The organism is Chryseobacterium sp. 22532 (genome assembly GCF_052044665.1).
Taxonomy (GTDB): domain Bacteria; phylum Bacteroidota; class Bacteroidia; order Flavobacteriales; family Weeksellaceae; genus Chryseobacterium; species Chryseobacterium lathyri.
The window spans coordinates 612742-670412 of record NZ_JBQENJ010000002.1 but is presented as its reverse complement, the minus strand read 5'-3'; the positions used below and the strand labels follow the sequence as shown (position 1 = coordinate 670412).

Below are 57671 nucleotides of genomic sequence, written 5' to 3'. Positions count from 1 at the left end.
CCTGCAGTTTTTTCCCGGACCCGGATTTGAGCATGAACTCAGCCTGCTGATTAAATTAGGACTGGATTATCTGACTCTGGGGCAGCGGCTGGACAGCTTCTCCGGAGGTGAAAGACAGCGTTTAAAACTGACCAAAGAGCTGAACCGTACAGATAAGATTATTGTTTTGGATGAGCCCAGCACAGGCCTTCATCCTATTGATAATGAAAAGCTGCTTTCTTTCTTTGATGAACTGATACATAATGGGAATACCTTAATCGTTATTGAACATAACCTGGACATCATCGCTAAGGCAGACTGGATTATTGATATCGGTCCTGGAGCCGGAAAACTGGGCGGCAGTATTGTATTTGAAGGAACCGTGAAAGACCTCTTATCAGCACAGCATTCTGCAACTTCCGTATATTTAAAGAAGCACCTTCGAGGTCAATAGAAGCTGAAATGACTGCTTACTGTTTATTTTGTGATAAAGATTCTATGATTTTAAGGGAAATTTAAGGGCTTGTTGAAAAAGAAATATTAATTTAGCATTTATATATAAGGCCTATCAGACCCACATCATTAAATATAATAGAGAAGATATTCCCATGCAGAATCCTAACATTACTATTCTTAAAACAGAAATTTTATCAGACAACTGGTATACACTTAATAAAGTCACTTACAACATTACAAAAAAGGACGGAACCACAGAAACCCATAGCAGAGAAGCTTATGACAGAGGAAACGGAGCGGTTATCCTGCTTTATAATAAGATTTCAGGTACTGTGATCTTAACCAGACAGTTCAGGCTTCCTACTTTCATCAATGGGAATGCCACAGGAATGCTTATTGAAGCCTGCGCCGGCCTTTTGGACAATGATAACCCCGAAGACTGTATAAAAAGAGAAACGGAAGAGGAAACCGGTTATAAAATTTCTAAGGTGGAAAAAGTGTTCGAAGCCTATATGTCTCCTGGCTCCGTAACGGAAATCCTGTATTTCTTTATCGCTGAATATTCTTCTGAAATGAAGATCGCAAACGGTGGAGGACTCGAAGAAGAGGGAGAGCATATTGAAGTTTTAGAACTTCCTTTTAATGATGCCCTTACCATGATAGACAGCGGAGAAATCATGGATGCAAAAACCATCATGCTTCTGCAGCATTTACGCATCAAAAGTATTGTATAGAAATAACAAACGGTGTGAAACATGCTTCTAGCCGCCTATTGCTAAAACTATTTTAAAAGGATGACAATTAGGATCATCAGGATATTTGCTGCCGTAGCCATCTTTATTTTCAGTATTCTGATGCTGAAAACGATCTCCCAATATACAGGTTTTGATAAAAATGTGGGTTTTCTCATGTTTAAACAGAAAGTGGTCAGTAATCCCTATTGGATAACATTTTTTTACATTCACATTTTTTCAGTCACGCTTTGTTTATTGGCTGGACTCACTCAGTTTTCAAACCGGTTTTTAAGTGAAAACACAGCACTTCACAGATGGATAGGAAAGATTTATGTTTACAATATTCTGATCATCAATGTTCCGGCATGTTTTGTATTGGGATTATTTTCAAATGGTGGAATCATCGGGATTACAGGGTTTATGCTTCAGGATATTCTCTGGGCTTATTTTACGATTGCTGCCGTTCTCTTCATTAAAAAAGGGAATATTGCAGGGCACAAAAAATATATGATCCTAAGCTATGCAGTTACCACCACAGCTATCACTTTCAGGATTATAAAGAATCTGTTCTATCAGGAAAATCTGCATGATTATGAGCTGTTTTATGGACTGAATGTCTGGGTTTCCCTGATTCTCAATCTTGCAGCAGCTTATTTTATTATCAGAAGCCAAGCATTATCTCTCAAAACTTACGTTCATCGTCAAAATAATAAATGAGATAAACAGCAACAATGCATAGGACACAATGAAGATCAAACCATTCAAGACTATTCTGTGCTGAGATTTTGATGTCCAACGGTTAAAAAACCGCATCACCAGATAAGATAATCCAGCCAGGATCAGTAAAGTAAAAATAAAAAAAACAAAGCCCGAGTCCATAGATATTAATTTATGTCAAAACTATTATTTTAAAATTAAAAAACATAATAAAATCTCTAGATTAAACTCAGGTTCAGAATATTTCCGAATAAAGCTTATAACAAAATATATGAAAAAATTACTTTTTACACTTTCATTGGCTCTTTCTGCAGCAGTCTTCGGACAGAAAACAAGCAGTAAGAACAACAATCTGGTACTCTACCCTTACCAGACTTTCAACTGCGATAATAAAGGATATTTTGATCCTGGAAAATATAAAAAAGAGGAAATAGACGGGATTTATAAGCTCCTATATCAGTTCAACAGTGGTTTGTTCGACACTCATGCGGTCTTTAAACTTTCGGATCTTGAAGATGTCCGAAAAAATAAAAACATTTATCTGCAACAATTGGAAAAACAGTATCAGGAAAAGAAAAACCAGCTGTATAACCTTAAAGTTATTAATCTTCCCGAGTGGAAAAAGCTTCACCAGGAAACCATTCAGACTTTTGAAAATGAATATCAACTGAAAAAAGAAGAGCTTATCGCCTACTCTGATCCTGCATCACTTAAAAATAGCAAATATTACGATACCTGCAAACAATATATTGATGCTGTTTCTTCTCCGGACAAACAGAAAATGTACACCGTTTGGAAAAACTTTGTTGAAGCCAAAAGCAAGGATAATGCTGATCCACAATCTGTAATAGATAGGTTCAAGGCTCAATTCAACGATCCGAAGAAAGATGATTATGCACTGATTCAATTAATTGGTTTCGGTTTCTACAATTGTGCCAACGGCAGTTTCAGACCAGATCCTAATGATGAGGGAGCGCTTTATGAAAAGTTTGATAAGATCTTTACGAAGCTGAAACAGGACTGTGATGAGCCATAATTTTATTTAAAGATTGAAAAATTTAATGATTTAAAAATCAGTCAGCATTCGTTTTCGGGTGCTGTTTTTTGTTTCCGTAAGAAATTTCTCTTATTGAGCCTGAAAAAAATGATTCGCTTTTATTTCAGACAGCTGTACTGATGTGGAAGGAATTCCAAATTTTAACAGCCTGTCAATAATATGTTCAAGGTGGGCACTGTCTTTTAACACACATTCAGCAATGAGGCAGTATTCTCCTGTGATTCTTTTACAGCTGATGATCTCGGGGAAGTGTTTCAGGTGGTCAATAAATATTCTAAACTCATCATTTTTAAACTTCAGATGAATAATGACTCTCAGGCTATATCCGAGAAGGCCATAATCAATATCTGCTGTAAAACTTTTGATAACACCGGTATCGGTAAGGTTCTGTACTCTCTCTTTTGTAGCAGACTGAGAAAGGGAGATGTTACGCCCTATTTCAGCATAACTTAACCTGGAATTTTCAGACAGTAACCGTAAGATTTTATAATCAAAATCGTCTAAAACTATTTTCATTGTATTTTTAGATTAAATCAGTAGAAATAATCAAAATTATAAAATCTAATCATTAAATCCATTTTAAAACTACATGAATTAGACAGAAATTTGACATAAAAAAATATGACAACAATTGAATTTTCAGACAATGGAAATACACCATTTGAAAAACTTATTGGCCATAACCCTGAAATACTATACCACTGGAACAGACTTGAAGAGACTTTCTTTAAAAATATAAGTTTAGACTCTGATTTACTGGAACAGATCCGAAGAACACTTGCATTTGGCAATGGCTGTGAATACTGCATGGTAAAAGGCGGAAGACCCGATTTCAGCAAGTCAGATCTTAAAATTTCCGTAGCTGTAAGCTTCGCAGAGCTATTCTCTAAAAATCACCGTTCCATACTCAAGAGCCATTTCAGCATGTTGAGAGAATTCTTTTCCGAAAAAGAAATTTCGGAGCTCTGCACCTTTATCAGTTTCATCAGTGCTTCCCAAAAACTGGGGAAAATATTTAATCTGACTGAAGAATATCAACAAAATGCAGTAGTGAGAATGGAGCAGTTAATTTTATTTAAAGATTGAAAAAATTAATGATTTAAAAAATTATAATGGCAGTATCCTATGGGTGCTGCTTTTATTTTTAAATACTTACTCCGTGAATATTTTTAACCTCGGCCATCACAAAAGTGCTGTGTGCACTTCCTATAGAATCTAATGAACCCAGCGTATTGAACACAAAGTCCTGGTAATGTTTCATATCTCTTACCTGAACTTTCAGGAGAAAATCGAAATCTCCTGAAATATTATAGCATTCAGCAATTTCATCAATCTGTAAGATATCTTCAACAAACTGATTTCCTACAGAACGGTCATGGATTTTAAGTTTAATCTGGCAAAAAACAGTAAACCCACGGTTCAGCTTCTCTGCTTCCAGTACAGCTGCATAATGCTTGATATATCCTTCCTGCTCAAGTCTTTTCATCCGTTCGAAAACAGGTGAAGGTGAAAGATTGACTTCTTTTGCAATCTCTTTTACAGTCAATTTAGCATTCTTTTGCAGGATTCTGAGCAATTGAAGATCCCTTTCGTCAAGTCTTTCCACAGAATAATATTCTTTTTGAGGTTATGTTTTTCAAATTTACAGAATTTTTAACTTTAAAATAAGACCAAAACAAAATAATATTCCTAATTTTTACAAATTAACCAATCAATTCACTTTAATCAATACCTTTGACATAGATTTTGTTCTTTAACATACTTCATCAAACAGAAGAGGTTTTACATAACGTAGATTAATAGGGAATCGTGTGAGAATCATGAGCTGTCGCGCAACTGTAAGTAACACAACAATGGTTTTTATCCAAGTATATCCACTGCCAGAAGCGGGAAGGATGATAAAAACTGTTACAAGTCAGGAGACCTGCCTATTCTGAATTGACAATGCTTTCGCGGTCTGAAGCTTCAGCTCATATAGATGATACTTTGAACGTCCCTGCATTACCGGGAAATTACGTCCTCACTGTATCCATTTATATCCTAAAATTCTTTCCAAACAGCATTGCGGAGCATCTAAAAGAGCCTTTAAAATCCTAATTGTCTAATTTAAAGTTTAAAAACATGCAAACGCACATTCTTGGCAGCCCGCGTATTGGCCGCCACAGAGAACTCAAAAAAGCCTGCGAACAGTATTGGTCAGGCAAAACATCATTAAACGAATTACTGGAAACCGGGAAAACCATTAGCCGGCAGAACTGGAAAATGCAGCAGGAAGCAGGAATTGACCTTATTCCCTGCAATGACTTTTCTTATTATGATCAGGTTTTGGACATGACTCTAGTTGTGGGAGCAATTCCCGAACGCTATAAAGAAATTGCCTCAAGAGCATCCAATTCTGAGCTTGATCTATATTTTGGCATGGCAAGAGGCTACCAGAAAGACGGCCTTGACATTACCGCCATGGAAATGACAAAATGGTTTGATACCAATTACCATTACATCGTTCCTGAATTTCAGAAGAACCAGCAGTTCGGATTATTTTCCAAAAAGATCATCAGTGAATTCATCAGCGCAAAAGAAGCCGGAATAAATGCCAAGCCCGTGATATTAGGTCCTCTTACCTATCTTCTTCTGGGAAAAGAGAAAGAAGACGGGTTTGATAAACTGGACCTCATAGAAAATCTGCTTCCGGTATATATCGAAATTTTAAAAGAACTGGAAAACCATGGTGCCACATGGATTCAGCTTGATGAACCTTTTTTAGGTCTGGATCTTACTGAAAAAGCAAGAGAAATCTACCCATCTGTTTATGCTGAAATCAGAAAACAGTTCCCGAATCTTACATTTATTCTTGCTACTTATTTTGAAGGTTTAAAAGACAACCTTTCATTAGCAGCTTCACTTCCTGTAGATGTCCTGCATATCGATCTGGTACGATGTCCTGAACAGCTGGATGAAGTTTTACGTACCATTCCTCAAACATTGAGTCTATCCTTAGGTATTGTAGATGGGCGGAACATCTGGAAAAATAATTTTGAAAGATCTTTAGGCTTTATAGAAAAAGCGGTCAGCACCATTGGTTCAGACAGGGTTTTCATTGCCCCTTCATGTTCTCTGCTTCACTCTCCTTTTGATCTTGAACTGGAGACGAATGAAGAAACATTATCTCCTGAAATTAAGCAATGGATGGCTTTTGCCAAACAAAAAGTTGATGAAATTGTTACCTTGAAAAAGCTTGCTTCCGGAAATGCAGATTACCTGGCTCTGCAACAGTATGCCGAAAATAAAAAAGCAATTGACACCCGTAAAATCTCAGCTTTGATCCACAATCAGGAAGTAAAAGACCGTACGGATGTAACAACTGAAGATGATGCAAAGAGAAACAGTCCGTTCAGCATAAGGAAAGAAGAGCAGCAAAAAGTTTTACAGCTTCCCTTATTTCCTACGACAACGATTGGCTCTTTTCCTCAAACTAAGGAAGTAAGGACATGGAGATCAAAATTTAAAAAAGGGGAACTGACCGCTGAACAATATGATGATCTTCTTAAAAAAGAGACAGAAAGAACCATCCGCTGGCAGGAAGAGATAGGTATTGATGTGCTGGTTCACGGGGAATTTGAACGTAATGATATGGTAGAATATTTCGGGGAACAGCTTTCCGGATTTGCTTTTACTCAAAACGGATGGGTTCAGAGCTACGGCAGCCGATGCGTAAAACCTCCGGTGATTTATGGTGACGTTCACCGTCCGCATCCAATGACGGTTTACTGGTCCCAATATGCCCAATCTTTAACTCAAAAATGGGTAAAAGGAATGTTGACCGGCCCCGTAACGATTCTTCAATGGTCTTTTGTACGTGATGACCAGCCTCGTTCTCTTACCTGTAAACAGATTGCACTGGCAATCCGTGATGAGGTGAATGATCTGGAAAAAGCAGGGATCAGAATCATACAGATTGATGAACCGGCTATCAGAGAAGGGCTTCCGCTCAGGAGATCCGATTGGCAGCAATATCTTGAATGGGCTGTAGAAGCTTTCAGGATTTCATCTTCCGGTGTGGAGAATGCAACACAGATTCATACGCATATGTGCTATTCTGAATTTAATGATATCATCGAGAATATTGCCGATATGGATGCCGATGTGATTACGATAGAATGCTCCAGAAGCCAGATGGAACTGTTGAATGCTTTCGCAGATTTCAAATATCCGAATGAGATTGGTCCGGGGGTTTACGATATTCATTCACCCAGAGTTCCGTCAAAAGAAGAAATGGTTGAATTGCTGAAAAAAGCGCAAGCTGTTATTCCAGCTCAACAGCTTTGGGTAAACCCTGACTGTGGTTTGAAAACCCGCCATTGGGATGAAACAGAAAAGGCTTTGGTTGCCATGGTGGAAGCTGCAAAAGAAGCAGCAGAAACTTTTGATAAAGAAGGAAATTTAGTTAAATAATAGGATTTGTGCAGGAGTTTTTAAGCTCCTGCTTTTTTTGTTTTGGTCAAAAAAATTATAGCATCTTTATGACTACTTTTCCTTTTGCACGGCCACTTTCTACATATTTCACTGCTTCATTCGTATTTTCGAACGAAAAAACTTTGTCGATGACAGGTTTTATTTCTCCTGCTTCTATCAATTTTGTAATTTCTGCTAATTGCTTTCCATCAGCTTTCATGAAAAGAAAAGAATAATTAATATTTTGCTTATCCGCCTTTTTTCTGATTTTACGGCTCAACAATTTTGTCACCAATTTTACATACCAGGGCAGATTAAATTCATCTGCAAATGCAGGTGTTGGCGGACCGGAAATTGAAATAATTTTTCCTTTTGATTTCAGGATATTGAATGATTTTTCCAGGGTTTTGTCGTCCTGGCTGTTCAGCACTGCATCATAATCCATCAGAATATCTTCAAAATTTTGTGTTTTATAATCGATCAGTACATCTGCACCAAGGCTCTTCAAAAGTTCGAAGCTTTTTTCACTGGCAGTAGTAGCAACCGTTGCCCCTAGATATTTTGCCAGCTGTATAGCAAAAGTCCCTACACCACCGGATCCGGCCTGAATAAAAACTTTCTGACCGGCCTGAACATTAGATTTCGTAATCAAAGCCTGCCAAGCCGTTAAACCCACCAAAGGAATTGAGGCCGCCTCTTCCATTGTCAGGTTTTTAGGTTTTAAAGCCACATCCTTTTCATTAATAGAAATAAATTCTGCAAAAGTCCCTATATGAAAATCTGCTACCCTTGCATAAATCTCATCCCCTACTTTAAAGCTTTTTACTTTTGAACCTACTTTTGTGATGACTCCTGCCACATCATGACCTAAAATCAACGGCATTTTATAAGGTAAAATGAGTTTAAATTCACCGCTTTTTATTTTAGAATCCAGGAGATTGACACTTGCTGCATAGATCTGAACTAAAACCTCATTTTCTTTGACAACGGGTTCAGGCAGATCTATAAGTTGAAGTGCACTGTCTTTTTTATAACGATTGATACCGTATGATTTCATAATTTGAGCTTATTTATGGTTTAAGGTATTGTTCTGATCTCTTAGGGTTTACTAAACCAAATGTGAATTTAGGAAAAAATCTGTGCAGAAAATAAACCAGTTTTGTGTCACCTATCCGAATTGTATATTGATCTTTCTGTAATCCTAAAATCAAACCTTTTACGAGTTCTTCCGGTGTCATTTTCTTATCTTTCCTTGCGGCAGTCATTTCCGTATCCACAACCGGAGGAAGTAATTCAAATATCCTGATTTTGCTATCGATAATCCGTAAATGTTCTCTGAGTGATTGGGTGTAAAATGCCAGCGCCGTTTTAGAAGCCGAATAGGTAGCTTCAAGAAGTGACGGTACATAGCTCAGGATGGAAGTGGTATTGATAATAGCACTTTCTTTTCTTGATTTCAGCATCTCCAGAAAAAGATTATTTAAACGTATTACCCCTAAATAATTAACTTCCATTTCGTATACAGCATTTTCGATATGTTTTTCGGTGGGAATTCCCAAATTGATGGGCGCCGCACCAACGCCGGCATTGTTGTACAAAATATCAATCCCACCCATTTCTGAAACTTTATCAAAAAGTAGTTTAGCATCTTCAGCAACAGATACATCACTTTGGATGGCAGTGAGATTTGGAAACTGTTTTTTTGCAGCATCAAGTTTATCCTTACTTCTGCCTGTAATAATAACCTTCGCACCTATTTTTAAAAACTGCTTCGCTGCTTCCAGCCCTATTCCTGAAGCTCCTCCTGTTATCAGAATTGTTTTTCCTTTTAATTCCATGATACTCTATTTAAAATGAAACCCCTCTTTTTGTCAGACGATCTGCTCTTCTTATTATCAGAACCCTCAAAGTCCGATTGTTTCGATCTAAATGGATATTTCTATAAGAGTTAAAAAGAGTATTTTTCATTGTATTGTAAAATTAATTTGTTAAATTCGCTTGCATTTTACAAGTACAAATCTATACAATAACTTTTAAAATGCAAGTTATTTTTTTAATTATTAAATTTATTTTATGTCAACTTCAAAAAAGAGATCAGATTGTCCTATCAGCTGCTCACTGGATATCTGGGGAGATAAATGGTCACTGCTTATTATAAGAGACTTGATGTATGCCAAACAGTGCACTTATGGAGATTTCTTAAAATCCGAAGAAAAAATAGCAACCAATATTCTGGCTTCCCGCCTTCTCATGCTGGAAGAAAACAAGCTCATCATCAAACTGGACCATCCGGAAAGTAAGGCTAAAGTGTTATACAAACTCACCCAAAAAGGTATTGATCTACTCCCTGTCCTGATTGAAGTTAATCTATGGGCCGAAAAATATTCTGACATTCCGGAAGACCAGAAAATGATGTTAAAAGAAGTAAAAAAGGATAAAGAAGCTTTTATAAATAAACATATTAAGGAGCTGAGTAAGGGAATACATTAGAGTATAACCGTGAGGCGAAGATTTCAGGAAGGAGCCTTGTCAAGGTCTTAAACCTTGACAAGGCTTTCTTTTCTTATAAGTGAAAACTGTAAATAAACTTGCTTAAAATTCAATTTATTCCATATTTTCCGATGCTCAATATCTTTATGGTCAGCCCTCTCCTAAGAAAAAAACAAAAATGATAAATTTTCCTGATTTCTCAAGCATCAAATAAATTAATACTGAATAACTTACATTTTTCTCAATTAAAAACCTTAATTTTGCACCCCGAAATAAGGATTCTACAGTTATGAAAAAATTAGGCGAATACAGAAAGCTTCTTGAAGTTGATAAAACCGTTACTTTAAAGGAATTAAAGACCATTTACAGGAATACAATGAAAGATACGCATCCTGATAAATTTGCCAATGACGAAGCCGGAAAGCTGGAAGCAGAGGAAAAAAGCAAGTCTATCATTGAAGCCTATCACTTTCTGGTGAGCATCAACCCGGAAACACAGGAAAAATATAAGGAAGAATATACTGAAACGATTACAAAATCCAATATTCAGGATTTTTACCTTGAAAAAGCAGTTTTGAAAGTTCAACACCTGAATGGAAACATGTATGAATACCTTGGAGTTCCGAAAAATACATATATTAAAATGGTGAATTCCGATTCTCCAAGCCGTTTTGCAAGAAGACATATCTACGGTAGTTTTATCTACAGAAAGGCTGGCGAAGCTATGGCAGATTAATTTTCTGTATAACAATAAATAAGCGAAGGCTTTCAGTTCATTCTGGAAGCCTTTTTTTATGATTAAAGAAATTAAACAATCATCTTTTTGAAATGTATACTTTCAGGATTTTTTTGACGCAAAGGATTAATTATTATACTTCATAAGAAGGATGCAAAGAAGGAATCAATCAAAGATTGATTTGATTAAGGAAACGTAAAGCGCATCAGAAATCTAATGCGCTTTAATTAATTGAGATCCGGACTCCCGAAAAGATACTTTCAGTTTTATAGTGTGACCACTATTTTACCTACTACCCTTTTTGTTTCCATTTCCAGATGGGCTTTAGCCATTTCCTCAAAAGAAAAAGTTCGATGGATATGAGGAATCAGGGATTTATTCTCAAGTAAGCCAGCAATGGCCTGAATCGTTTCTTTTTTGGAGGCCACCATCATGAATTCAAGATTAATATCCTGTTTTTCCGCTTTATCCTGAGTGTTTTGAGGAATTTCAGGCGAAGGTAAGGTTACAATAATTCCTCCGGTACGCACCACATCAATTGATTTCAACAGGGTTTCTCCCTGGATGGTATCTATAGCAATATCGATGTCTCTAACCATATCGAGGCTGTCTTTTTGGGTATAATCAATATGCTCATCCGCTCCGATCGACAGAACAAATTCCTTATTATTTGCGGAGGAAGTTCCTATCACATAAGCTCCAAAATATTTAGCGATCTGTACTGCAAAATGGCCAACTCCTCCTGACGCAGCATGGATCAGAACCCTGTCGTTTTTCTTAATTTTAGCAACATCCACCAAGGCCTGATAAGCTGTTACCGCTGCTAAAGTAGCTGCTGCAGCCTCTTCAAATGTATGATTGTCAGGAATTAGGGCCAAATGACTTTCAGGAGCAGCCACATACTCTGCATAGGCTTTTCCGTTCCCGAAAAAGTTTACCATTCCGAAAACTCTGTCCCCGATTTTAAAATCACTTACTTCCTCTCCGGTTTCACTTACCTCTCCTGCAATATCCCAGCCTAAGACCACCGATCTTATATCACCATATATCCAACTGAGAACACCATCATATGCTCTGGCATTTACATCAACCGGGTTGATTCCTATTGCTTTTACTTTTATTAATATTTCGTTACTTTTTATTTGTGGTTTTTCAGTATCAGCCAGCTGAAGCTTATCAACACCTCCTGCTTCATTTAAAATAATTGTTTTCATTATATTTTTACTTTAAGGTCAAAACAAAAGTAAATTAATGCTATATTACAGGCAAGTATGCACTTTTTTGTACTCTACAAACCAAAAGTATACTATTGCTGATTATCAATATATTAATTTTAATAAAAATCATGAAAAAATATTTAATCGACGAGCCTTCCTGTCCTGTAGACTATGCATTTAGAAGAATTGGCGGAAAATATAAAGGAAGAATCTTATGGTATCTGCACGTAAAAGCTATTATGCGTTACGGCGAATTGCGGAAAACGCTCTCAGATATTACCCCGAAAATGCTTACCCAGACTTTACGTGAACTGGAAGATGACAGCCTTATCAACAGGAAAGTATATCACGAAGTTCCGCCAAAAGTAGAATATTCTTTAACAGAAGTTGGCCAGCAGCTCATCCCTTTCATTGACTATTTAAGAATCTGGGGAAATGAGCAAATAGAAAAACACAAAGCTAAACAGATAATTTAATATAAGGTAATTGTCCTAAAATTAAAAAGCGCCTCAGAAATCTGAGGCGCTTTTCGGTTAATTAAGGCTAATATCTTAGTCTATGTGTTTAGGAGTATATCCGTCTTCACTTAGTTCTTTGTGTACATAGTCAGCTTTCATTTCAGCTTCGTAGTCTACTTTTTCATGTTTACCCATTCTTCTGAGAATTGAATCAAATAATGAATATACTACCGGTACAATGATCAGCGTCAGGAATAATGATGATGTCAAACCACCGATAATAACCCAGGCTAATCCGTTGTTCATCTCTGCTCCTGCTCCTTTTGCAATTGCAATCGGGATCATCCCGAAGATCATCGCAATCGTTGTCATCAGGATCGGACGAAGACGTGCGTGGTTCGCCTGAATCAGTGCATCATGCGTATTCGCACCTGCTGCTTTTCTCATATTCGCAAAGTCGACAATCATAATCGCGTTCTTCGCTACCAAACCAATCAACATGATCATCCCCAGCATCGTAAAGATGTTTAATGAATTTCCGGTGATGGCAAGAATAACCATTACCCCGATCAATGCCAGCGGAATGGAGAATAATACCACGAACGGATATACAAATGAATCATACAATGAAACCATTACCAGGTATACCAATACGATAGCCGCCATCAATGCAATTCCTAGGGTACCGAAACCTTCGGTCTGGTTTTCCATATCACCACTCCAGATATAGCTTACGCCTGCCGGTTTGGTTTTTTCGTTATCCATAAACTGAGCGGCCCATTCGTTGGCAACATCTCCTACAGGACGACCTACTACTTTAGATTTTACCTTTACAGAAGGCGATTTATCCCTACGTTCCAATAAACTCGGTCCTGAACCCATTTTTACGTCAGCAAACTGACTCAGTCTGATCTGCTCTCCCTGAGGGTTTGTAAACATCAGGTTTCTTACATCATCAATGGATTGTCTGTTGGCATCACCAAAACGGATGTTGATGTCATATTCATATTCTCCGGCTCTGAATTTTCCGTCTGTATTTCCACTGAATGCAGTCTGCATCGTTTGTCCTACGCTGGAAAGATTTAAGCCTAAAGATGACATTTTATCTCTGTCGATATTCACCTGGACTTCCGGATTTCCAGAGTCAGTTGATAATTCTGCATCTACAGAACCAGGAACTTTTTTAAGCAATTCCAGAATTCTGTTCGCTTCCTTATTGGCTGTTTCGTTATCCTGAGCCGTTACCACCATTTCAATAGGTGCATTATCTGCTCCCATTAATCCGATCGGTGCCGTTTTAAATTCAACTCCTGTGAATTTTTCTTCCAGCGCTCTCTTGATTTTTGCAGACTTGATATCTGTGCTTTCATTACGCTCAGATTTATCTACCAGAATCACCTGAATTTCTGACTGATACAAGGTAGCCTGCGCTCCACCAAATCCTGATGACTGCTGACCAACTGTGGTGATCATATCTACAACATCTTTATCATTTCTAAGGTACCTTTCAACCGCTAACGTAATCTGATTGGTTTTTTCTACGGAAGCATCTTTTGGTAATTCCATCTGAACAAGGAACTGTCCTCTGTCCATTTTAGGGAAAAATTCACCCCCGATAAATCCGAATGCTACCAACATGAATGAAGAAATCAAGATAATGAACGTTACGATCACGGTCATGATTCTTCTTAATGAAGATTTCAGCACCCACTCCAAAATTCCTGTGATCCAGTGCGTGAATTTTTCCAATTGCTTTTCAAACCAAAGGATAAATTTCTCAAAAGGATTTTTACCCGTTAAATGTACCAACTTACCATATCTTGAAGATAACCAAGGAATGATAGTGAATGAAGCTAATAATGAGAATAATGTTGCAATAACCACGGTGACACAGAACTGCGCCAGGATATCAGATACCAGCCCCGAACTCATCGCGATTGGCAAGAATACCACTACAATTACCAGGGTAATAGCCGTTACGGTAAATCCAATTTCTGAAGCACCATCATACGCTGCACGGATTCTGCTTTTACCCATCTCCATGTGACGGTAAACGTTCTCCAAAACTACAATCGCATCATCCACAAGAATACCAACCACCAATGAAAGTCCTAGTAAACTCATCAGGTTTAAGGTATATCCCATCAGATACATCCCGATTACCGTTGCAATCAATGACATCGGGATAGAAACCATTACAATGAATGCATTTCTGATGTTATGAAGGAACAATAACATTACTACTGCTACCAGGATAATTGCTAGGAATAAATCGAAAATTACGTGGTCTGCAGCTTCAAGTGTAAAGTCTGTGGTATCATCTACAATATTGATTTTAATTGCCTGGGTTTTATAGTTGTTCTGAACATCAGCAATTGTTTTCTGAATAGCTTCTGAAACGGAGACCGCATTGGCATCAGACTGTTTTTTAACCTGAAGTAAAATCGTTGAATTCTGATTGTATCTTGCCACTTTCTCCACATCTTTTTGGGTATCGAAAACGGTTGCAATATCAGACAAACGAACCTGAGCTCCATCTTTATTGGAAACCACAAGGTTATTCATCTCATCTACACTTTTATACTTCCCGGAAAGTCTGATCGTAGATCTTGACGTTCTGGTCTTCAAAGCTCCCGTCGGGAAATCCAGGTTGGATGAAAGAATGGCCTGCTGGACATCTGCAATGGCAATACCATAACCCTGCATTTTCTTTTCATCTAAATTGACCTGAATCTCTCTTTCCTGGCCTCCTACAAGATCAACCTGAGCCACACCATTTACACGGGAAAAAATAGGCTCTATTTTTTTATCTAAAAGGTCATAAAGATCTTTATTATTAAGCTTGTCACTGGAAATACTCAAAGTCATGATCGGAAGATCATCCAGTGAGAATTTTTGCAAAGAAGGTGGATCTGCATCGTCCGGAAGGTCTGCCAGAATAGCATTTACCTTTCTCTGTGCATCATTCAAAGCATAGTTTACATCGGCACCGGTATTCAGCTGAACCATAATAACCGATAAACTTTCGTAAGATGAAGATTCAACTTTTTTTACGTTTTCCAGGGAACCCACAGCATCTTCAATTTTTCGGGTTACCGAAGTTTCCACCTCAGCAGGCGAAGCTCCCGGATATACCGTAGAAATGGTTACCATATTGGTTTCAAACTTTGGAATCAACTCGTACCCCATCATGGAGTAACTTAATAAACCACCCAGTGTAAGTATCGTAAACAATACGATAACAAGGGACGGCCTTTTAATGGATATTTCTGCTAACTTCATCTTCTGTTACTTTACGATATTGATTTTTGAACCGTTATCAAGGTTGATTTGTCCGCTGGTAACTACCTGTTCACCACCATTCAGTCCGCTTAAGATCTGAACTTTGTCACCGTATACTTTTCCGGTTTGTACTTTGATCAGTTTAGCCGTTCCATTGCTTACGATAAATAATTGTCCTGAACTTACTCCGTTCACAAAAGCTTCTGCAGGAACGGTCAGCATATTCTGGGTTTCAGCACCATGATTGGTTTTGAATAAAGCTGTTGCATACATACCCGCTTTCAGGTTTCCTCTGTTCTGAACTTCAATTTCAACAGGGAAATTTAAAGAAGCATCACTTTTAGGAGCAATGAAGGTAATTCTTCCGCTGAAAGATTCTCCAGGTAAAACATTTACATTAATTGGAACTTCCTGGCCCAACTGAATTCTTCCAACCTGGCTTTCATCCACCAATACAGAAAGTTTCAAGCTGTTGATATTAACGATTTCAAACATGGAAGTTCCCACGGAAACCACTGTTCCCGGCTCTACCATCTTTTTATTGATTGTTCCGCTGATCCCTGCACGGATGCTGGTATCATTTACTCTTACTCCCTGAGCTCTTACGGCTGCCTGTGCATTTTTCAGCTGCAGTCTTGAGTTATCAACCTGCTGTTTGGTAACACCTCCGGTTTTGAAAGCATTTTCGTAACGTTGGTTATCAATAATCGCATTTTGCAAATTATTTTGAGCCTGAGAAACATCCACTTCGATTGCGTCTTTTTTGATCACAGCCAAAGTCTGTCCTGCAGAAACTCTTGATCCTTCTTTTACCAGAACGCTTACAATACGTCCGGCGATTTCGGAAGACTGATTCATTTCCTGCTTTGGAATGAAAGTTCCGTTGGCAGTATAGTCTGTGTCAATATTTTCTCTTGCAACAGTGACAACATTTACGTTGATTTTATCCACCTGTTTAGCAACTTCTTTTACTTCTGTTTCCTGTTTCTTCTTATTATCAGCGATTTTATATGCGGCTAAACCAATAAGTACTGCTGCGACGATGATATATATTAAGGTTTTTTTCATAGTTTATTACGGGTTTTGTAGTGTGTTTAATTCTCCTTTAGCCTTGATTAATTTTATTTCCGCCTGTTTGTAATCTAATAAAGCATTTGCATAGTTCTGTTTCGCCTGGGTAAGAGCATTTTCAGCATCTAAAACCTCTGTAAGCGTTGCCAGACCATACTGATAGTTGGCCTGAGTATTTTTCTGAACTCTTTCTGCCAATCCTACATTATCTTTCATACTCTCGATATTGATTAATGCATTTTCCATATTGGTAATTGCATTTTTATAATCTAAACTTAAGCTCAGCTGAGTATTTTGGATATCTAAATCTAAATCCTGGATATCAATTTCTGCCTGATTGATTTTAGCTTTGGTAGCTCCCCCGGTGAAAATTGGAATGTTCACATTCAAACCTATTGCTGAATAATCGCTCCAAAGAACTCCATTGTTAATCCCATTGGTAAGAGGAAATTTTCTACCTTGTCCTCCCCAGCCGTAATTGGCAACCAGATTCACTGTCGGGTATAAATAAGCTTCCGTAGCTTTTTTGTTAAACTGCAGAAGTTCTCTGTTTTTGTTTAAGACTTTGATTTCTGTACGGTCGTCCAGGTTTACATTGCTTGCTATCAATTCAGGTCTTGGCTCGATTGTTTTCTCTTCAAGCTCGATATCCGTAGAAATCGGAATTCCCATATAAAACTTCAAAGCATTTTTTGAAAGTTCAACGGAATTGATTAGCTGCTGCTTATTTGAACCGATATTTGTCAACTGAACATTGGTACGATCTAAATCGATGGCTTTTGCCAAACCATTATCAACCAGGCTCTTGATTACATTTCTCGTTTTTTCCGTATTGGCGTAGCTGGCTTCAACCGTTTTAAGATTCTCTTCCTGAACAAAAACCTGATAATAAGCTGTTGCTACATTTTCAATAATTTGTTCGTTCGTTAACTGAGCATTTAAAACATAGAATTCTCTGGTAGATTTTGCCGCTTTAAGACCGGTAAAAACTCTTTGATCAAATACTGCCTGCTGAAGCTGTACAGAAGCCGTTGAGCTCCATGGCTGTCCCAGCTGTGCTCTGATTCTCTCCCCGCCAAATTCAAGCAAAGATTCCTGAATAACCGGATTGTAAGTTAGCCCTGCAGTAGCACTTATCTGCGGTAAAGCTCCAGCTCTGGCCTCATCAATTTTATATTCAGCTTTTTTGATCTGTAATGCCGCTTTTTTGGCTTCTGCCTTATTTTGCAGTGCCTGCTTGATGGCTTCCTGTAAAGAAACCTGCTGCTGGGCAGATACGGATGAAAAGCCGAAAATCATAAATGCTGCAGCTATCCCAATTTTTAGCTTTTTAGCAGTTATACGTTTTCTTTTCATAATTTTATACTTCGTTTATTTTTTTAATATAATTTTTCTCGTCAATGTTTTTATTTCTAAAGGACGAATCATTTCTTAAAATACTTTAACATTTTTTTAATTTTTGAAAAGCATGTTGATAATGATCTCTTTTCTTTCGGAAATGATTTTATCATATTCTTCATCACTAATCATCAGATTCTCCATAAATAAAGGTCTTATAGCACTTGGAAATACAAGTAATGAAACCATATTCAGAATAAACTGAACGGGAGCCATTTTTTCAATATTTCCCAGTTCCATCTCTTTTTCGATGTCTTTATAAAGAGTTTCCAGTACATCTTCTTCTATCTCTCTCTGATGGCAGTTCCCTTTATTAATCTGTGAAACAATATAAGTTTCCAGATATGGATATTGAAGACTGGTGGCAAGGCTTCCTTCTATAAACTTGCTGATCTTCACTTTAAAAGGAAGATCTGCATTTTGAATAATCTTTGATTTTTCCTGTTCCACCCGTTGGGCTTCATCAAAAATGATCTGAATCAGATTATCCCTTGATCGGAAATAATAATTAATCAGTGTTCTGTTCACTCCGGCTGCATCTGCAATCTCCTGGGTAGTAGCATCAAACTTCCCTTTCACAAAGAATAAATTCTTCGCTGTCTCTTTTATTAATTCCTGTGTTTGGTCTTTTTTTGCTTGATTTGACATTATTGTTAAACAATTTTGTGCAAATGTAAATCAAATTTTATTTTTGACAAAATTGTTAAACAAAATAATTAAACAAATTTGTCATGATTTACATCATGTTTTGAGAATAAGCATAAATCAATTAAGATCATGATTCGGAAAAAAAAGCCTAACAATTTTGTTTATGGCAAAGGCAAAACAAATAGGTTTTGGAGAAGTATAATAAGGAAAAAGGGCATTCATTGAGCAAAGGAATACACTAACTTGTCTGTGGGAAACAACTAAAATCAGGGTGGAAGAACTTATAGTTGTAGCTTCTGGCAAAGAACAAGATACCAAAACAAAACGGGCAGAAAATTCTGCCCGTTTTTTATTTTACAATAATTTTATTTTATCTTCTGAAATATCGACGATCTTATCTTTATACAGTCCGCCGAGTGCTTTTTTAAAGTTCTTTTTACTCATCTGAAGCTCATCTTTGATCTCTTCAGGAGAAGACTTGTCTGACAGATAGAGAAGTCCGTAGTTTTCTTCCAGTTTGTCAAGAATCTTTTGCTTGAATTCATCTATATTTTCGAAACCTTCCGGCTGTAGGGAAACATCAATTTTACCGTCTTCACGGATAGCTTTGATATAACCGCTTTCTTCCGATAAAGGATACAGCTTTTTGAATACATCTGATGCATAAACAAGTCCAATATATTTTTTATTGATCACCACATTCCAGCCCAGCTCACTTTCATTCATCATCAACAGGTCTACCTTATCTCCTTTTTGGAAAGGAAGGTCCTGGTACTGTGGATTTCTTTTGAATTTTGTAGTTCCGGTAATCAGATCAAGGTCTTCATCCACATATAAATAAACCAAGTATCTTTTTCCTTCAATAATTTTGGATTTCTGCTGTTTGTAAGGAATAAAAAGGTCTTTTATAATCCCCCAATCCATAAAGGCTCCACTCGGAAGGCTCTGTACACAGCTCATTACCGCATACTCTCCTACTTCAGCCAATGGAATTTCAGTGGTTGCCTTTAATTTTCCGTCGTCCTGATAGACAAAAACTTCAACCTCATCATCAATTTCCTTATCATCGCTGGTGAAAACTTTGGGCAAAAAAGCTTTTTCGCCTGATTCATCCGTTAAGATCCATCCTGAGTAGTTTTTATCTGAAATTTTTAAAGTCTGGGTTTTTCCGAGTTGCATTGAATAATAGAATTAGCCACAAAGGTACGGAAAATTGAAGATTTCAAACTATGTATCCTGTTTTATCCTGCTATCGAAATACAATTTTCAGTCCACAAAAAAAGAGAAGCAAATGCTTCTCTTTAATTTTAAATCTTTGAATTTTAAATCTTTCAATCAAAAATTACATATGAATTGGTCTCTTCCCTGTTGCATCCAATGCCGCTTCTTTAATAGCTTCTGCATAGGTTGGGTGGGCGTGAGAGCTTCTTGCAATATCTTCAGCACTTGCACGGAATTCCATAGCAATTACTCCTTCTGCGATAAGGTCGGCAGCTCTGGCTCCGATGATATGCATTCCTAAAACTTCGTCCGTTTTTTCGTCTGCAATAATCTTTACAAGACCGTCGATGTCGCCACTTGCACGGCTTCTACCTAACGCTCTCATTGGGAAAGAACCTACTTTGTAAGCTACTCCTTCTTCTTTCAGCTGCTCTTCAGTTTTACCAACTCCGGCAACTTCAGGCCATGTGTATACAACACCAGGAATAAGGTTATAGTTGATGTGAGGTTTCTGACCTGCAAGGATTTCAGCTACCAAAACTCCTTCTTCTTCCGCTTTGTGAGCAAGCATTGCTCCTTTGATCACGTCACCGATCGCATAGATGTTGGCAACGTTAGTCTGTAAGTGGTCGTTTGTTTTTACTCTTCCTCTTTCATCAAGTTCCACACCTGCTTTTTCAAGAGCAAGACCGTCTGTATAAGGTCTTCTACCCACAGATACCAAACAGTAATCTCCTTCTACGGTTACTTCTTCTCCTTTTTTATCTTTAGCTGTGATCTTTACAGTATCTCCGTTTCTTTCAACAGCAGAAACAGCCGTAGAAAGCATAAACTTCATTCCCTGTTTCTTAAGAACTTTAGTCAGTTCCTTGCTTAGAGCTCCATCCATTCCCGGAATGATCTTATCCATGAATTCAACAACAGTTACCTGAGCGCCTAATCTTAAGTATACAGAACCTAATTCAAGACCGATAACTCCTCCACCGATTACTACCAGGTGCTTAGGAATTTCTTTAAGGTTTAATGCTTCTGTAGAGGTAATCACTCTTTCTTTATCCAGAGTAATGAAAGGTAAAGAAGACGGCTTGGAACCGGTTGCAATGATGGTATATTTGGATTCGATGGTTTCAGAAGAACCGTCGTTTTTCGTTACTTTGATCTGAGTAGCAGATTCGAAACTTCCCAATCCTTCAAAAACGGTGATTTTGTTTTTGCTCATCAGGTAGTTGATTCCATCTGTATTCTGTTTCACCACTTCGTTCTTACGCTCGATCATTCTTGCGATATCAGCCTGCGGCTCATTGATAATGATTCCGTGGCCTGCGAAGTTGTGCTTCGCGTTCTCGAAATGTTCAGAGCTGTCTAAAAGCGCTTTTGAAGGAATACATCCAACGTTAAGACAAGTTCCGCCTAAAGTTGAATATTTTTCAATAATTGCTGTTTTGAAACCTAACTGTGCCGCACGGATAGCAGCTACATAACCTCCAGGACCGGAACCTATTACGGTAACATCGAATTGACTCATGTTATTGTATGAATTTGTTTATTATTATCTTTCTTAATTCTCACAAATTTACATATAAATTACCAAGCACCAAAGTGAGTTTTATCAATTTTAAGATTGACAATTCAGATGGTTGATTTGCGGAACTTCTATTTCAATAATTTTATATTTTCTTCATTTCCTTCTTTCAGATAGATTGCTGTAAAAACAAGAGGTTTTTCTGCTGATGCATTATCAAAGTGAAGGATCTTTACATTTTTAGGTTCATAGAAAGCATCTCCTTCATGAAGAATTATTTTTGGCTGACCTTCTATCTGAAAAACCGCTTCTCCGGATTTTATTATGCCCACTACGGGACAGGGATGCAGGTGCTTTGGAACTTCCAATCCCGGCACTAGCGTTATTTCCTGAATTTCCGTAGTCTTAACTTTCTGGTTAATGGCAGTTTTCAATAATTCTTTTCTGGAGATGGTCTTCTGCTGAGCCAGCATTACAACAGAATTCAGTATCAAAATAACAATTATAAATGGCTTTATGAAATTTCCCATTTTATTTATTCTTAAATTATATGCTAATTCTTTCAAGACTTATGAATCAATCCACATTCAGCTTTCCTTGGCCAAAAGTTCCGGCACTTTCAAAAAACGAACCTCCATACACGTACCATTCAAGATTTTCCAAATAGTCAACTGCATTTTCAGGGGTTATTTGTGTGCGGTCTTTTTTCGAAACAATTCCTTTGTACCATCTTCCTGATTTAGAATAATGTTCAAATTCAACAAAATAATGAATCCATATTCTTTGACAAAGTTTGCACTGCTGAATTGTTACTTCTGCATATCTTCCGTTGGTATGGTCTATGCCTAATTCAGAACTTCTGTATTCAGTATAGTCCGAAGTCGGTTTTTCACAAGCACATCCAATTTTGGGAATTTTAATCATTGATGAATATTGATTTTAAATAAAATTAATGAAGGTCAAATGTAAAAAAATATGGATCTATAACGCAAATTCAGCAATTATTTTTTCATCAGATCCAACAACACCTTCTCATATTTATCCAGAATAATATCCTTCGAAAATCTTGACCTTATCGAGTTTTTTATTCCATCACGATTATAATTTCCCTGCAGAACTTTCATTATTTTTTGGGAGAAATCTTCGTAATTTTCAATATTTGAAACTTCTCCGTTCACCTGGTGCTGGATGATCTCATTAATGCCTCCCGGACAGTTATTGGCCAAAGAATAAGTTCCGCAGGCACCTGCCTCCAAAAGAACATTCGGGAAACCTTCGTACCTAGAAGAGAGAATGAAGAGATCTGCATATTTTAGATACTGGTAAGGATTATCCTGTCTGCCATGGAAAATAACATTTTTCAGTCCCAGAAAATCTTTCATCTGAAGCAGTACATCCTTATCCTTGCCGTCACCCAGAATATGAAGCATAATATTTTCGTTTTTAAGTCTTGAAAATACTTTTAGCAAATTGTCAAAACCTTTCCTCGCCGATAGATTTCCTATGGCCACTACGTTTTTATAATTGTATTTAAAGCTATCCGGCTTGACAGAAACGCCCAGTTTTTCATTGATAAAGTCAAAATCAACTGGGTTGTTTATTTTTACAATTTTCTTTTTCTTAATATTAAAGTTATCTACAAGGTCATGCATCATGTCATCACTTTGGGCAATGATCCTCTGATAATTATTGTAAAAGTTGTAGAAGAATTTGATTTCTTTCCGCGTTACATGCTGTGTTACCACATTCGTTTCCCTGGCAATAAATTTCGTCCTTGGGAAGAGTTTAATGAATAAGGCCAGATAAGCATTTACTTCGCCAAAACCTGAAAACACAATATCCGGTTTTCTGCGGTAAATTTCGCCTAAAATAGGCTTTAGGGAATGCCTGATCCTTTCGGTGTTGATGTCAATGATTTCAACATCTTTTTTCAGAAAATTAAGATATCCGCCCTGTTTGCGAAACAAAAGGATTTTGGGTTCAAACCGGTCTCTGGAAAGATGATTGGCGATAGTGGTAACAATTCTTTCTGCACCACCAGTTTCCAGATCCGGCAGAATAAATATGACAGATATTTTTTTCATCAGTTAAAGTTAGTAAAAAGTTTTATTAACCTTTAATTTTAAATTTTCAAAAACAGGAATAATTTCGTTAAGATTTTCAACACTTAGAAAGGCATATTTATCTTCATCAAAATTCATCCTTCTTCTTTTGAAAAGAGAAAAAGGCTCGTCTTTCTTTCCAAAGATAGTTTCAGGCTCACCAAAAATAATATTCCCAAAAAACTTATTATTCATTTCAATATTGATCTGATCTATTTCTGATAGTTTTTTTTCCTTGACAATTTTCCCAGTCGATCTTTTAGCAATAATAATCCTCTCATTAGTAATGAGGTAATACTTATTTTTCAAATTAAAATACTTTAAAAGCCATCTAAAAACGGCAATATATAATCCTATCCCTACAAAGATTATGACAAGTAAGAAAAAGAAAGAAGTCAAATTTATTAACAATATTATTAATACTCCTAAATAGAAAAGAGCGAAAATAATTCTAATTCTTTCAGTCATATTAAAAAAGAAACTCTTCTTGGGAAGAATTTCTTTTAAAATTATTTCGTTATTGTGTAAATTCATTCTTAATTCGCTACATCGCTGATGAATTTTATCCTCAGCATTCTCACTTCTTCATCAGACAGTTCATCCCCGAATTCATCGAGAAGCACTTTCATGCTGTCGCTTTCAGATTCAGTCATGAATTCCATGAAGCCATCTACGATATCTTCATCGAAATTATCTTCAATATAATAGTCAATATTCAGTTTTGTCCCCTGATAAACAATACTTTCCATTTCTTTTAAAAGTTCATTCATGGAAAGGTTCTTCGCTCTTGCAATATCTTCAAGGTCAATTTTTTTATCGGTACTCTGGATAATAAACACTTTATGGCTGGATTTATTAGCCACCTGCTTCAGTACCATATCCTGGGTACGTTCGATATTATTTTCTTCTACGTAGGCTTTAATAAAGTCTGCGAATTCTTTACCATATTTTTTGGCCTTTCCTTCTCCTACCCCGTAAATCTTGGCAATTTCTTCCAATGAAATAGGATACTGAACGGTCATATCCTCCAGACTTGGATCCATGAAAACCGTGTAAGGTGGAATTCCATGTTTTTTGGCTACTTTTTTTCTAAGATCTTTTAATTGGCTGAAGAGATTCTGATCCAGACCTGTACTGGCCTGCATTTGTACCTGTTCATTCTCTGCCTTGGTTTGGGAAAGATCAAACTCTCTGTCTTCCGCAATTAAGAATGGTTCTTTAGATTGTTTTTCTAAGAAGTTTCTTGCCTTATCAGACATTTTCAAAACACCGTAGGTTTCAATATCTTTCTGCAGAAATCCCTGAACCGTTGCCTGTCTCAAAATAGTTTTCCAGTAGTTATCTTTTTCATCTTTTCCGAAACCGAAATGAGAAGTCTGTTCTAATTTATATGATTTTGTAACTGCATTTTCTTTTCCAACAATTACTGAGATCAGATCCTTAGACTTGAACTTTTCACCGGTATCTTTAATAAGTGTCAGAACTTTTTTAAGGTCCGATGTTGCTTCTTTTAATTTTGGAGGGTTAGAGGAATTGTCACACATATTGGCTCCATCCCCTTTCACCGGATCAAAATTTTCTCCGAAATAATAGAGAATATACTGCCTTCTGCTCATTGAAGTTTCAGCGTAGCCCACCACTTCATTTAAAAGCTGTAACCCGATTTCTCTTTCGGAAACTGGTTTTTGTGCAAGGAATTTTTCCAGTTTCTCAATATCCTTAGGATCATAAAATGCAAGGCAATGACCTTCGCCACCGTCTCTTCCTGCTCTTCCTGTTTCCTGATAATAGCTTTCCAAAGATTTAGGAAAATCATAATGGATTACAAAACGTACATCCGGCTTGTCGATTCCCATTCCGAAGGCTATTGTAGCGACAATAACATCTACTTCCTCCATCAGAAATTTATCCTGATTAGCCACTCTCACTTTCTGGTCAAGACCGGCGTGGTACGGAAGCGCATTGATCCCGTTTACCTGCAGCAGCTGGGCAAACTCTTCCACTTTCCTTCTGCTTAAACAGTAAACAATCCCCGACTTTCCTTTATGCTGATTGATAAATCGTACGATTTCTTTGTCTACATTGACTTTCGGCCGCACTTCGTAATAAAGGTTCGGACGGTTGAAACTTTCTTTAAAAACTAACGCATCGCTCATTCCTAAAGTTTTCTGGATGTCATCCTGAACTTTTGGTGTTGCAGTAGCTGTCAAAGCGATCACCGGAACCTCAGCAATCCTGTCAATAATCGATTTCAGGTTCCTGTATTCCGGCCGGAAATCATGGCCCCATTCTGAAATACAGTGTGCTTCATCAATAGCTACAAAAGAAATCTTAACTTCTTTAAGGAAATCCAGATAATCATCTTTGATTAACGATTCCGGAGCTACATACAAAAGCTTGGTTTTGCCACTCCTGATGTCATCAAAAACCTGTTTTGTCTGTGTCTTATTTAATGATGAATTTAAAACGTGCGCTACCCCGTCATCAGATGAAAGGCCGTTTACCGCATCTACCTGATTCTTCATTAACGCTATTAAGGGCGAAACTACTATTGCCGTACCTTCTGAAATAAGTGCCGGAAGCTGGTAACATAATGATTTACCTCCTCCTGTCGGCATTAAGACAAATATATCCTTCCCACTAAGTAGGTTTTCTATAATTTGTTCCTGCTGGCCTTTAAATGTAGAAAACCCGAAATACTTTTTCAATTCGCCTGATAAATTGGCTTTTTTTGCGTTCATCTAATTTTCTATTGCTAAATTTGCATCCAACCCAAAGTTATAAAAATTCTGCTTAAAATAAAAGCGAACGAATTTATAAAAAATAAAACTTATATTAAATATTCTTTTTTAAATATAACGTTTTTTAATGGATTTTTTGTATACCTTAAAATTATAAAATGGAAAGAGCCGACCTTATTTCAATTGCAAAGAGCACTTTAGAGATAGAAATTTCAGAACTTGAAAAATTAAAGAACAGGATAGGTGAAGATTTTGCCAGAGCAGTGGAAATTATTCATTCGGCAAAAGGAAAATTAATTGTTGTGGGAATCGGGAAATCTGCCCATGTAGGTAATAAAATTGTTGCTACTTTAAATTCTACGGGTACACCGTCGCAATTTCTTCATGCTTCTGAAGCGATCCATGGAGATCTCGGTGTAATCCAGAAGCAGGATGTGGTTTTATGCATCTCAAATTCCGGAAATTCACCTGAAATAGCTAATCTTGTTCCTTATTTAAGAGATTATTCTTCTGCCCTGATCGGGATGACAGGAAATAAAAACAGTAAACTCGCCGAATTCTCCGAAATTGTTCTGGATACTCACGTAGATGTGGAAGCCTGTCCTAATAAACTGGCCCCGACCAGCTCTACCACCATCCAGATGGCACTTGGAGATGCTATGGCTGTTGCTTTAATGGAGCTGAATGATTTCAGAGAGAACGATTTTGCTAAATTTCATCCGGGAGGAAGCTTAGGAAAGAATCTGGTTTCAAAAGTAGATCAGTTCTTATCCCCTCAGAAGCCGCAGGTTGAGGAAAATGCACCGGTAAGGGACGTCATTATTTCAATCAGTGCATCAAGCCACGGGATTACAGTAGTGACACAGGACGAAAAAATAATTGGCGTGATCACCGACGGGGACTTGAGAAGAATGCTGATGAAAGGTGATGATATCACTAAAATTCAGGCAAAAAACATCATGTCTGCAAATCCCAAAACCATTGAAAGAGATACTCTGGCCAAGGAAGCTATGAAAATCCTGAAAGAAAATAATATCGGCCAGCTTATCGTTACAGAAAATGGAAAATATTTCGGGATCATTGATCTTCATACATTGCTTGATGAAGGAATTAATTGATTCTATTTAAAATCATTTTATTAATCACAATAAATCAGCAGACGGTATCTACAAAATACTGTCTGCTTTTTTCTGAAAACCAAACATACAAGTATTTCCCTATAAACTTAGACAAAATCACATTCAATAATTCTAAATACTGATTATTATTTCATAATTTCGCAGACTTAAACGGCTTACCTTTTACGGGTTGGCTATTTTAGAGAGACTTAGTATATGGACGAAAAAAAAGAAATGTCCTTTTTGGGACATATTGGAGAATTAAGAGGTCACCTTGTCCGCTCAATTATTGCTATTATAATTGTTGCTGTGGCTGTAGGATTCAATATCAACTGGATCATGGACCATATCTTTTTTGGTCCGACCAGAAATGATTTTCCAACTTTCAGGGTAGTCAATCATTTTTCAAGAATGCTTTTAGGTGAAGACAGTATTCATCTTCCGAAAGATTTTCCGGTTCGTGTACAGCGGCTTTATCAGCAGTTCAATGTGATGATGGCTGTTTCTGTTTTCGGAGGTCTGGTAGGAGCTTTTCCTTATATCGTATGGGAGTTATGGAGATTTATAGGCCCTGCCCTTCATCCTAAGGAAAGAAAGAACTCTATTTTTATTATCAATGCGGTATGGATCCTGTTTATGACAGGAGTTTTATGCGGTTATTTTTTAATCCTTCCTTTCGCTGTAAATTTCGGGGTTATCTTTAAGATTTCCGATATTATCATTCCATTGTATGACTTAAGTGATTATACCACATTATTTTTACAGGTAATTTTAGGTATGGGAGTTATTTTCCTGTTCCCTATTCTTATCTATTTCCTGACAAGTATAGGAATTCTGACCCCAATGTTTATGAAAACTTATCGCCGTCATGCTATTGTTCTGATCATGGTCGTTGCTGCGATTATTACGCCGGCAGATGTTTTAAGTATGCTGATGGCTGCTTTTCCGCTCCTTATTCTGTATGAATTCAGTATTATCATGTGTTCCTTTACTTACAAAAAGGTTCAGAAGAATGCCGGAAATCTGCTAACCGTGCAATAGCACAGATTAAATTAAAAATATAAAATACTATTAAACAGCTTCTTACACTAAAGGAGTTGTTTTTTTAATATTTTATTTTCAATAATTACTGAAAGTTCAAAAATATTTTTACCTTTGAATAAGATTTAAATAAACAAATTCTTAATCCCATGAAAAGCATTTATAACATAGTAATTTACGGCATTTCCACAGTCTGGATAATCAATGGTCTTTTCTGTAAAGTATTGAATTTAGTACCTCGTCATGAAGAGATTGTTGCAAGAATTTTAGGCGGTAATTATTCAAGAATACTAACCCTGCTGATCGGATGTTCAGAAATTCTGATGGCAATATGGATTTTAACGGGAATTAATTCCAGGTTCAATGCCATTGCACAAATTGTAATCATTGCAGCCATGAATATGCTTGAGTTTATACTAGTTCCTGATTTACTGCTTTGGGGGAGATTCAATTCATTATTTGCTTTTTTCTTTATTGTACTTATTTATTTCAATGAGTTTCATTTGAATCCAAAAAAATTAAATTATCATGTTTAACTTTTTAAAAAACCACCCGTTTGCTGTTGAAGCTTTTTTCGAAAGTTCTCTTGTTCTGACCTTTGCAGTACCCAAAGAACAACTGCAGCACTTGATTCCGGAGTGTCTGGAGCTTGATACCTTCAAAGATCAATGGGCTTTTGTAGCAGCAGCAATGGTTCAGACAAAAGACTTACGCCCAAAAGGATTTCCAAAATGTATGGGAAATGATTTTTTCCTGATCGGCTACCGGGTATTCGTAAGATATAGAAATAATACCGGAAAAAAATTGCGTGGATTGTATATTCTTAAATCTGAAACGGATAAAAAGAAGATGGAATTTATGGGGAATTTATTCACGCATTATAATTATTCAACCACAGATATTCAGCAGACAGAAAACGAAAACATAAAAGAGATACAATCTGTTAAATCAAAGTTTAAGGTCAGTATCTGCAAAACAGAGGAAAATATTCCCTTACCCGCAGATTCTCCCTTTGCAGACTGGAAGGAAGCAAGAAGGTTTGCAGGACCATTACCTTTTACTTTTACCTACAATAAAGAAACTCAGGAAGTTCTTATTATAGAAGGCGTAAGACAAAACTGGACTCCTGCACCGGTGAAGATCCTCGATTATAATTTCGGATTTTTAGGTACGCTGAAACTGGAAAATCCCATTTTAGCCAATGCTTTTACCATTAAAAACATTCCATACTACTGGAAAAAAGGAAAAATTGAATCATGGAAACAAAAAGAAGAAAATTTCAAGGCGTTTTAAATATTTTAAGTTTTAACCGCCATTTTTATATCATAGGAATAGGGATTTTAGCTTTAATTATGATCAGTCATCAAATATCTGAGTGGTCAGATTACTTATATTGGCTTATCATAGCTGCATTTCTTTATGGACTTATCATGCCGTTAATCGTATCAGCTTATGTTTATGATTTTTCGGGATATTATAATTTTCAATGGCTAAAAAACTGTTCAGTTCACGAATCAAAAGTACGACAGATCTTAAATATTAATGCCGGCTTTGATGAAACGAGCTACATTATTAAAGACAACTTTCCACAGGTAGATTTAAAAGTGTTTGATTTTTATGATGCGAAACGACATACGGAACCCGCTATAGTAAGGGCCCGGAAAGTGAGTTTTGTATATCCTGATACTCAACAGATGCAGTCAAATTCTATTCCTTTGCCTGATCAATGGGCCGATATTATTTTTCTGCTTTCTGCTGTACACGAAATAAGATCACACGAGGAAAAAGTCCTGTTCCTGAAAGAATGTCGCCGCTTATGTAAAACCGATGGAAAAATAATTATTGTAGAACATCTGAGAGATCTTCCTAATTTTTTAGCTTTTTCAGTTGGCTTTACCCATTTTTTCTCAAAAGCTGTATGGAAAAATGCCTTCAGCAGTGCAGGTTTTGTATCATTCAGAGAGGTAAAATTCACCCCATTTATGTCAATTTTTATCTGTATCCCTTAATCATCTATTTAATATGGAACTTCATTTACAAATAACCGGAATGCTTCTTATTGTTTTAGCATTTGTACATGTTATTTTTCCTAAACATTTTAACTGGGAAAAAGAACTCCAGTCGTTGAGCCTGATGAACAGGCAAATGATGTGGGTCCATACTTTATTTATTGCCTTAACAATATTTCTTATGGGTTTACTCTGCATCACCTCTCCACACGAGTTAACAGATACAGGCCTGGGTAAAAAAATAACTTTTGGATTAGCCGTCTTTTGGACCGTCCGATTATTCATTCAGTTTTTTGGATATTCCTCAGAATTATGGAAAGGAAAAACTTTTGAAACGGTTATCCATATTATTTTTTCCCTATTCTGGACATACATAAGTGTTTTGTTCTGGATAATCTGTTTCAAGAAGTAGAATAAATTATTTTGTGTTTAAAATCTAAATTATTGCCATTAATTTTTCTATTTTTGATAGAATTTAATTTGATTTTAAATGAAAAAGCTGACGTATACACTTTTATTTGCTTCGGGACTTGTTTTTGGGCAATTCTTTGAAAAAGATAAGGTTTTCACAAAACAAGATACACTGAAAGGTTCTGATACCCAGTTCAGGAATTTCTGGGATGTCAAAAAATATGATCTTTCCGTAGAGCCGGATTTTGCACAGAAAAGTATTAAGGGATATAATAAAATCAGCTTTGAGATCACCAAAGATATTACCGACCCTGTTTTCCAGATCGATTTGCAGAAGCCGATGAAGGCAGATAAAGTGGAAGGTAATTTCCCGATTGCCAACTATAAGCAGGATGGAGATTTTATTTTCATCACAGCCAAAAAGAAATTCAAAAAGGGTGAAAAATATACGATTGATGTAACCTATTCCGGAAAACCAACGATTGCAAAAAATGCACCCTGGGACGGAGGCTGGGTTTTCGCTAAAGACGAGAAAGGAAATCCGTGGATGAGTGTAGCCGATGAAGGAATCGGAGCTTCCATATGGCTTCCGACAAAAGATATCTGGAGTGATGAACCGGAAAATGGTATTGTTATGAAGATCATTACTCCCAATGATCTTGTAGGTGTAGGAAACGGAAGACTGACCAGTAAAAAAACGGAAGGTAACAAAACAGCTTATACCTGGGAAGTAAAGAATCCGATCAATGCTTATTCTATCATTCCGAATATTGGCAAATATGTCAATTTTAAAGATACATTTAATGGAGAGAAAGGAAAGCTCGACCTGGATTACTGGGTACTGGATTACAATCTTGAAAAAGCAAAAAAACAGTTCCAGCAGGTAAAACCAATGCTTTCTGCATTTGAATACTGGTTTGGGCCGTATCCTTTTTATGAAGATTCTTACAAGCTGGTTGATTCTCCCTATCTGGGTATGGAGCACCAGAGCAATGTAGCTTATGGGAATGATTACCAAAACGGTTACAGAGGCAGGGACCTTTCCGGAACAGGCGTAGGTCTTAAATGGGATTATATCATCATTCATGAAAGCGGCCACGAATGGTTTGCCAATAATATTACGGCAAAAGATCAGGCGGATATGTGGATCCATGAAAGTTTCACCATGTATTCTGAGGTTCTTTTCGTGGAAAAATATATGGATAAAAAATCGGCAGACATATATGCTGTAGGCATCCGTAACAATATCGATAATGATATTCCGATTATTGGAAAGTATGGCGTGAGAAATGAAGGCAGCGGTGATATGTATCCGAAAGGGGCCAATATGCTTCATACCATACGGCAGATCATCAATAATGATGAAAAATTCAGACAGATCCTGAGAGGCCTGGGTAAAGATTTCTACCATCAGACTGTTACCACAAAACAGATCGAAGATTATATGTCATCTAAATCAGGAATTGATCTATCGAGTATCTTTAATCAATATTTAAGAACAGTAAAAATTCCTAATCTTGAGTATTCCCAAAACGGAGATTCCTTAAAGTTCCGGTACACAGATGGGGTTAAGGATCTTAAGCTTCCCATAATCATTAACGGTGACCAGACCATCAATCCTACCGAAAACTGGCAGACTGTAAAACTTAAAAAGGCTACACCGGTAGAATTTAACAAGAACTATTATATCCATTATAACCAGGTTCAGTAAATAAAAAAAATCAAAAGGCAAATCGTTACAGTACAGGTTTGCCTTTTTTAATTTCAGCTATGAAGCTTTTCTTCGGATCATAAGATCAGTAAGGTTCTTTTAAAATTTTAAGAAAAGTTTAATACTGAACACCGTAACAAAATGATCAAATAAACTACTATTTAACTATAAAGATTTAAACCTAATGAGAAAAACAGCAATCAGTCTGGGTCTTTTCGCCGCTTTTTTGGCTAATGCCCAATCTATAAAAACAACGATTGATCTTGTGAATGTAAAAGACGACAAGGTAGCCGTTACCATGGAGTTTCCGAAAATGAAATCCGGAGATATCAAGTTCCATTTCCCGAAAACCGTTCCCGGTACGTATTCTGTAGATGATTACGGCAGATTTGTGGAAGGGATCAAGTTTTATGATAACAAAGGAAAAGAATTAACCTACACAAAAGTTAATGACAATACATACTCATTAAAAAATGCTAAAGATCTTAGCAAGGTAACCTATCTGGTAAATGACAGCTTTGATGATGAAATGGACAATTCAAAACATAAAGCTGTATTTTCCCCATCAGGAACCGATATCGAGGAAGGTAAGATATACATGATCAATACCCATGGCTTCATTGGGTATATCGACAATATGCAGGATGTTCCGTACCAGCTTATCGTTCAGAAACCTGCGGGCTTCTATGGAACAACAGCTTTAGTGGATCAGGATAAGTCTGATGCTACAGATACGTTTACACTGGCCAATTATGCTAAAGTGACGGATTCTCCGCTGATGTACACGAAACCTGATTATATTACCTTCAATGCAGGAGGTATGGATCTGGTGCTGGGCGTTTATTCACCAACCGGAAAGTATAAAGCAGCAGACTTTAAAGATAATCTTGAAAAAATGGTACTGGCTCAGAAGAAATTCCTGGGTGATATGAATACCAATAAAAAATATGCGATCATGCTTTATCTTTCGGGGGGCGAGGGACCGCAGATCAAAGGTTTCGGGGCATTGGAGCACCATGAATCCACCAGTGTTGTGCTTCCTGAGATGATGCCTAAAGAAGCAATCGATAAAACAATTACCGATGTGGTTTCCCACGAGTTTTTCCATACCGTAAATCCTTTGAAAACACATTCTGAAGAAATCCATTATTTTGATTATGCAGATCCCAAAATGTCTCAGCACTTATGGATGTATGAAGGCGGAACGGAATATTTTGCCAATCTTTTCCAGATTCAGGAAGGCCTGATCAATAAGGACGAATTTCTTCATAGAATCAATGAGAAGATCACCAATTCAAAGAATTATGATGATACCATGCCGTTTACGGTCATGAGTAAAAATGTTCTGAAAGATGAATATAAAGATCAGTACAGAAACGTTTATGAAAAAGGAACATTGCTGACTATGTGTCTGGATATTGAGCTGAGAAAACTGTCTAACGGAGAGATGGGCTATCGTGATATGATCAGAAAGCTGTCCCAAAGATTTGGGGAAAACAAACCTTTCAAAGACGACAAGCTGATTGATGAATTGGTAACAGTAACCGGTTATCCGCAGGTAAAGGATTTCTACAATAAATATATCGCAGGAAACCAGCCGACACCTTATGCCGAATATCTGAATATGGTAGGCATAGAAGCAAAAAAGAAGGACACACCTCCCCTTTTCTGGTTCATTAAAGACCCGAATCAGACAGGCTATAATGATAAAAATAACACTTTTGTATTTGATGAAAGTTCTGCACTATCTCCTTTTGCAAAGAGCGTAGGATTTAAGATCACTGACGAAATTGTTGCTCTGGATGGAAAAACAATTGATATTCAGAAGGTGCAGGAGTTTATAGGATATACCAAAACAATTAAGGAAGGACAGGATGTTACTGTTACTATTCTCAGAAAAAATGGTGATAAAACCGATAAGATGGATCTTAAAGGAAAAGCTATTTTAGACAAAATGACGATTGAAAGTCTACAGTATAAAGCCAACCCAACTCCGGCAGAACTAAAGCTGCAAACTCAGTGGCTGACGGGAAAGAAATAATACAGTAAGAAATTAATGGTTATAAAAAAAGCGGAGAAAATTTCTCCGCTTTTTTAGTATTTCTTATTTACCGCCTTGCTTTTCTAACAGTTCCAGCGTATGCTTCACATGGTCGTTGCCTTTCCATTCATCATGGCCGGGAATAACCTTAGCACCGGAAGGATATTTAGTCTGCAGGTTTTTCATCGTCAGTGGCCATTGCTCTACATTGGCTTCTCCGGTGTAGCCAAGATCAACAGCAGAGCTGCTTTTTACCAGGCAGCCTCCATCCAGAACATTATATTTTGGAAACCAAACCACTACATTATCTGCCGTGTGGCCTTCACCCAGAAAGTCTACAATAAATTCTTCTCCTCCTATTTTATATTTCTTTCCTACTTTTATTAAATTATTTGAAGTTGCTTTTCCTTCTTTTTTCAATAATTCGTTGGTTTTAGCAGTAGCATAAGTTTTGATTCCTTTATTATTGTAAAAGCTAAGGTCTCCAGCCCTGTCAGCATGTGAATGTGTGGCAAATACAGCAATTACCGGTAAATTATGTCTCTTTTTTATAGTATCCATAAGGCTCTGGTACTGGGTTTTCTGCCACGGAACATCAAACAGAACGACTCCTTTTTTGGTGATCAGATAAAGAGCGTTGGTTGAATATTCTTTACCTCCAAAAACCCCGAATGTCTTATACAGATAGAGCTTTGAGCTAAGAGGCGGTTCAATAACAAAATCGCGCACCTGTGCATAAAAAAAATTAGTCAGGAATAAAAACAACACTGCAAAAGCCTTAACACTTTTCTTCATAATTTTTTATAGTATTTAATTATTAATCAAAATATAGATTGGGGTGGATAATTGGAATCAATTTGTACCCTGAAGAACTACAAATTTATTTATTATTTATTGAAACCGGTTCACATCGGAAGGGTTTAACTTTTTTTAATTAAAAGAACAATGTCTTGTATTTAAAAACAAAGCATTTTTACCCCCTCTCTCTCGGACTCCTTCTGAAAGCTTTTGTTGTTTAGGAGATTCTCAGAGCGTTAGTTTACCTTTTGAGACGGCATCTCTAATGTCAGATTCTGAATGATCACCATTATGATTGGCTTTCATTTAGATGCTCACAAAACATTTAAGTAAATGGACGTAACATCATTTAATTTCCCAAAATAAATATTTTGTAAACAAAATAGCTAGTTCGTTCTAAGACTACTTCTACGTCCTCTAGCCGACACTACATATTCCATCCTATTTCCTTGGTCCCTTGTAAACATATACATAGACCGGTCATCTACATAATTCATAAAGTTCATTGTCATTGCTACTCTTCTAGTCCCCCCACATAATGTATAAAAAGGAAAATTAGGGTTTCCATAAATAGCATTCTTTTGCTGAGGTGTGTCATTGATGTTATCTGTTCCACACGCAGTATCTCCCCAAATATGTTTCAAACCTAGATAGTGTCCAACCTCATGAACGGCTGTTCTACCAAGTCCATACATAGCATTTTTGTTAGTTACACCAAAATTTACAGCACGAATCACAACACCATCATACCATCTTCCATGCTCAAAAGGCAAAGATGAATACCCTGTAGAACTTTGATCTAAATTATCAACAACCCAAATATTCAAATATTTGTTGGGGTTTGTAGCCGCTATTCCATATTGTTCCGTTTTCATTAAATCCTTATCTGCCTGCCAGATTTGCGCTGGCACTTTTCTTCTCTTAAAATCTACTACAGTAAATCTAATTTTAATATTTCCAGCTTTCACAGGCTTGAATAAATTAGGAATCTTTCCAATATCAAAATTTGTTGAGGCAAATGTATTATTTAGTACTTCCTCTTGAGACAATATTCTATCAATACTAACATTATTGACAGGATTACTATATACAACATTTACTATTACAGGAATTACTACCGTTTCATTATTTATTAACTTACCACTTTCTAAATTTTTCTCTATTAATTCTTCTTCATGGAGATCTTTAGTATACATATTCTTCAATTCAGGAGACGACTTCAATCTCTGTTCTAGTGCCTCAGAACTTGAGCATTTCCTTTCTAAATTGAAAGAGCTGATTTCAATTTGAGACATATCTGTCTGCTCTTCATTTCTACAAGAAGAAAGAATAGAAAGAATAAATAATAAAAATAAATTTCTTTTTTTCATTTGTTTTTAATTGATGTTATTAATTGATTTTTTATTAAATTTCAAATATTATACAAAGCATTATTTAATGAGTGCGAACATGCAACTATTTTTGGGACAAAATTTAAATACTTGTAAAAACTACTGTAAATGACACAGAAAATGGTAAAAGAAATTTTGAGTTAACCGCAACTCGGAAATTTAAACGAATTCACGAACCATCTCAAGCTTTCTTCAGACCATACAGAGTTATCGTACCAATCAATATTGTTGCCTTTTTCTTGGTAGCTTACAACTAAACCAAGAATGTCTTCTTCCATTTGATAACGGTATTTCTACTAAGTTTAAAATGAACTGCTAACTGGCTATTATTCAAATTGCATTTTTTTTGGTAATCTAAAATATAGACAATTGTAGATTTATTAAAAGAGTGATGTCTTGCATTTGCAAGCAAAACACTTTTACTTTTTTCACCAAAAATTCGTTGATTAATATCTAAAACATCCAACTCAGAAAATTTATCTTTACTTAGTATTTTCTTACACTCATCTAATTTGTGAGGATATTTATAAGTGATGATATCTGAATATATTTTATGATAGTTTGGTTTATCCATAATTTGTATTTTTAAAAATTTATTGTTTTTTTAATATATTATAAATCTTCATCTAATTAAAAATTAATAAGAAATCCTAAAATTAAGATAACAACTACTTTTTCATTTTCAAAAATCAAAATCAAACTGGTAATTGTAATTCAGATATTTTTAATGTTATATTTCCATATTTCTTTGTCATAATCTGTATTTACCACCCCCATCCTACCTTGTACCTATATATTGATTGATTTTTTGTACTTATTTATCCATTTATATAAGGTAGTTTTTGGTATTCTGTAATCTTCCATAATCTGAAGTTTTGTTTTTACTCCTGTATTAATTAATTCTAGTATGAAATCAATCAACTCTTTAGTATAAATGTTCTTTCTAAATCGCGGAAGTGTAGGCTTTTTATTGTTTAAAGAATGTTCGGTCTTCTGGATTGCAGACGGTGGAGCATACAAAATAAGATGTTGGCAAAAAAGTCTAAAGAAATCATATTCCAATAGTTTACTCCATTTCAGTAAGAGTTCTGTATCCATGCTTTTTTGCTGATACATTTCTTCAATTTCCTTCTCTGTGCATTTAAAAAAATTACAGATGCGGGATATTTCTATCCCGCTTTCTGTAACAGCTTTGTTGATTAGAGTGCCAATATGGATATGCTTAAAATTCATAATACACTATACAAGTTAATTTAGTTAGAGGGTAAATAGGTTACCATAATACTGGAACCAGGTGCTGTTTGATATGTTTGGCTACCATTTCTTATACATCTGGTGCTTACAGAAAATATCTCCCCATTTTGTAAACGTTTTGTTCTTGTAAATCCATTAGTTCCTGTATTATCAGCCCATCTGTCACCAACTTTTTGTACAGCCCCTCCACTTGGGATATCTAATTTCATTGAGCATCCTCTGGTTACGTCCCCACCAGGACCATCAGCAGGAGGAATATTGCTGTAATACGCCCATACTTCAATGGTATAAATACCATCTTTTTCCGCTCTAAAAGTATTTCCATTTATTCTTGTTACATAGATAGAATTGATTCGGGTATAATCATTTATTACCAAGGGCCTAGCCACATTGTCAGCATATCGTGTTACAGTTGAGTTAGATTGTGCATAAAGACCAAATGCAGGTAAATCTATATCTACTTTCTTTAGATTCCCGTTGCCATCTATAGCAACGTAGCGGTCCGGGACATTCAGGTTGCCATTAGGAACATTGCGTAATCTCGCATTGCCATCTACATCTAACTTCTGGCTGGGTGTAATATTCCCAACCCCTAAATTTCCATCTTTATTCAAAATAAGTTCAGTACTTGTTTCTCCGCCTACAGAAAACCGCAATTCCGAGGCTGTAGTAATTCCGTTTCCTTGGTAGGCAGCACGAATACTGGCTAAATATGTATTAACACCTCCCACTTTACCACTGAAATTCAATTTACCTATATATTGGCCAGCAGGAATATTAGTTCCGTTATTATCTCTGTGAAGGAATATTTCGGAAGCATTGGCACTGGTAGATCTGAAACCTATTATTGGATCAGGTCCATCGAAATTTAGAATCTTACCATTTAATCCAACAGTTCGATTGCTGTTTAAAGTTCCATTGGCATTGTAAATATTGGTGTTATTATCTGGACCTATCGCTGTTTTTAAATCAGCTAAGCTCAATCTTTTTCCTACTCCAAATTCACCTAATAACATAAATCTGTCAGTAGCTGCAATGGAAGATGTTTCTGTAACTCCTCTAAATCTTACATTACCGTTCACATCTAGCTCTTCTGTAGGTGAAGATGTTTTTATACCTATCCTCGTATTTGCAAATAATCTTTGATTGTCAAGCGACAGTTGGTTGTTACTTTCTCCGTTCACAGAAAAACGTAATTCTGAATCTTGTGTTGTTCCATTTCCTTGATATACCGAACTAATACCGGCCAAATATCTATTGACACCTTCCACTTTACCACTGAAGTTCAGTTTACCTATATATTGTCCAGCTGGAATGTTAGTTCCGTTATTATCTCTGTGAAGGAATATTTCAGAAGCATTGGCACTGGTAGATCTGAAACCTATTATTGGATCGGGTCCTTCGAAATTTAAAATTTTACCACTTAATCCAACTGTTCTGTTGCTGTTTAAAGTCCCATTGGCATTGTAAATGCTGGTATCAGAAGTATTGCCTGGATTTTCTCCAAGAGGTTTCCAAGTACCACCATTAATGGTTTTAGATTTGTTATCATAATACCAAAAGCCGGCAGTAAGCGTACCTTGAGTAGCTCCTACTCCTGCTGTATCACCAACTTTGGTGTTGTATACCACGAAACCGTCATAGAATGTAGGGTAGGAATTGGGAATCCCCACAGGACTACCGCCAAAGGCAGTAAATGTACTAAGATCTGTTCTGGGGTAGAGCAATCCTTTCCCTACATTGGAGGTAGCATTGTTGTTAACGGCGGATGAGGCATCTATAAATGCAGAGCTATTAATAGAGGAACTATTAGCATCTCTATTCGTAAACCGAACTTGTGCTGTAGCTGTATGAAACGTGAATAGTGCGGCCCCTATGGACACACGAAAGATTATATTTTTCATCATTTGAAATAATTTAATTAATAATTTGTGAGTTTTATATTTAAAGAGAATACTCCTTAGGCTTTGCCTTGGGAGGAAGTGAGAGAAGTTTGAAAAAATGGATAGTTCTCATAAAACTAATAATAAACTCTCTTCCGTTGAATACTTCGGGGCTCAGTCCCGGGGATTATTCTTAAAAAGCAGACTGGTTTGACCATCCACCTATAGGCCCTAAATACATTATAGTATATCCAGCTCCTGCAGTTATATGTTGTGTAGCAGTTTCTTTTACAGCTACTTGAGGTGTTAAAACCATTCTAGTTCCTTGGTTTGAGATGTAATATTTTTTTCCTATAGGTGCTCCAGCTGGAAAGTTTAGAGTAACATCAACGGCGGTAGGTTTCATTAAAATAATATCATCAGTAAGAAGGGCATTATAGCTAGCATCTAAGATATAATTGCCATTATTAGCAACAACCAAAGGAGCGCTACCTCCAATGGTAGCCCATTTTGCTGGCATACCCGGTCCTTGTGAAGTAATTACATCTCCAGCATTACCAGCATTACCATCGGAGGTAGCGGTTCCACCTAAACGGATTTCCGGATCTATCTGTATGGCAGTCCCTGCTGCTACATGGAGTTTTGCCCTTGGCTGGGTAGTACCTATTCCTAATTGTCCTGAAGTGGTCACTGCGATATCATTGGCTTGTTGTGTCGCAGTTGGAACTCCTGTAGTGTTGTTGTCTTTACCCCCATCAATATTGAAAACTCCTTGGGGGTTGGCAGTGTTGATACCCACTTGAGAAAAAGCCACTGCTGAAACCAACAGGGCAACTAATGTTAATACATTTTTTTTCATTGTATTTTTGATTTTAAGTTAGTAAACGTTGTGTACTTTTTTAATTTTCATATACTGTCACATAGTTCAGTTTTCATTGTATATAAGTTCTACTTCCAAAATGTTTGAAACAATTGTTTCTTTTAAGATGTAAACAGAATCTATATTCCCTGTTGTGCAAGTAAAAGGGTTTGTATACAAGTGTATACTATCTGATAAAAAAAATTCGTATTCTTCTTCAATTTGAATTTGAGTAGATAGAAAAACAAAAGAAAAGACACAAAAACATGAACAGTAATTGTTTACTATTCTGAGGAAAGATATTCCCTGTTTTTATGCCTTTTTTTCTCATCATTTGTTTTTTTTAAAATTGTAGGGCAAATATCCCTTCATGATATTATATTACAAAAAATAGACATGTTACAAAGTTATTACATTTTATAACACACTCATATACAATACATTAAAACCATTCCATTACACAAATGTTACATGAATATTACCAAAAAAATTATACCTTTGTGTTTCACAAATGTTAGCCTAATCAAATATTTTCAATTTATGAAGTCTATTTTTATGTTTTTTTTCCTTTTCTCGTTTATGGGGTATTCTCAGAGTAAAGAAGTAAAAAAAATAGATTCTTTACTTCAATTGTCTTCAGAGTATAAGTTTAAAGATATGCTCAAAGTTCTTTCTTATACTAGACAAGCTGTCAGTATTGCTGAAAAAATAAACAACAATGAGCTTATTTATAAATGCTACCTTGAAATAGCTGATAATCTTTACACTTTAAACTTAAATGATAAAAGCTTGCAGTATGCTTCAAAAGCCGATAAAATATTGCCTAAGAAAAGTAAAGTGCAACAAGCTAGACTAAATGAAATCAAAATAATAAACTTTGCTGCATTAGGATTGGAAGAACTTGAATTGGAAACAGCTAATAAAAATTTATCAATCCTTTTAACTGAAAACTCTAACAAATCAAAAGAAATAAAAGCTAGGACATTTGCGTATTTAGCAAACTATTATGAACGTAAAGAAGATTACGAAAAAGCCAATCAATTTATAGATAAAACAATTAAGTTAAATAACGAAATCTCTGATCCCAAACCTATAGATACTTACATCCAGAAAGCTGATATATTAATGAAAACCCAACAATGGGATTCTTCATTCATTTATCTACAGAAAGCTTTTGATGAATATAAAAGCAAAAAAAATCAATCTAGTCAATACAATCTTCTATGGGCTTTAGGAGACTATTACTATCTATCAGGAAAATATTTAAAGGCTTTGGATAGCTATAGAAAATCCTTGGAAGATATGAATAAGTTTAAAGTAGTTGATATTGAATGTGCAATGTCAATAAAAGAAAATATCTACCGTATTTACGAAGCTTTAGGCGATGAGAAAAACAAGGAAAAATATTATACTGAATATCAAAAAGATTACGCTCAATATAATAAGGTAAACAATAAGGGGCTTTTAAAAGCAGTTGATTTAATATTGGATGAAAAAAAAGGAGAAGACAGAATTGCAAAAGAAAGGGCTATAAAAGTTGCTTTCATTGCTAGTGGAACTTTTCTCATTCTTCTTATTTTTCTGATCTACTTTTATTCCAGAAACAAAAAGATGAAGAAAAAGAAGTTAAAGCTTGTCCTTCAAAAAGATATTTTAATTAAGGAAAAGCAAAGATTAGAATCGGAAAAAATAAGTATTAGCAAAAAGGCCAACGAAAATCAATTCAATGAATTATTTTCTCTAGCTAAAAATAACAGCCCTGAATTTTTAATATTATTTGAAGAACTCTATCCCAATTTTGTGAAAAACTTAAAAGAAATAAATCCAAAAATCCGCAATTCGGAACTCTACTTCTGTGCACTTGCATTTCTTAATTTTTCCACGAAAGAAATCTCTCATTTTACTTTTGTTTCTGTCGCAGCAGTACAATTAAGAAAATACAGAATCCGAAAAAAATATAACATTTCATCAGAAGAAAACTTTAATATATGGATGAAAGCCTTAAATGATTAACCTTAATGTTGGAATGCCTGAACAATACATTTATTGTTTTGTAATTACTAAGTATTCAACTATCTTGTTGTAATAAATTTTTTAGCGAATCCATGTCTTCATTTTAATACTATAAAACCATTGAACATTCGTTCTATTCTGTTTTGGAAAAAGAAAAAGGTTGAAAGTTCGAAAATAAAGACTGTTGCTAAAACTGCCATTTTTCAGCAATAAAGTTTATGATTTACGCTTTCCTGATTGTTATTCTGAATGTAGTTCCCTTTCCTACTTCAGTTTGGGAAATTTTAATATCACCTTTATGATATTCGTGAATAACTCTTCTCGCCAGTGAAAGTCCCAGCCCCCAACCTCTTTTTTTAGTGGAATAACCCGGTTTAAAAGCATTTCTTGCCTGTTGTTTTGTCATTCCGCTTCCGGAATCTTTAACCTCGATCAGGATATTTTTATTTCTTTCAAAAACATACATCTCCAATGTGCCTTCTCCTTTCATAGCATCTACTGCATTTTTCACCAGATTTTCGATGACCCAGCTCATCAGGATCTTATTGTGGGGAATAAGAATAGTATAGGTCGGAAGATGCAGGCTGAAATTTATTTTCTTAGAGATCCTTGTTTTTAGGTAATTATAATTCTCCACAATCGTCTCATTGAAATTCATATCATTCAGCTCAGGAACGGATCCTATTTTAGAAAAACGCTCGGAAATAGTCCTCAGCCTTTCAATATCTTTCTCAATTTCGTATACCCCTTCAGACTCCGGATTATCCAGCTTCATAATTTCCATCCAACCAATCATAGATGATAAAGGGGTTCCGATCTGATGGGCAGTTTCTTTGGCCAGTCCGGCCCAGAGATACCCTTCATCTGTTTTCTTAATCGTTCGGAGGAACCAGAATGAAAACAGAAAATAGCATAAAATAAAAAAGCCCAGTATAAAAGGAGAATATCTTAAGTCATTAAGCAACCGTGAGTTATCATAATAAACAAACTGATTATTTCCATCAGGTATTTTTATTTCAATAGGCGGATAGCTTTTTGCCATTTTTTTGGCCAGAAGAGTTATCTGAACCGGATCATTCTCTATTTCCTGCGGAATATTTTTATGAACCATAGGCCGGTCATCCCTATCCAGTACAATCATTGGAATCGTGTTATTAGAACTGTATATTTTGAGAATCAGCTCCTGAACTTCCAGGCTGGGGGTTACTTCCTGCTGGAATTTCAGCGCACTTACCAGGATATCTACACGCTTGATTTCCTCTTTCCTGAGAAAATTAATAAGAACTGTTGAGGCCACCACGATAGTGACAACTACTAAAGTCATCAGTAAAAATATAATCCAGTTATTCAGTCTGGTAAGTATGGATTTCCTCAAGCTGTTTTTATTTTAAGACATTCAGAATTTTCTGCAGTTCTGTATTTCCGCTTCCCTGATAGTTATTAATAATGATTGAAAATACATATTTTTTTCCGTCTTTGGCTGTATGATATCCTGCAAAAGATTTGGTATCCCTCATTGTTCCGCTTTTCATCTTCATTCCATTATCCTGGACCGGGAAACCGTCATAATAAGCATCAAACCAGCTCTGTTTCTTTGCATATAGCAAGGCCTGAACTTCAGCTTTGGCGGCAACATAATTTTGCGGGGAAAGTCCGCTTCCATCGGCAAAATTGATCATATTCGGATTGATTCCTTTAGATTTCCAGAATTCTTTTAAATAAGCAACCCCGTTCTTAAAACTGGAATTGCCGTTCTTTTCTTTTCCTAAAGTTTTAATTAAAGCTTCCCCATAAAGATTGATGCTTTTTCGGAGAAACCAATAGACTATTTTATCCAAAGTTGGAGATGCATAGGTAAGAATTATATTCTTCGGAGCTCCCGGTATTGCTTTCCCTTCCAGTTCGAGCTCTGAACTGGTGGTTATTTTTCCCGAGAGTTCAATGCCTGACTCTTTAAGCCATTGCTGTACTTCTGCTCCAAGCTGCATCGGCGGATTGGGAACAGCACCCGAAACCGTGACTGTTTTCCCTGCTGGCAGCGTACCATTGATTAAGGCTACATCAGAATGTGGTGCAGTAAAGATAAGACTCTGATCAGAACTGCCTCCTGCCTTCAGATCATTGAGCCATTTTACATGTTCAAGTGGATAGGAAAAGCCTTTAAACTCTGTTCCGTTAATATTGATGTCAAACTGGTTTTCTCTCCAGTTTATTCCCCAAACTCCGGCTCCGTAATAGTTGCCGAGGTCATCCCAAGGCCATCCGCCTGGAATCGTCTGATGGTCAAAATAAGAATCATCAATCACCAGATTACCGGAGATCTTTGCAATTCCTGAGCTTTTAAAGGCATCAATAAGCTTCTTTTTAAAGTTTTCAGGTTTGTAGGCATCATACCGCCAGCTCCCCAAAGTAGGGTCGCCATTGGAACTGATCACAAAATCCCCGTTCAGAATTCCTGCAGATACATTTCCGGAATAACCGGCTGTTGTTTTATAGGTATAATTTTTTCCCAATGTTTCAAGAGCTGCACCGGCAGTGAAAATTTTCTGCGTAGAAGCTGTTGACAGGCCTTTACTACCCTGATATTCGTAAATGAATGTCCCGTTTTCATCGGTAACATAAAATGATAAACCGGATGACACTGCTCCCGAAGAATCCATAAGATCTTTGGTGGCTTTATCCAGCTTCTGCGCAATATTCTGGGCAGACAGTACCTGAACCGACAGTATAAGAACTGCAAGTGTTTTCTTCATTGCAAAGCTTTTATAAATCTAAACTTATAGTAGACTGCACAAAGCACCTACTATTCAATTCCTGATCAAATATAATAAAAATAACAGCTAGTTTTGATGGCTTAAAGGATACTGCCCGCCTCTATTTCATAAGGTTCTTTGCCTTTTTCAAAGATCCTTGTCATTTCACTGCCCTCTACTGTAATCTTATCTCCGGTTCTTCTGATCCAGTTTCCTTCACGAAGTCCGATTACTTTTGTATCATTTTGGGTAAGGAATTCTCTGATCCTGGTTTCTCTTGTTTCCCCGTTATGCTTTAAATCGGGATTTGGGTCCAGATAATGCGGATTGAGGTTGAACGGAACAAGACCCATACAGTCGAAACTTGGCGGATAAACAATAGGCATGTCATTCGTGGTTTTCATATTCTGACCTCCGATATTGCTCCCGGCACTGCAGCCCAGATAGGCTTTTCCTGATTCAACATTTTTCTTCAGAACAGACATCAGGCCTTCTTCATGCAGTGTTTTTACCAGTAAGAAGGTATTTCCTCCGCCTGTAAAATATCCCTGTGCATTATTCAACGCTTCTGCTTTATTTTCAAATTCGTGAAGACCTTTTACTTTAATGTTAATGGTTTCAAAGAAAGAACGTGCCTTTGCTGTATAATCCTCATGGGAAATTCCTCCGGGTCTGGCAAAAGGAACAAAAATGATTTCATCAACTCCTTTATATAGTTTAATTAATTCTTCTCTTAAATATTCTAAATACTCTCCTCCAAAAAGTGTGGAAGTGGATGCTAATATGATATTCATACAGGGAAATTATATTGATTATTAAAAAAATTGTTGAGTTACAAAGATAACTCAATCCCTGACGAATCAAAAATTAAGCTAAAAAAAACATTTTATCCGTTAATATTCTCTAAAAAAACTTAAAGGCTCTAAAATTTAATTTTTTGTGGAATTATTATTGAATTTTAGAGAATAGAATTTTAAAAATGTAAGATTATGAAAATGGCTAAAATTAATATTAAAAATTTGTTTTTAGGTTTAATAATTGCAGGAAGTGCAAGTCTTGTCAATGCGCAAACTACTAAAGTGGATAGTGCAAATAACACATCGAATACAGCTGCTACAGCTCAGGCAGGAAGCAATTCCACTATCGATGGTCTTAAGAAACAAATTGAAACCAATCCAAAAGATACGGAAGCTCTCTCAAAATTAGCTACAGCTTATCAGGAGGCTTCAGACTGGACCAATGCAGTTGAAACATGGAAAAAAATATCTGTTTTGTTACCGGACTGGGCCCCGTCTTATTACAGCCAGGCTTATGCCTATCAGTCTGCTAAAGATGATGCCAATGCCAAAATTGCTTATGAAAAGTATATTGCCACTGTAAAACCTGCTGAAATAGAGCAAAATAAGAAAAATCTGGCTTATGCTTATTTTTATCTTGCTTTTACAGAACAGAAAAGTGACCCTAACAAAGCAAAAGAACATATTGCTAAGTCTATAGAATATGATCCTACCAATCAGGACGCTGTAAAGCTTAGCAAAGTTTTAAATTCATAATAAAAAAATAAAATCCGGAAAATTTTCCGGATTTTATTTTTTCTATTGGTCTTATGATCTCAAACAGTTTATTTTCAATCAATTTTTTTACCGAAGAAATCCGTTTCCCCATGGAGATGACGGATAATTTTTTCAATATTCCTTTCGATACCGGCATCTGTTTTAAGATTGTTGATATACCGGATCAGTTCGTTTCTTCTTGATGGGATCAGGCTTTCAAAATTACGGGTTGCTACAGCACTTCCTTTAATAGCTGCATCCAGTTTAGGATGAATAGAAACGGTTCGGTCTGAATCATCAAATTCAATAGAAACTTCAATCATTTCACCTATTCTTTTGGGAGAATTTTTAAGCATTAAAAGATTCACATATAGTCTCCATTCCCCCAGATATCTCATCAGGTTCTGTCTAAATTCTTTTCCGTTTATCGTTCCTTTCACAGGAATAGGGCTTTTATCCTTTCCTGCTGCCCTGAAAATTTCAGTTAAGACCTCTTCAGGAACAAAAACAAAAGGATTGATACCGATAATTTCGAGTACGGCTGTAAAACTGCTGTTTTTCATGTTTAACAAAGATAATATTTTATATGAAATGAGTTGCGGGATATGTGATACGAGGTCCTGAGATTCAGGTTAGAGGTTAGAGTTTATAAATTATAAGTTACAAACATTCTTCAGCTCTTCTACCCTAACTTCTAACTTCTAACAAAATTAAAATTTTCCACTCACAAAGGGAATCATTATCTTTGCATGAATAAATCTAAACGAACGAAATGAAATTTTTTATTGACACAGCCAATTTAGAGCAGATCAAAGAAGCAAGAGACCTTGGAATTTTAGATGGGGTAACGACCAATCCTTCATTAATGGCCAAAGAAGGAATCCAGGGGAATGAAGCGATCAAAAATCATTATAAAACGATCTGTGAACTTGTAGACGGAGATATTTCTGCTGAAGTATTATCTACTACGTATGAAGAAATGATCAAGGAAGGTGATGAGTTGGCCGCTATCCACCCGAATATTGTGGTAAAGATCCCAATGATCAAGGACGGAATCAAAGCTTTAAAATATTTTTCCGATAAAGGAATCAAGACAAACTGTACGCTTATTTTCTCTGCGGGACAGGCTCTTTTAGCCGCTAAAGCAGGGGCTACTTATGTTTCTCCTTTCCTTGGAAGATTAGATGATATCTCAACGGACGGATTAAACCTTATCCAGGAAATCAGATTAATTTTTGATAACTATATGTATGACACTGAAATTCTGGCAGCATCTATCCGTCACTCTATGCACATCATCGACTGTGCTAAAATCGGAGCAGATGTGATCACGTCTCCACTTCCTCCAATCTTGAGCTTGTTGAAGCATCCTTTAACAGACAGCGGATTGGCTCAGTTTGTAGCAGATTCTCAAAAATTAGCTTAATAATTGGCAACAATTTTCAGATATAAAATCCCGAAACTTTCGTTCCGGGATTTTCTTTTATTTCAACAGATCAAGTTCCAGAATATTATTTTCCTTTTTAATTTGATTAATCAATTGCGTTTCTCTATCATTTCTCTTCGCATTAGAAGTTTTTACCAATTTTCCCGAATCATCAATTTCCAAAACATCACGGCTTTGCGCCTGCATCAGCTTTTCACTTTTCATTGGATCTTTACAGTAGTCTTTAAAAGCTTGTTTATATTTTGTTTCATTCAATTTAATAAGGGGGTCAAGACCATGCTTATTCTCTCTGGAACTTTTCCATTCATATCCTTCCGGAAGTTTTTTAATTCCTTTTAGTTCGAATGAATGCGTCTGACTGGAATCCTCTAACTTTACAATTAATCCGGGAAGCCCATAGAATTTATAGGGTCCGTCCTGAATGAGTACCTCTGTGGTAAACCATGCAATCCATTTTCTGCCAACAAATTCGCAAACAGCTTTTTGAACAGCCAGTTCTCCGATCTTTGCTTTCTCAGGAAGAATTTTCCATTCTTGCTTTCTTCCCTCCTCTACCATATACATATCAATACCCAGAGAATTGAAAAAAATTACCGAATAATCAGGATATGACTTTTCAACACTATAACGAATTTTACCTTTGAACTTAATTTTTGAAAAATCCATTTCTATTCCACGCTTAACATGTATATCCATAGCAGCTGCCCAGATAGAATCTGATTCAGATACATCTTTACTGTAAAACTTAGATCCTTTCGGAATAACATCCAGAAACATTATTTCAGTCTCCTGGACATCTTTTGCTGTAGAATCAATGCTAAACTTATACTCATAAATGAATCTTTGATTCTGAGCACCGACTGAAAGGGTTAATAGGAGAATGAATAAGGTGATTACTTTTTTCATGATAATGATTAATATGATTTTAAATTTTCTTCAACATTTTTAATAACCTTACAGGGATTTCCCACAGCAACCGCATAATCAGGAATATTTTTGGTCACAACACTTCCCGCACCTATTACTGCGTTATTTCCGATAGAAACTCCGGGCAGAACCACGACGTTTCCTCCCAGCCACACATTATCTCCTACGGTAATCGGATGGGCATATTCCAGGCCTTCATTACGCTGTTTTGCATCCAGCGGGTGTCCTGCGGTGTAGAAGCTGCAATTCGGGCCGATAAAAACATTGTTTCCGAACTTCACCTTTGCACAGTCCAGAATAGTCAGATTATGGTTGGCGTAAAAATTCTCTCCCACTTCAATATTATAGCCGTAATCGCACCAGAAATTGGGTTCAATACAAATATGCTCTTTTGTACTTCCTAGAATTCTTTTGATCTGTTCGTTTCTGTTCCGGGTGTCGGAATTTTTCAGCTGGTTATACTCCAGGCACAGGTCTTTGCATGTCATACGTTCACTGATCAGCTGTTCGTCATAATTGGCATTATATAGAAGTCCGGCCTCGCATTTTTCCTTTTCTGTCATAGTATTTAGATTCAAGGTTTAGGGTTTAGGGTTTAGGGTTTAGGGTTTAGGGTTTAAAGATACGGACAATAACAAAAAAACAGAATAGTCATTAATAACTATCCTGTTCTCTATTAAAAAATTATGTAGATTACTTCACCAGATCAGGTTCGATCGGGTTGTTATTTTTCTGAAGTGTTTCTTTAGTTCTTTTTTCCATTTCCTTGAAGACCTGGTTGGGGTCTGACAACTCTTTTCCGTCCGGGGTTTTCATTTTAAATGCCACTTTTGCATTTGAGTCACCCCCACTTCTCATCAACATTTCTCTCATATTCTTGGTGGGATCATTTACATAGGCTTTCCATACTTTTTTGTACTGTTCTTTTGTGATTTCCAGTTCTTTTCCACCCATTCCCAATATTCTGACATTACCAGGCAGCTGGGTTTCCTTTTCCTCTGCAGGATTCTGTATTGTTTTATTTCCTGCCAGTGTCATGATGTGTGAACCTGTTGCATCTTCCATCTTTACGATAAGACCCGGAAGACCGTAGAATTTATAAGGCCCGTCCTGAAAAGGAATATCTGATGAAAACCATGCGGTCCATTCTCTTCCGCCATAGCTTGTAACAGCTTTCTGAGTATTATATTCCCCAATTTTTTGTTTATCCGGAAGAATTTTCCATTCTGGCTTTTTATCTTCCAATATCTTATATTTGTCCGTACTGACCGTTGTGAAAAGATAAGTTTTGAAATCGGGGTAGCTTTTTGTTACTTTATAAGATACCTGACCGGGCTTTTCTCTTCTGTTGATGCTAATATTACCGCTGCCTGAGCTTATCTGTTTCTGGACCTCTGCCGCAGAAGTAGAATCTGAAACAAATTTGTCGTGGCTGTAATAGGACGATCCGGTTTTACTGATATCCAGAAGCATCATTTCCTTTTTCACATCTTCTTTATTATTGGAATCGGGAATAAATTTGTATTCATAAAAAAACCTGTTGGTCTGGGCCTGGGATAGTATGCCCAGAAGTAAAAAAAATAAAATTTTAGTTTTCATCATACATTTGAATTTAATAATAAAAAAGCTCTGCCAATATAGCATTGACAAAGCTAATGGTACTTATTTCTTTGTCTGAATTTTTATTTCGCCACGTCTCATATTCGCTCCGTTTTCTTTATTAATGGTAATACTTGCGATATTTTCAGGTTTTATTGCATCCATTTCACTTTTGGTGATTTCCCTCCCATCCAGGAAAATCTTAGTATCATCCAAGCCATTCACCCTGAACTTTTTCACGCCATTCATGGCAATCATTCCGTTGGCATCTTTCTTAATGTAATCTGCTTCCAGCTCCATAGTTCTGTTTACTGAACCTGGCTTATCAGTATTCGTACTTTTATAAAAATAGACATTTCCTTTGGCTCCTTCCGAAATTCTTTTTAATGCCTCCAATCGGACTTTTTCACCTGCTTTTCTTGCTTTTTCTCCTTCAAGCCTTGCTCTTTCACCGGCTATTCTGATCTGCTCTCCAGCTATTCTGACTGCTTCACCCTGTATTCTTCCCATCTCTCCGGCTTTCATCCCCTCAATTCTGGCTTTCTCTCCCATTTCTCTGGCCTTTTCACTTAACTTCATGGCTTCGATTCTCGCTTTTTCTGCTCTTTTGCTGGCCGCTTTTCTTTCTCTGATGGCTTTCCTTGATACTTTTGTATCCCCTGAGTCCCAATTCTGAAACTTCATGACTCTTACTCTCGGAGCATTCGGAGCTGAAGGGGGTACCGGAACATCCGGAAAGTCGATATCCAGATCAGAAAGATCAGGCATTTCCACACCAAGATCTTCAAGAGCTTTAGTCCTGTTTTTCCATTCATCAGATTTGAAGAAATCATTTATTCTTTTTGATTCTGTACCAGGAATGATAAAAGCCATTTTAAAATCATCAGAATTGGTAATTCTACCTATTTCTCCTGAAAGTTCACCAATCTCATCCACCTTCTGCTGAAATTCTTTACTTTCCGGCTTCAGATTTTTTAAAGCTTTACTTTTTTCTTCGATTTTCTTTCCGAGTTCTGCTATTTCTTTCTTACTTGAAGATTCTTTGAAGAATTTCGGACTTATGATTTCTCTTTTTTCAGTTTGCTGTGGGGTAATGGTATCTCTTTTAATCTGAGAAACGGCTTCCTTAATCGCTATATTCGTTTCTTTAATCTCTTTGTTCTTGGCATTTACCATATAGGCAAAAGCTACTGAAAATAAAACCGGTAATGCAAAAATTCTACGCGCATATCCGAATTTGGTTTTTGGTTTTTGTAACATTTTGAGTCGTTTTTTTAGATTTGAACTTAGAAACGGACTGGCAGCAGGCAACTGTGTTCCGGAAAAGTGGCTTGCTAAAAGCATCTGCGCAAATGCTTTGGTATCCGATTGTTTTACGGCCTTTTTATCGGCCAGGTATTCGTGGATCAGGCTGATCTCTTTTTTAATGATATGAAAAAACGGATTGAACCAGAAAACAGAGGTAATAATCTCAATAAAGATCTTATCGAAGGAATGTTTCTGCTCAATATGAACCATTTCATGTTTTAAAATCTGTTCTCCTACATCGGAATCCAAGGTGATGGTATTTTTCCAGAAAAGATTTTTAAAATATGAAAACGGAGCTTCTGTCAGGTTTGTACGGTAAAAATTGATCCCGTCAAAACTTTCTTTTTGAAACTGATTTTTAAGCTTCTGGATCTTGAGGACCCCGAAAATTAACTTCCCTAAAAAATAGAGAGAAACCAGTCCCAAAGCTGAAAAAATAATTCTAAAATAAATGTGGCCATTGTCTATGTTTTTATCAGTATTAAAATTCTGTATTTTGTCAAGAAGCATATACATATCACTATTCACTTCTATTGTAAAGTCATCTACCCTGATCAGGGGCAGCAACAGGGATACGACCATTGCAAACAGGAGATAAAATCTGTTATAATGATGAAATGTCTTGTCTTTTAAAGACAACTGGTAATATAAAAACATTACACCGGAGCATACAATTACTTTTCCCAAGTATAAAAACACAGTTTCCATGATCAGTTAGTTTTTCTTTTTGAGTTCGTTCAGGAGCATTTCCAGGTCTTCCACGCTCATCTCATTCTTTTCTACAAGGAAGGAAACGGCGCTTTTATAAGAGCCTTTGAAATAATTTTTCACAAGACTTTTCATAGTTTTCCCGGAATACTGTTCTTTGGTAATTAACGGGAAATATTCGTGCTGCCTGCCATATACATGATAATCTACAAATTCTTTGTCCTTCAGTACTTTTAAAATGGTAGAAACAGTATTGGTATGGGGCTTCGGTTCCGGAAAAAGATCCAGAATATCTTTCAGGAATCCTTTCTCGAGTTTCCATAAATACTGCATCACCTGTTCTTCTGCTTTTGTCAAATTCTGAATTTTCATATCCTTTTCATTTATCAATTAAGTGATAGATCTTTTTATAAATTCTATATCACTAAGAAATTAGTTATACAAATGTAGAAATAAAATTGAATCTAACAACTAATTTTCTAGTGATAAAAAACAAAACAATGTAACCGACTGATAATCAGCACGGTAATTTATATTAAAATATGTTAAATTTTTAATACACCTTATTTATTGCCTGTTTAATATGCATAAAAACTTAATATTAAGCCCCAAATTCTTAAAACTTGTTAATTTTTATTAAATAAAATTAAAATGTATTTGTTTAAAGTGAGAAAATATATTTATTTTAGTGCTTTAAAAATTTCTCATGAAAAGATATAACTTATTGATTGTACTATTACTGCTTATTTTTAATGTTACTACAGCTCAAAAGAAAAATTCTCCGGCTGCAGATCTCAGTATCTTAAAGGAAACCAAAACGAAGATCGAAAACACCGTTCCATTGGTAATCAAGCACCTGCAGGCTATTGCTGATAAGGAAGGGAATAACAATATCGTTACCAACGGAAAGACTGCTTTAGGAAAAGAATATGGTATTTTGGAATCCGAATGGTTCCTGTACAGAAATAATATGAAGAACTGTATTCTTAACAATTCATCCAAAAAAGCTAAAAAATGTATGGAATACCATACACAATACTTAAGAAATACATTCATCAACTACAACAATTATATCTCAAACCTTACAAGAAAGAACGGATACCTTGGTGTGGAAGGGGATACAAAATTCGATTTCAAGCCGGCAGAAATCAGTACAAAACTAAGCGAAGCCTATTTCGGTGCCAGTGATGCCGCAGGAAGAATGAAGGGTGGCCAGAAAAAAGAGTTTTTGGAACAGACCATGTCTGATGATAACAAGCTTACTCCTTACAGTCAATTGGCTCAGTAAATATTAACTAACAATAATAAATCCTGCTTTTTTAAGCAGGATTTTTATTTTAATGCAATTCATTATTTTCGATCTTTCGTTGATAATCTTCGCAAATTTTAAGTATTGTATTGGGATGTTCTTCAAATTTCCCCAGCCCGATAGAGTAATAATTTCTGCTGGACTTTTCAAAATCAAATGGCCCTCTTTCTTTATTTTTCATCTTAACCATAAGGCTGTACTTCGTTAAAGTAGTATACCCGCCACCTTCAGTCGGTTCCCTACGTTCGTAGGCATCAATTTGAAATCCTGTTATTTCTGTCCAGAGAATTTCATTATCAGAAGGTATGGAAAAACTTCCTTCAAAATGCATAATATCAACAAAATTTCGCCCGTAGCAAAGCTTTATCCCATCTTTGGATATCATTATTTTCTGCTTTACATCCCAAATATAGCCGGAAATAACCACTACAGGCAGAAACAGGGTTACTATGATTAAAAAAATGATAAATATTCTCCCTTCTTCTGCTAAAATCAGCCATTTGATAAGAAAAAATAAGGGGACTGCGCAGAATATGATGAGTATTATGGAATCAGTTACTATTGATTTTTTCTTTTCTGTAATAATAATGGTTTCCATAGGCCCGGAATTTATAATGAAATAATATAAAAATAAACTTTAGGTTTCACTGCACCAAGTTAATCTAAAAACAGTATACCTATTTAAAAATGATAAAAGAGAACTACAGATGCAGTTCTCTTTTTAGTTAGAATATATATACATTAATCATTATTATATCCTAATGAAAAATTAAGGCCCGTTATTAAAAAAGATCTCCGCCGGAAGGCTGTTATGTATTAATCATAAAAACATTCAAAAAAAGTAGAAAATGAAGGCGGAGATCATTAAAAACATAAATAGACTCTTTAACCAGTTTTCTGGCTATTGAGCGATACAAAAGTAAGCTTCAGATCTGTTCCGGTAAAAAATATATTGTAGAATTAAATAAAACATTTTGTAGAAGTAATACTACTTTCGAGACAATAAAAGGAAAAGTCAAATTTTATTTAAACAATTCATTTGATTTATCCTGCCCATAAAAACAACATGTTTCGGATTTTATAAAAGCAATCAGCTTCATTATTTTGCATTATAAAATGTAAAATAATGAATAGCATCATCCAGAAAATTGAAAATACAGACTGGCAAACGATCACTGAAAATATGCATCAAAATGGATATGCCATAATATCCGGTTTGCTATCAGACAATGAATGCGAAGCATTAAAATCAGACTACGATAATCCGACTTTATATCGTAAAACAGTTGTAATGGCCCGTCACCGGTTTGGGCTGGGCGAATATAAATACTTCAATTATCCGCTGCCTGATCTTATTCAAGCCATAAGAACAAATATATATCCGCATCTTGTTCCTGTTGCTAATGCATGGTTTAAGGCATTGAAGATAGATATTGATTTTCCATTGGAACACACAGCCTTACTGCAACAATGTTATGATAACGGCCAGCGGAAAGCGACTCCATTAATCTTAAAATACGGGAAAGGAGGTTTTAACACTCTACATCAGGACCTCTATGGATATATATACTTTCCAATTCAGCTCGTTTTGATGTTGAGTGAACCAGAAAAAGATTTCACAGGCGGAGAGTTTGTACTTACCCAGCAGATTCCCAGAGCACAGTCCAAAGCCATAGTTATTAATCCAAAGAAAGGCGACATGCTGATTTTCACCACCCATTTTAAACCTGAAAAAGGAACTAAAGGATATTACAGAGTAAATATGAAGCATGGTGTAAGTGAGATAAAAGAAGGTAACCGCTGTACATTGGGAATTATTTTTCATGATGCCGTCAGTTAACAAATGAAACAGCATATTGAACTCTCACCCAATGTCTTAAGGAGCCAGATCAGAAGCGGGGAAATTAAATTCGGAGGGAACCGCAAACTAAAAATTTACGGGCTACTCCACTGCTCCTCTGGTAAAAGGATGAAACAGGAAAACAGGGTCTTTTTTAAATCTGAAAAAGAAGCATTAGAAAATAATTACCGCCCATGCGGACACTGTATGAGGGAAAAATACAAACAATGGAAAATAAAGGAAAATTGCCTGCATCCATAAAAAATATATAGAAATTCGGGAATCCTGTAATGATACGTCACATTTTTTTAATACCATTGTATTATTAGAATGTACAGTCATGAAAATTAAAACATTTGGATTTCTCGTTTTAGGTTTTATTTCAACGTATGGCCAAACAGCTGTGATTGAAGTGAATTATGAGACTAAAATCATTCAGGACAGCATCAATAAAAGCCAGATTAATATTTATTCCTCCACTTTATTATGTAATAATCTGGAATCGTCCTATTACAGCCGGGAAGCTAAAGCTTTTTACAACAGAAATTCTAATGAAACCAAAACTACAGGTACAATCAATACAAATTACGGAGCCATTCCCAAATATCCCAAGTCGGTAAGCAGTGTTTACAAGAACAGAGAAAATTTAATAGTATCCATGCCTGTTGGCAGATATATTTTCACTTATGAGGAACCCCAGCTGAAATGGGAAATACTGAACGATAAAAAAGAAATAAAAGGCCTTAAAAGCCGACTCGCAAAAACCACAACTGATACCGGCGACACTTTTTTTGCCTGGTTTACGGACGAAATAGCAATTCCTGACGGACCTTTCAGATTCAAAGGCTTATCCGGTCTGGTACTGGAAGTATACAATAAAAATAGAACCATTGAAATTTACGCCACGGATATTAAGAAATCTGAAGAAATAATAGAACCCTTACATTATATAACCAATGTCAAGACAAAATCTAAAAATCAATTCTTGGAAGCACGAAAAACCTATCAGGAAAACCCATCCATCTACAATGGAAATATGAGAATATTTGACGAAAACGGAAATGAAACCACTAAAAAGATGACCGATCGTATAAAAAACCAAACTACTTTCCTGGATTAAGTAAATTCAAAGAATGAAATCAGGCAAAATTGATTCTAGTAAACACATACTTTATCCGGTAACTTAATCTGTGGCCATGCCGCCATTTTTGCTGTCTAAAATAAAGTCTCCTATTAAAAAATATACTTTTTCGAATCCTTTACCTTCAATAACGTCCGGATTATTTAATGAAGAATATAAAAACAAAAAAAGAAGCAATAAGGTATTGCTTCTTTTGTCCTAGTAGCGGGAACCGGACTCGAACCGATGACCTTCGGGTTATGAGCCCGACGAGCTACCTACTGCTCCATCCCGCGG

At 36.2% G+C, this 57671-nt stretch carries 54 protein-coding genes, 1 tRNA gene and 1 riboswitch (1 of these 56 running past the window's edge); of the genes, 23 read left to right on the top strand and 32 right to left on the bottom strand.

Annotated elements, in window-relative coordinates; translation table 11 throughout:
- From ACTJIV_RS07240 to ACTJIV_RS07225, 4 genes are all read left to right on the top strand, one after another.
- Positions 1–433 carry the 3' portion of an ATP-binding cassette domain-containing protein gene (locus ACTJIV_RS07240; RefSeq protein ID WP_440626549.1) on the top strand. Its footprint begins 1820 nt before the window's first position, so 433 of the gene's 2253 nt are visible here — the last part of the coding sequence; its start codon lies beyond the left edge, outside the window; its stop codon occupies positions 431–433.
- A 154-nt stretch (positions 434–587) separates the two neighbouring features.
- Entirely contained in the window at positions 588–1169 is a 582-nt protein-coding gene (nudK, locus tag ACTJIV_RS07235; protein WP_223559321.1) for a GDP-mannose pyrophosphatase NudK, read from the top strand.
- A gap of 60 nt (positions 1170–1229) precedes the next feature.
- Positions 1230–1886 (top strand): DUF2306 domain-containing protein, encoded by a 657-nt coding sequence (locus ACTJIV_RS07230; protein WP_111958195.1) that lies wholly within the window; start codon positions 1230–1232, stop codon positions 1884–1886.
- Positions 1887–2157: 271 nt separating this feature from the next.
- Entirely contained in the window at positions 2158–2922 is a 765-nt protein-coding gene (locus ACTJIV_RS07225; RefSeq protein WP_440626546.1) for a hypothetical protein, read from the top strand.
- Positions 2923–3012: 90 nt separating this feature from the next.
- Here the strand turns inward: ACTJIV_RS07225 and ACTJIV_RS07220 are convergent, their stop codons facing one another.
- The gene (locus ACTJIV_RS07220; protein WP_440626544.1) at positions 3013–3459 is read right to left on the bottom strand and encodes an Lrp/AsnC family transcriptional regulator; all 447 of its coding nucleotides are present in this window, start codon (positions 3457–3459) and stop codon (positions 3013–3015) included.
- Positions 3460–3564: 105 nt separating this feature from the next.
- Between ACTJIV_RS07220 and ACTJIV_RS07215 the strand changes: the two genes are divergently transcribed.
- On the top strand, positions 3565–4029 hold the full coding sequence (locus ACTJIV_RS07215; RefSeq protein WP_440626542.1) for a carboxymuconolactone decarboxylase family protein: 465 nt from the start codon (positions 3565–3567) through the stop codon (positions 4027–4029).
- A gap of 58 nt (positions 4030–4087) precedes the next feature.
- Here ACTJIV_RS07215 and ACTJIV_RS07210 read toward each other — a convergent pair whose 3' ends face one another.
- Positions 4088–4549 carry an Lrp/AsnC family transcriptional regulator gene (locus ACTJIV_RS07210; RefSeq protein WP_111958203.1) on the bottom strand — a complete coding sequence of 154 codons (462 nt, stop codon included), beginning with the start codon at positions 4547–4549 and terminating at the stop codon, positions 4088–4090.
- 154 nt (positions 4550–4703) lie between these two features.
- Positions 4704–4889: riboswitch (cobalamin riboswitch) on the top strand.
- A gap of 175 nt (positions 4890–5064) precedes the next feature.
- Between ACTJIV_RS07210 and metE the strand changes: the two genes are divergently transcribed.
- A complete protein-coding gene (gene metE / locus ACTJIV_RS07205) occupies positions 5065–7395 on the top strand; it encodes a 5-methyltetrahydropteroyltriglutamate--homocysteine S-methyltransferase (protein WP_440626540.1) in 2331 nt (776 codons plus the stop codon).
- 55 nt (positions 7396–7450) lie between these two features.
- On the opposite strand, the gene ACTJIV_RS07200 is transcribed toward metE, so the two are convergent.
- A complete protein-coding gene (locus ACTJIV_RS07200) occupies positions 7451–8452 on the bottom strand; it encodes an NADP-dependent oxidoreductase (RefSeq protein WP_440626538.1) in 1002 nt (333 codons plus the stop codon).
- Between the two features lie 13 nt (positions 8453–8465).
- Positions 8466–9233, bottom strand: a complete 768-nt coding sequence (locus tag ACTJIV_RS07195) for an SDR family oxidoreductase (RefSeq protein ID WP_111958209.1) — start codon at positions 9231–9233, stop codon at positions 8466–8468.
- 235 nt (positions 9234–9468) lie between these two features.
- Here ACTJIV_RS07195 and ACTJIV_RS07190 point away from each other — a divergent pair, with 235 nt between their 5' ends.
- Positions 9469–9885, top strand: a complete 417-nt coding sequence (locus ACTJIV_RS07190; protein ID WP_440626535.1) for a winged helix-turn-helix transcriptional regulator — start codon at positions 9469–9471, stop codon at positions 9883–9885.
- Between the two features lie 289 nt (positions 9886–10174).
- Positions 10175–10621 carry a KTSC domain-containing protein gene (locus tag ACTJIV_RS07185; protein WP_111958213.1) on the top strand — a complete coding sequence of 149 codons (447 nt, stop codon included), beginning with the start codon at positions 10175–10177 and terminating at the stop codon, positions 10619–10621.
- 266 nt (positions 10622–10887) lie between these two features.
- On the opposite strand, the gene ACTJIV_RS07180 is transcribed toward ACTJIV_RS07185, so the two are convergent.
- Positions 10888–11835 carry an NADP-dependent oxidoreductase gene (locus ACTJIV_RS07180; protein WP_440626533.1) on the bottom strand — a complete coding sequence of 316 codons (948 nt, stop codon included), beginning with the start codon at positions 11833–11835 and terminating at the stop codon, positions 10888–10890.
- Between the two features lie 131 nt (positions 11836–11966).
- On the opposite strand from ACTJIV_RS07180, the gene ACTJIV_RS07175 reads away from it, so the two are divergent.
- Positions 11967–12314 (top strand): winged helix-turn-helix transcriptional regulator, encoded by a 348-nt coding sequence (locus ACTJIV_RS07175; RefSeq protein ID WP_111958402.1) that lies wholly within the window; start codon positions 11967–11969, stop codon positions 12312–12314.
- A gap of 75 nt (positions 12315–12389) precedes the next feature.
- Here ACTJIV_RS07175 and ACTJIV_RS07170 read toward each other — a convergent pair whose 3' ends face one another.
- The 11 genes from ACTJIV_RS07170 to recQ all read right to left on the bottom strand — a co-directional run bounded on the left by ACTJIV_RS07170 (position 12390) and on the right by recQ (position 26281).
- Positions 12390–15578, bottom strand: coding sequence for an efflux RND transporter permease subunit (locus ACTJIV_RS07170; RefSeq protein ID WP_111958217.1), 3189 nt, complete (start codon positions 15576–15578; stop codon positions 12390–12392).
- A 6-nt stretch (positions 15579–15584) separates the two neighbouring features.
- Positions 15585–16646, bottom strand: a complete 1062-nt coding sequence (locus ACTJIV_RS07165) for an efflux RND transporter periplasmic adaptor subunit (protein ID WP_111958219.1) — start codon at positions 16644–16646, stop codon at positions 15585–15587.
- 6 nt (positions 16647–16652) lie between these two features.
- Positions 16653–18005 carry a TolC family protein gene (locus ACTJIV_RS07160; RefSeq protein WP_111958221.1) on the bottom strand — a complete coding sequence of 451 codons (1353 nt, stop codon included), beginning with the start codon at positions 18003–18005 and terminating at the stop codon, positions 16653–16655.
- A gap of 96 nt (positions 18006–18101) precedes the next feature.
- Positions 18102–18695, bottom strand: coding sequence for a TetR/AcrR family transcriptional regulator (locus ACTJIV_RS07155; protein WP_111958223.1), 594 nt, complete (start codon positions 18693–18695; stop codon positions 18102–18104).
- 354 nt (positions 18696–19049) lie between these two features.
- A complete protein-coding gene (locus ACTJIV_RS07150) occupies positions 19050–19874 on the bottom strand; it encodes a CvfB family protein (RefSeq protein ID WP_111958225.1) in 825 nt (274 codons plus the stop codon).
- 163 nt (positions 19875–20037) lie between these two features.
- Positions 20038–21441 carry a dihydrolipoyl dehydrogenase gene (lpdA, locus tag ACTJIV_RS07145; RefSeq protein WP_223559312.1) on the bottom strand — a complete coding sequence of 468 codons (1404 nt, stop codon included), beginning with the start codon at positions 21439–21441 and terminating at the stop codon, positions 20038–20040.
- A gap of 128 nt (positions 21442–21569) precedes the next feature.
- A complete protein-coding gene (locus ACTJIV_RS07140; RefSeq protein WP_111958229.1) occupies positions 21570–21968 on the bottom strand; it encodes a cupin domain-containing protein in 399 nt (132 codons plus the stop codon).
- A gap of 46 nt (positions 21969–22014) precedes the next feature.
- Positions 22015–22362 (bottom strand): hypothetical protein, encoded by a 348-nt coding sequence (locus ACTJIV_RS07135; RefSeq protein ID WP_111958231.1) that lies wholly within the window; start codon positions 22360–22362, stop codon positions 22015–22017.
- Between the two features lie 77 nt (positions 22363–22439).
- A complete protein-coding gene (locus ACTJIV_RS07130; RefSeq protein WP_440626528.1) occupies positions 22440–23522 on the bottom strand; it encodes a glycosyltransferase in 1083 nt (360 codons plus the stop codon).
- Between the two features lie 9 nt (positions 23523–23531).
- A complete protein-coding gene (locus ACTJIV_RS07125; protein ID WP_440626526.1) occupies positions 23532–24074 on the bottom strand; it encodes a hypothetical protein in 543 nt (180 codons plus the stop codon).
- Between the two features lie 2 nt (positions 24075–24076).
- Positions 24077–26281, bottom strand: a complete 2205-nt coding sequence (recQ, locus tag ACTJIV_RS07120) for a DNA helicase RecQ (protein WP_336378606.1) — start codon at positions 26279–26281, stop codon at positions 24077–24079.
- 158 nt (positions 26282–26439) lie between these two features.
- Here recQ and ACTJIV_RS07115 point away from each other — a divergent pair, with 158 nt between their 5' ends.
- The 7 genes from ACTJIV_RS07115 (at position 26440) to ACTJIV_RS07085 (ending at position 34612) form a co-directional block, all read left to right on the top strand.
- Positions 26440–27399: a KpsF/GutQ family sugar-phosphate isomerase gene (locus tag ACTJIV_RS07115; protein ID WP_111958237.1), complete on the top strand. Its 960-nt coding sequence runs from the start codon at positions 26440–26442 to the stop codon at positions 27397–27399.
- Between the two features lie 216 nt (positions 27400–27615).
- The gene (gene tatC / locus ACTJIV_RS07110) at positions 27616–28440 is read left to right on the top strand and encodes a twin-arginine translocase subunit TatC (protein ID WP_440626523.1); all 825 of its coding nucleotides are present in this window, start codon (positions 27616–27618) and stop codon (positions 28438–28440) included.
- A gap of 149 nt (positions 28441–28589) precedes the next feature.
- Positions 28590–28976, top strand: a complete 387-nt coding sequence (locus ACTJIV_RS07105; RefSeq protein WP_440626521.1) for a DoxX-like family protein — start codon at positions 28590–28592, stop codon at positions 28974–28976.
- Positions 28969–29733: a DUF2071 domain-containing protein gene (locus ACTJIV_RS07100; protein ID WP_440626520.1), complete on the top strand. Its 765-nt coding sequence runs from the start codon at positions 28969–28971 to the stop codon at positions 29731–29733. The genes ACTJIV_RS07105 and ACTJIV_RS07100 overlap by 8 nt, the downstream gene beginning before the upstream one ends.
- Positions 29697–30449 (top strand): methyltransferase, encoded by a 753-nt coding sequence (locus tag ACTJIV_RS07095; protein ID WP_440626518.1) that lies wholly within the window; start codon positions 29697–29699, stop codon positions 30447–30449. Before ACTJIV_RS07100 ends, ACTJIV_RS07095 begins: the two co-directional genes overlap by 37 nt.
- A gap of 490 nt (positions 30450–30939) precedes the next feature.
- Positions 30940–32571 carry a M1 family metallopeptidase gene (locus ACTJIV_RS07090; protein WP_223559303.1) on the top strand — a complete coding sequence of 544 codons (1632 nt, stop codon included), beginning with the start codon at positions 30940–30942 and terminating at the stop codon, positions 32569–32571.
- A gap of 184 nt (positions 32572–32755) precedes the next feature.
- The gene (locus tag ACTJIV_RS07085) at positions 32756–34612 is read left to right on the top strand and encodes a M61 family metallopeptidase (RefSeq protein ID WP_111958251.1); all 1857 of its coding nucleotides are present in this window, start codon (positions 32756–32758) and stop codon (positions 34610–34612) included.
- A gap of 63 nt (positions 34613–34675) precedes the next feature.
- Here the strand turns inward: ACTJIV_RS07085 and blaIND are convergent, their stop codons facing one another.
- The 5 genes from blaIND to ACTJIV_RS07060 form a co-directional block, all read right to left on the bottom strand.
- Complete coding sequence (gene blaIND / locus ACTJIV_RS07080; RefSeq protein WP_111958253.1) at positions 34676–35407, bottom strand: IND family subclass B1 metallo-beta-lactamase; 732 nt, start codon at positions 35405–35407, stop codon at positions 34676–34678.
- Positions 35408–35796: 389 nt separating this feature from the next.
- Complete coding sequence (locus tag ACTJIV_RS07075) at positions 35797–36780, bottom strand: M43 family zinc metalloprotease (protein WP_440626516.1); 984 nt, start codon at positions 36778–36780, stop codon at positions 35797–35799.
- 274 nt (positions 36781–37054) lie between these two features.
- Complete coding sequence (locus tag ACTJIV_RS07070) at positions 37055–37375, bottom strand: helix-turn-helix domain-containing protein (protein ID WP_111958257.1); 321 nt, start codon at positions 37373–37375, stop codon at positions 37055–37057.
- Positions 37376–38054: 679 nt separating this feature from the next.
- The gene (locus ACTJIV_RS07065; protein ID WP_440626515.1) at positions 38055–39938 is read right to left on the bottom strand and encodes a hypothetical protein; all 1884 of its coding nucleotides are present in this window, start codon (positions 39936–39938) and stop codon (positions 38055–38057) included.
- A 193-nt stretch (positions 39939–40131) separates the two neighbouring features.
- Positions 40132–40752 carry a hypothetical protein gene (locus ACTJIV_RS07060; RefSeq protein ID WP_336378600.1) on the bottom strand — a complete coding sequence of 207 codons (621 nt, stop codon included), beginning with the start codon at positions 40750–40752 and terminating at the stop codon, positions 40132–40134.
- A gap of 585 nt (positions 40753–41337) precedes the next feature.
- Here ACTJIV_RS07060 and ACTJIV_RS07055 point away from each other — a divergent pair.
- Entirely contained in the window at positions 41338–42810 is a 1473-nt protein-coding gene (locus ACTJIV_RS07055) for a tetratricopeptide repeat protein (RefSeq protein WP_440626514.1), read from the top strand.
- Between the two features lie 223 nt (positions 42811–43033).
- Here ACTJIV_RS07055 and ACTJIV_RS07050 read toward each other — a convergent pair whose 3' ends face one another.
- From ACTJIV_RS07050 to pepE, 3 genes are all read right to left on the bottom strand, one after another.
- Positions 43034–44185 carry a sensor histidine kinase gene (locus ACTJIV_RS07050; RefSeq protein ID WP_111958264.1) on the bottom strand — a complete coding sequence of 384 codons (1152 nt, stop codon included), beginning with the start codon at positions 44183–44185 and terminating at the stop codon, positions 43034–43036.
- Positions 44186–44192: 7 nt separating this feature from the next.
- Positions 44193–45563, bottom strand: coding sequence for a D-alanyl-D-alanine carboxypeptidase/D-alanyl-D-alanine endopeptidase (dacB, locus tag ACTJIV_RS07045; RefSeq protein ID WP_440626513.1), 1371 nt, complete (start codon positions 45561–45563; stop codon positions 44193–44195).
- 101 nt (positions 45564–45664) lie between these two features.
- Positions 45665–46357 carry a dipeptidase PepE gene (gene pepE / locus ACTJIV_RS07040; protein ID WP_111958268.1) on the bottom strand — a complete coding sequence of 231 codons (693 nt, stop codon included), beginning with the start codon at positions 46355–46357 and terminating at the stop codon, positions 45665–45667.
- Positions 46358–46552: 195 nt separating this feature from the next.
- Here pepE and ACTJIV_RS07035 point away from each other — a divergent pair, with 195 nt between their 5' ends.
- Positions 46553–47116, top strand: a complete 564-nt coding sequence (locus ACTJIV_RS07035; RefSeq protein WP_336378596.1) for a tetratricopeptide repeat protein — start codon at positions 46553–46555, stop codon at positions 47114–47116.
- 74 nt (positions 47117–47190) lie between these two features.
- On the opposite strand, the gene ACTJIV_RS07030 is transcribed toward ACTJIV_RS07035, so the two are convergent.
- Positions 47191–47679 (bottom strand): DUF1905 domain-containing protein, encoded by a 489-nt coding sequence (locus ACTJIV_RS07030; protein WP_440626511.1) that lies wholly within the window; start codon positions 47677–47679, stop codon positions 47191–47193.
- 209 nt (positions 47680–47888) lie between these two features.
- Here ACTJIV_RS07030 and fsa point away from each other — a divergent pair, with 209 nt between their 5' ends.
- Complete coding sequence (fsa, locus tag ACTJIV_RS07025; protein WP_111958274.1) at positions 47889–48542, top strand: fructose-6-phosphate aldolase; 654 nt, start codon at positions 47889–47891, stop codon at positions 48540–48542.
- A 57-nt stretch (positions 48543–48599) separates the two neighbouring features.
- Here fsa and ACTJIV_RS07020 read toward each other — a convergent pair whose 3' ends face one another.
- The 5 genes from ACTJIV_RS07020 to ACTJIV_RS07000 all read right to left on the bottom strand — a co-directional run bounded on the left by ACTJIV_RS07020 (position 48600) and on the right by ACTJIV_RS07000 (position 53477).
- Entirely contained in the window at positions 48600–49469 is an 870-nt protein-coding gene (locus tag ACTJIV_RS07020) for a GLPGLI family protein (RefSeq protein ID WP_440626510.1), read from the bottom strand.
- 8 nt (positions 49470–49477) lie between these two features.
- On the bottom strand, positions 49478–50053 hold the full coding sequence (locus ACTJIV_RS07015; RefSeq protein ID WP_111958278.1) for a sugar O-acetyltransferase: 576 nt from the start codon (positions 50051–50053) through the stop codon (positions 49478–49480).
- A gap of 130 nt (positions 50054–50183) precedes the next feature.
- Positions 50184–51092 carry a GLPGLI family protein gene (locus ACTJIV_RS07010; RefSeq protein ID WP_440626509.1) on the bottom strand — a complete coding sequence of 303 codons (909 nt, stop codon included), beginning with the start codon at positions 51090–51092 and terminating at the stop codon, positions 50184–50186.
- A gap of 60 nt (positions 51093–51152) precedes the next feature.
- Entirely contained in the window at positions 51153–53105 is a 1953-nt protein-coding gene (locus ACTJIV_RS07005; protein WP_440626508.1) for a M56 family metallopeptidase, read from the bottom strand.
- 6 nt (positions 53106–53111) lie between these two features.
- Entirely contained in the window at positions 53112–53477 is a 366-nt protein-coding gene (locus tag ACTJIV_RS07000; RefSeq protein WP_111958406.1) for a BlaI/MecI/CopY family transcriptional regulator, read from the bottom strand.
- A 334-nt stretch (positions 53478–53811) separates the two neighbouring features.
- Between ACTJIV_RS07000 and ACTJIV_RS06995 the strand changes: the two genes are divergently transcribed.
- On the top strand, positions 53812–54393 hold the full coding sequence (locus tag ACTJIV_RS06995) for a hypothetical protein (protein WP_111958282.1): 582 nt from the start codon (positions 53812–53814) through the stop codon (positions 54391–54393).
- A 49-nt stretch (positions 54394–54442) separates the two neighbouring features.
- Here the strand turns inward: ACTJIV_RS06995 and ACTJIV_RS06990 are convergent, their stop codons facing one another.
- Positions 54443–55012, bottom strand: a complete 570-nt coding sequence (locus ACTJIV_RS06990) for a hypothetical protein (protein ID WP_440626507.1) — start codon at positions 55010–55012, stop codon at positions 54443–54445.
- 528 nt (positions 55013–55540) lie between these two features.
- On the opposite strand from ACTJIV_RS06990, the gene ACTJIV_RS06985 reads away from it, so the two are divergent.
- The 3 genes from ACTJIV_RS06985 (at position 55541) to ACTJIV_RS06975 (ending at position 57374) form a co-directional block, all read left to right on the top strand.
- On the top strand, positions 55541–56254 hold the full coding sequence (locus ACTJIV_RS06985; RefSeq protein WP_440626505.1) for a 2OG-Fe(II) oxygenase: 714 nt from the start codon (positions 55541–55543) through the stop codon (positions 56252–56254).
- Positions 56255–56257: 3 nt separating this feature from the next.
- Complete coding sequence (locus ACTJIV_RS06980) at positions 56258–56515, top strand: Ada metal-binding domain-containing protein (RefSeq protein WP_440626504.1); 258 nt, start codon at positions 56258–56260, stop codon at positions 56513–56515.
- Between the two features lie 79 nt (positions 56516–56594).
- Positions 56595–57374: a GLPGLI family protein gene (locus tag ACTJIV_RS06975; protein WP_440626503.1), complete on the top strand. Its 780-nt coding sequence runs from the start codon at positions 56595–56597 to the stop codon at positions 57372–57374.
- 223 nt (positions 57375–57597) lie between these two features.
- Here ACTJIV_RS06975 and ACTJIV_RS06970 read toward each other — a convergent pair.
- A tRNA-Met gene (locus tag ACTJIV_RS06970) sits at positions 57598–57670 on the bottom strand.
- Between the last annotated feature and the right edge of the window lies 1 nt (position 57671).

What these genes read in the sequence shown, in the direction of transcription:
- ACTJIV_RS07175 (WP_111958402.1), top strand. Translation starts at nt 11,967, where the DNA reads ATGAAAAAATATTTAATCGACGAGCCTTCCTGTCCTGTAGACTATGCA.
- ACTJIV_RS07105 (WP_440626521.1), top strand. Translation starts at nt 28,590, where the DNA reads ATGAAAAGCATTTATAACATAGTAATTTACGGCATTTCCACAGTCTGG.
- recQ (WP_336378606.1), bottom strand. Translation starts at nt 26,281, where the DNA reads ATGAACGCAAAAAAAGCCAATTTATCAGGCGAATTGAAAAAGTATTTC.
- ACTJIV_RS06995 (WP_111958282.1), top strand. Translation starts at nt 53,812, where the DNA reads ATGAAAAGATATAACTTATTGATTGTACTATTACTGCTTATTTTTAAT.
- ACTJIV_RS07085 (WP_111958251.1), top strand. Translation starts at nt 32,756, where the DNA reads ATGAGAAAAACAGCAATCAGTCTGGGTCTTTTCGCCGCTTTTTTGGCT.
- metE (WP_440626540.1), top strand. Translation starts at nt 5,065, where the DNA reads ATGCAAACGCACATTCTTGGCAGCCCGCGTATTGGCCGCCACAGAGAA.
- ACTJIV_RS07125 (WP_440626526.1), bottom strand. Translation starts at nt 24,074, where the DNA reads ATGAATTTACACAATAACGAAATAATTTTAAAAGAAATTCTTCCCAAG.
- ACTJIV_RS07170 (WP_111958217.1), bottom strand. Translation starts at nt 15,578, where the DNA reads ATGAAGTTAGCAGAAATATCCATTAAAAGGCCGTCCCTTGTTATCGTA.
- lpdA (WP_223559312.1), bottom strand. Translation starts at nt 21,441, where the DNA reads ATGAGTCAATTCGATGTTACCGTAATAGGTTCCGGTCCTGGAGGTTAT.
- ACTJIV_RS07135 (WP_111958231.1), bottom strand. Translation starts at nt 22,362, where the DNA reads ATGATTAAAATTCCCAAAATTGGATGTGCTTGTGAAAAACCGACTTCG.
- ACTJIV_RS07150 (WP_111958225.1), bottom strand. Translation starts at nt 19,874, where the DNA reads ATGCAACTCGGAAAAACCCAGACTTTAAAAATTTCAGATAAAAACTAC.
- ACTJIV_RS07220 (WP_440626544.1), bottom strand. Translation starts at nt 3,459, where the DNA reads ATGAAAATAGTTTTAGACGATTTTGATTATAAAATCTTACGGTTACTG.
- ACTJIV_RS07165 (WP_111958219.1), bottom strand. Translation starts at nt 16,646, where the DNA reads ATGAAAAAAACCTTAATATATATCATCGTCGCAGCAGTACTTATTGGT.
- ACTJIV_RS07055 (WP_440626514.1), top strand. Translation starts at nt 41,338, where the DNA reads ATGAAGTCTATTTTTATGTTTTTTTTCCTTTTCTCGTTTATGGGGTAT.
- ACTJIV_RS07035 (WP_336378596.1), top strand. Translation starts at nt 46,553, where the DNA reads ATGAAAATGGCTAAAATTAATATTAAAAATTTGTTTTTAGGTTTAATA.
- ACTJIV_RS07185 (WP_111958213.1), top strand. Translation starts at nt 10,175, where the DNA reads ATGAAAAAATTAGGCGAATACAGAAAGCTTCTTGAAGTTGATAAAACC.
- ACTJIV_RS07195 (WP_111958209.1), bottom strand. Translation starts at nt 9,233, where the DNA reads ATGGAATTAAAAGGAAAAACAATTCTGATAACAGGAGGAGCTTCAGGA.
- ACTJIV_RS07225 (WP_440626546.1), top strand. Translation starts at nt 2,158, where the DNA reads ATGAAAAAATTACTTTTTACACTTTCATTGGCTCTTTCTGCAGCAGTC.
- ACTJIV_RS07230 (WP_111958195.1), top strand. Translation starts at nt 1,230, where the DNA reads ATGACAATTAGGATCATCAGGATATTTGCTGCCGTAGCCATCTTTATT.
- nudK (WP_223559321.1), top strand. Translation starts at nt 588, where the DNA reads ATGCAGAATCCTAACATTACTATTCTTAAAACAGAAATTTTATCAGAC.
- ACTJIV_RS07180 (WP_440626533.1), bottom strand. Translation starts at nt 11,835, where the DNA reads ATGAAAACAATTATTTTAAATGAAGCAGGAGGTGTTGATAAGCTTCAG.
- ACTJIV_RS07010 (WP_440626509.1), bottom strand. Translation starts at nt 51,092, where the DNA reads ATGATGAAAACTAAAATTTTATTTTTTTTACTTCTGGGCATACTATCC.
- tatC (WP_440626523.1), top strand. Translation starts at nt 27,616, where the DNA reads ATGGACGAAAAAAAAGAAATGTCCTTTTTGGGACATATTGGAGAATTA.
- ACTJIV_RS07215 (WP_440626542.1), top strand. Translation starts at nt 3,565, where the DNA reads ATGACAACAATTGAATTTTCAGACAATGGAAATACACCATTTGAAAAA.
- ACTJIV_RS07200 (WP_440626538.1), bottom strand. Translation starts at nt 8,452, where the DNA reads ATGAAATCATACGGTATCAATCGTTATAAAAAAGACAGTGCACTTCAA.
- ACTJIV_RS07000 (WP_111958406.1), bottom strand. Translation starts at nt 53,477, where the DNA reads ATGAAAATTCAGAATTTGACAAAAGCAGAAGAACAGGTGATGCAGTAT.
- ACTJIV_RS07090 (WP_223559303.1), top strand. Translation starts at nt 30,940, where the DNA reads ATGAAAAAGCTGACGTATACACTTTTATTTGCTTCGGGACTTGTTTTT.
- ACTJIV_RS07020 (WP_440626510.1), bottom strand. Translation starts at nt 49,469, where the DNA reads ATGAAAAAAGTAATCACCTTATTCATTCTCCTATTAACCCTTTCAGTC.
- dacB (WP_440626513.1), bottom strand. Translation starts at nt 45,563, where the DNA reads ATGAAGAAAACACTTGCAGTTCTTATACTGTCGGTTCAGGTACTGTCT.
- ACTJIV_RS07015 (WP_111958278.1), bottom strand. Translation starts at nt 50,053, where the DNA reads ATGACAGAAAAGGAAAAATGCGAGGCCGGACTTCTATATAATGCCAAT.
- ACTJIV_RS07160 (WP_111958221.1), bottom strand. Translation starts at nt 18,005, where the DNA reads ATGAAAAGAAAACGTATAACTGCTAAAAAGCTAAAAATTGGGATAGCT.
- ACTJIV_RS07155 (WP_111958223.1), bottom strand. Translation starts at nt 18,695, where the DNA reads ATGTCAAATCAAGCAAAAAAAGACCAAACACAGGAATTAATAAAAGAG.
- ACTJIV_RS07030 (WP_440626511.1), bottom strand. Translation starts at nt 47,679, where the DNA reads ATGAAAAACAGCAGTTTTACAGCCGTACTCGAAATTATCGGTATCAAT.
- ACTJIV_RS07190 (WP_440626535.1), top strand. Translation starts at nt 9,469, where the DNA reads ATGTCAACTTCAAAAAAGAGATCAGATTGTCCTATCAGCTGCTCACTG.
- fsa (WP_111958274.1), top strand. Translation starts at nt 47,889, where the DNA reads ATGAAATTTTTTATTGACACAGCCAATTTAGAGCAGATCAAAGAAGCA.
- ACTJIV_RS07070 (WP_111958257.1), bottom strand. Translation starts at nt 37,375, where the DNA reads ATGGATAAACCAAACTATCATAAAATATATTCAGATATCATCACTTAT.
- blaIND (WP_111958253.1), bottom strand. Translation starts at nt 35,407, where the DNA reads ATGAAGAAAAGTGTTAAGGCTTTTGCAGTGTTGTTTTTATTCCTGACT.
- ACTJIV_RS07075 (WP_440626516.1), bottom strand. Translation starts at nt 36,780, where the DNA reads ATGAAAAAAAGAAATTTATTTTTATTATTTATTCTTTCTATTCTTTCT.
- ACTJIV_RS06990 (WP_440626507.1), bottom strand. Translation starts at nt 55,012, where the DNA reads ATGGAAACCATTATTATTACAGAAAAGAAAAAATCAATAGTAACTGAT.
- ACTJIV_RS07095 (WP_440626518.1), top strand. Translation starts at nt 29,697, where the DNA reads ATGGAAACAAAAAGAAGAAAATTTCAAGGCGTTTTAAATATTTTAAGT.
- ACTJIV_RS07100 (WP_440626520.1), top strand. Translation starts at nt 28,969, where the DNA reads ATGTTTAACTTTTTAAAAAACCACCCGTTTGCTGTTGAAGCTTTTTTC.
- ACTJIV_RS06980 (WP_440626504.1), top strand. Translation starts at nt 56,258, where the DNA reads ATGAAACAGCATATTGAACTCTCACCCAATGTCTTAAGGAGCCAGATC.
- ACTJIV_RS07130 (WP_440626528.1), bottom strand. Translation starts at nt 23,522, where the DNA reads ATGAAAAAAATATCTGTCATATTTATTCTGCCGGATCTGGAAACTGGT.
- ACTJIV_RS06985 (WP_440626505.1), top strand. Translation starts at nt 55,541, where the DNA reads ATGAATAGCATCATCCAGAAAATTGAAAATACAGACTGGCAAACGATC.
- ACTJIV_RS07115 (WP_111958237.1), top strand. Translation starts at nt 26,440, where the DNA reads ATGGAAAGAGCCGACCTTATTTCAATTGCAAAGAGCACTTTAGAGATA.
- ACTJIV_RS06975 (WP_440626503.1), top strand. Translation starts at nt 56,595, where the DNA reads ATGAAAATTAAAACATTTGGATTTCTCGTTTTAGGTTTTATTTCAACG.
- ACTJIV_RS07005 (WP_440626508.1), bottom strand. Translation starts at nt 53,105, where the DNA reads ATGGAAACTGTGTTTTTATACTTGGGAAAAGTAATTGTATGCTCCGGT.
- ACTJIV_RS07140 (WP_111958229.1), bottom strand. Translation starts at nt 21,968, where the DNA reads ATGGGAAATTTCATAAAGCCATTTATAATTGTTATTTTGATACTGAAT.
- pepE (WP_111958268.1), bottom strand. Translation starts at nt 46,357, where the DNA reads ATGAATATCATATTAGCATCCACTTCCACACTTTTTGGAGGAGAGTAT.